This window comes from Leuconostoc sp. UCMA20149 (assembly GCF_030400235.1).
In the GTDB taxonomy this organism is placed as follows: Bacteria; Bacillota; Bacilli; order Lactobacillales; family Lactobacillaceae; genus Leuconostoc; species Leuconostoc pseudomesenteroides.
On record NZ_VJYC01000003.1, the window covers coordinates 1 to 57,671 of the forward strand.

At 39.1% G+C, this 57,671-nt stretch carries 52 protein-coding genes, 1 tRNA gene, 1 other RNA gene, 2 riboswitches and 2 other annotated features (1 of these 58 running past the window's edge); of the genes, 45 read left to right on the top strand and 9 right to left on the bottom strand.

Features of this window, described 5'->3' with window-relative positions; all coding sequences use genetic code 11:
• The coding region (locus tag FF105_RS11605; RefSeq protein ID WP_336621641.1) for an integrase core domain-containing protein at positions 1–197 on the top strand (197 nt) is incomplete at its 5' end.
• A 62-nt stretch (positions 198–259) separates the two neighbouring features.
• Positions 260–913: a WxL protein host-binding domain-containing protein gene (locus FF105_RS03240; protein WP_290046342.1), complete on the top strand. Its 654-nt coding sequence runs from the start codon at positions 260–262 to the stop codon at positions 911–913.
• Between the two features lie 91 nt (positions 914–1,004).
• On the opposite strand, the gene FF105_RS03245 is transcribed toward FF105_RS03240, so the two are convergent.
• The gene (locus FF105_RS03245; RefSeq protein ID WP_010281446.1) at positions 1,005–1,634 is read right to left on the bottom strand and encodes a hypothetical protein; all 630 of its coding nucleotides are present in this window, start codon (positions 1,632–1,634) and stop codon (positions 1,005–1,007) included.
• Positions 1,635–1,908: 274 nt separating this feature from the next.
• On the opposite strand from FF105_RS03245, the gene FF105_RS03250 reads away from it, so the two are divergent.
• The 3 genes from FF105_RS03250 (at position 1,909) to tuf (ending at position 6,140) form a co-directional block, all read left to right on the top strand.
• On the top strand, positions 1,909–3,756 hold the full coding sequence (locus tag FF105_RS03250; RefSeq protein ID WP_010281448.1) for a ribonuclease J: 1,848 nt from the start codon (positions 1,909–1,911) through the stop codon (positions 3,754–3,756).
• Positions 3,757–3,864: 108 nt separating this feature from the next.
• Complete coding sequence (locus FF105_RS03255; protein ID WP_010281450.1) at positions 3,865–4,788, top strand: hypothetical protein; 924 nt, start codon at positions 3,865–3,867, stop codon at positions 4,786–4,788.
• Positions 4,789–4,952: 164 nt separating this feature from the next.
• On the top strand, positions 4,953–6,140 hold the full coding sequence (gene tuf, locus FF105_RS03260) for an elongation factor Tu (protein WP_080519256.1): 1,188 nt from the start codon (positions 4,953–4,955) through the stop codon (positions 6,138–6,140).
• Between the two features lie 86 nt (positions 6,141–6,226).
• Here the strand turns inward: tuf and FF105_RS03265 are convergent, their stop codons facing one another.
• Complete coding sequence (locus FF105_RS03265) at positions 6,227–6,364, bottom strand: hypothetical protein (RefSeq protein ID WP_010279049.1); 138 nt, start codon at positions 6,362–6,364, stop codon at positions 6,227–6,229.
• 139 nt (positions 6,365–6,503) lie between these two features.
• Here FF105_RS03265 and FF105_RS03270 point away from each other — a divergent pair, with 139 nt between their 5' ends.
• The gene (locus FF105_RS03270) at positions 6,504–7,238 is read left to right on the top strand and encodes an amino acid ABC transporter ATP-binding protein (RefSeq protein WP_010279051.1); all 735 of its coding nucleotides are present in this window, start codon (positions 6,504–6,506) and stop codon (positions 7,236–7,238) included.
• A 119-nt stretch (positions 7,239–7,357) separates the two neighbouring features.
• Complete coding sequence (locus tag FF105_RS03275) at positions 7,358–7,798, top strand: universal stress protein (protein ID WP_290046343.1); 441 nt, start codon at positions 7,358–7,360, stop codon at positions 7,796–7,798.
• 35 nt (positions 7,799–7,833) lie between these two features.
• Here the strand turns inward: FF105_RS03275 and FF105_RS03280 are convergent, their stop codons facing one another.
• The 3 genes from FF105_RS03280 to FF105_RS03290 are packed head-to-tail and all read right to left on the bottom strand — an operon-like array spanning position 7,834 to position 9,696.
• A complete protein-coding gene (locus FF105_RS03280; RefSeq protein ID WP_010279054.1) occupies positions 7,834–8,601 on the bottom strand; it encodes a peptidylprolyl isomerase in 768 nt (255 codons plus the stop codon).
• 2 nt (positions 8,602–8,603) lie between these two features.
• Complete coding sequence (locus tag FF105_RS03285) at positions 8,604–9,125, bottom strand: hypothetical protein (RefSeq protein ID WP_031941016.1); 522 nt, start codon at positions 9,123–9,125, stop codon at positions 8,604–8,606.
• Positions 9,109–9,696 (bottom strand): phosphatase PAP2 family protein, encoded by a 588-nt coding sequence (locus FF105_RS03290; RefSeq protein ID WP_010279057.1) that lies wholly within the window; start codon positions 9,694–9,696, stop codon positions 9,109–9,111. Before FF105_RS03290 ends, FF105_RS03285 begins: the two co-directional genes overlap by 17 nt.
• A 99-nt stretch (positions 9,697–9,795) precedes the next feature.
• Positions 9,796–9,997, top strand: a binding site (T-box leader).
• Positions 9,998–10,097: 100 nt separating this feature from the next.
• On the opposite strand from FF105_RS03290, the gene leuS reads away from it, so the two are divergent.
• The 17 genes from leuS to FF105_RS03375 all read left to right on the top strand — a co-directional run bounded on the left by leuS (position 10,098) and on the right by FF105_RS03375 (position 28,533).
• A complete protein-coding gene (gene leuS, locus FF105_RS03295; protein WP_010279060.1) occupies positions 10,098–12,524 on the top strand; it encodes a leucine--tRNA ligase in 2,427 nt (808 codons plus the stop codon).
• Between the two features lie 89 nt (positions 12,525–12,613).
• Positions 12,614–14,557, top strand: a complete 1,944-nt coding sequence (locus FF105_RS03300) for a putative polysaccharide biosynthesis protein (protein ID WP_010279063.1) — start codon at positions 12,614–12,616, stop codon at positions 14,555–14,557.
• Between the two features lie 114 nt (positions 14,558–14,671).
• Complete coding sequence (locus tag FF105_RS03305) at positions 14,672–15,520, top strand: hypothetical protein (protein WP_010279067.1); 849 nt, start codon at positions 14,672–14,674, stop codon at positions 15,518–15,520.
• Position 15,521: 1 nt separating this feature from the next.
• Positions 15,522–16,436: a hypothetical protein gene (locus tag FF105_RS03310; protein ID WP_010279071.1), complete on the top strand. Its 915-nt coding sequence runs from the start codon at positions 15,522–15,524 to the stop codon at positions 16,434–16,436.
• Positions 16,437–16,446: 10 nt separating this feature from the next.
• On the top strand, positions 16,447–16,995 hold the full coding sequence (locus tag FF105_RS03315; protein ID WP_010279073.1) for a LemA family protein: 549 nt from the start codon (positions 16,447–16,449) through the stop codon (positions 16,993–16,995).
• On the top strand, positions 16,995–17,888 hold the full coding sequence (htpX, locus tag FF105_RS03320) for a zinc metalloprotease HtpX (RefSeq protein WP_010279077.1): 894 nt from the start codon (positions 16,995–16,997) through the stop codon (positions 17,886–17,888). The genes FF105_RS03315 and htpX overlap by 1 nt, the downstream gene beginning before the upstream one ends.
• A gap of 228 nt (positions 17,889–18,116) precedes the next feature.
• Entirely contained in the window at positions 18,117–19,334 is a 1,218-nt protein-coding gene (locus FF105_RS03325) for an OFA family MFS transporter (protein WP_010279081.1), read from the top strand.
• A gap of 124 nt (positions 19,335–19,458) precedes the next feature.
• Positions 19,459–20,442: a YitT family protein gene (locus FF105_RS03330; RefSeq protein WP_010279083.1), complete on the top strand. Its 984-nt coding sequence runs from the start codon at positions 19,459–19,461 to the stop codon at positions 20,440–20,442.
• A 26-nt stretch (positions 20,443–20,468) separates the two neighbouring features.
• Complete coding sequence (locus FF105_RS03335) at positions 20,469–20,654, top strand: 2-hydroxymuconate tautomerase (protein ID WP_010279086.1); 186 nt, start codon at positions 20,469–20,471, stop codon at positions 20,652–20,654.
• A gap of 196 nt (positions 20,655–20,850) precedes the next feature.
• Complete coding sequence (locus FF105_RS03340; protein WP_010279089.1) at positions 20,851–22,152, top strand: C40 family peptidase; 1,302 nt, start codon at positions 20,851–20,853, stop codon at positions 22,150–22,152.
• A gap of 74 nt (positions 22,153–22,226) precedes the next feature.
• A riboswitch (purine riboswitch) is annotated at positions 22,227–22,323 on the top strand.
• Between the two features lie 181 nt (positions 22,324–22,504).
• Positions 22,505–23,638, top strand: a complete 1,134-nt coding sequence (guaB, locus tag FF105_RS03345) for an IMP dehydrogenase (RefSeq protein WP_010279092.1) — start codon at positions 22,505–22,507, stop codon at positions 23,636–23,638.
• A 19-nt stretch (positions 23,639–23,657) separates the two neighbouring features.
• Positions 23,658–24,644: an IMP dehydrogenase gene (locus FF105_RS03350; RefSeq protein ID WP_010279095.1), complete on the top strand. Its 987-nt coding sequence runs from the start codon at positions 23,658–23,660 to the stop codon at positions 24,642–24,644.
• Between the two features lie 3 nt (positions 24,645–24,647).
• Positions 24,648–26,192: a glutamine-hydrolyzing GMP synthase gene (gene guaA, locus FF105_RS03355; protein ID WP_147651297.1), complete on the top strand. Its 1,545-nt coding sequence runs from the start codon at positions 24,648–24,650 to the stop codon at positions 26,190–26,192.
• Between the two features lie 143 nt (positions 26,193–26,335).
• Entirely contained in the window at positions 26,336–26,833 is a 498-nt protein-coding gene (locus FF105_RS03360; protein WP_010279098.1) for a YcxB family protein, read from the top strand.
• A 294-nt stretch (positions 26,834–27,127) separates the two neighbouring features.
• Positions 27,128–27,286, top strand: a complete 159-nt coding sequence (locus tag FF105_RS03365; protein WP_010279106.1) for a hypothetical protein — start codon at positions 27,128–27,130, stop codon at positions 27,284–27,286.
• A 107-nt stretch (positions 27,287–27,393) separates the two neighbouring features.
• The gene (locus tag FF105_RS03370) at positions 27,394–27,966 is read left to right on the top strand and encodes a hypothetical protein (protein ID WP_010279109.1); all 573 of its coding nucleotides are present in this window, start codon (positions 27,394–27,396) and stop codon (positions 27,964–27,966) included.
• Positions 27,967–28,212: 246 nt separating this feature from the next.
• The gene (locus FF105_RS03375) at positions 28,213–28,533 is read left to right on the top strand and encodes a DMT family transporter (RefSeq protein ID WP_010279114.1); all 321 of its coding nucleotides are present in this window, start codon (positions 28,213–28,215) and stop codon (positions 28,531–28,533) included.
• Positions 28,534–28,543: 10 nt separating this feature from the next.
• Here FF105_RS03375 and FF105_RS03380 read toward each other — a convergent pair whose 3' ends face one another.
• Positions 28,544–29,521: an FUSC family protein gene (locus FF105_RS03380; protein WP_010279118.1), complete on the bottom strand. Its 978-nt coding sequence runs from the start codon at positions 29,519–29,521 to the stop codon at positions 28,544–28,546.
• Between the two features lie 235 nt (positions 29,522–29,756).
• Here FF105_RS03380 and recU point away from each other — a divergent pair, with 235 nt between their 5' ends.
• The 6 genes from recU (at position 29,757) to FF105_RS03410 (ending at position 35,724) form a co-directional block, all read left to right on the top strand.
• On the top strand, positions 29,757–30,371 hold the full coding sequence (recU, locus tag FF105_RS03385; RefSeq protein ID WP_010279121.1) for a Holliday junction resolvase RecU: 615 nt from the start codon (positions 29,757–29,759) through the stop codon (positions 30,369–30,371).
• Positions 30,372–30,395: 24 nt separating this feature from the next.
• Complete coding sequence (locus FF105_RS03390) at positions 30,396–32,582, top strand: transglycosylase domain-containing protein (protein ID WP_010279123.1); 2,187 nt, start codon at positions 30,396–30,398, stop codon at positions 32,580–32,582.
• 65 nt (positions 32,583–32,647) lie between these two features.
• The gene (locus tag FF105_RS03395) at positions 32,648–33,217 is read left to right on the top strand and encodes a DUF1273 domain-containing protein (protein WP_010279128.1); all 570 of its coding nucleotides are present in this window, start codon (positions 32,648–32,650) and stop codon (positions 33,215–33,217) included.
• Positions 33,218–33,293: 76 nt separating this feature from the next.
• Entirely contained in the window at positions 33,294–33,698 is a 405-nt protein-coding gene (locus FF105_RS03400) for a DivIVA domain-containing protein (protein WP_010279131.1), read from the top strand.
• 20 nt (positions 33,699–33,718) lie between these two features.
• An RNA gene (gene rnpB, locus FF105_RS03405) (RNase P RNA component class B) lies at positions 33,719–34,091 on the top strand.
• A gap of 157 nt (positions 34,092–34,248) precedes the next feature.
• Positions 34,249–35,724 carry an ABC transporter substrate-binding protein/permease gene (locus FF105_RS03410; protein WP_290046344.1) on the top strand — a complete coding sequence of 492 codons (1,476 nt, stop codon included), beginning with the start codon at positions 34,249–34,251 and terminating at the stop codon, positions 35,722–35,724.
• Positions 35,725–35,838: 114 nt separating this feature from the next.
• Here the strand turns inward: FF105_RS03410 and FF105_RS03415 are convergent, their stop codons facing one another.
• Positions 35,839–37,074, bottom strand: coding sequence for an MFS transporter (locus FF105_RS03415; protein ID WP_147651300.1), 1,236 nt, complete (start codon positions 37,072–37,074; stop codon positions 35,839–35,841).
• Between the two features lie 179 nt (positions 37,075–37,253).
• The gene (locus tag FF105_RS03420) at positions 37,254–38,285 is read right to left on the bottom strand and encodes a lactonase family protein (protein ID WP_010279140.1); all 1,032 of its coding nucleotides are present in this window, start codon (positions 38,283–38,285) and stop codon (positions 37,254–37,256) included.
• A 184-nt stretch (positions 38,286–38,469) separates the two neighbouring features.
• Here FF105_RS03420 and FF105_RS03425 point away from each other — a divergent pair, with 184 nt between their 5' ends.
• From FF105_RS03425 to FF105_RS03440, 4 genes are all read left to right on the top strand, one after another.
• The gene (locus FF105_RS03425; RefSeq protein WP_010279143.1) at positions 38,470–39,627 is read left to right on the top strand and encodes an AI-2E family transporter; all 1,158 of its coding nucleotides are present in this window, start codon (positions 38,470–38,472) and stop codon (positions 39,625–39,627) included.
• On the top strand, positions 39,624–40,136 hold the full coding sequence (locus FF105_RS03430; protein ID WP_010279146.1) for a tRNA (cytidine(34)-2'-O)-methyltransferase: 513 nt from the start codon (positions 39,624–39,626) through the stop codon (positions 40,134–40,136). The genes FF105_RS03425 and FF105_RS03430 overlap by 4 nt, the downstream gene beginning before the upstream one ends.
• 70 nt (positions 40,137–40,206) lie before the next feature.
• A tRNA-Glu gene (locus tag FF105_RS03435) sits at positions 40,207–40,278 on the top strand.
• A 158-nt stretch (positions 40,279–40,436) separates the two neighbouring features.
• Complete coding sequence (locus tag FF105_RS03440) at positions 40,437–42,812, top strand: FtsK/SpoIIIE family DNA translocase (protein WP_010279150.1); 2,376 nt, start codon at positions 40,437–40,439, stop codon at positions 42,810–42,812.
• Between the two features lie 263 nt (positions 42,813–43,075).
• Here FF105_RS03440 and FF105_RS03445 read toward each other — a convergent pair whose 3' ends face one another.
• Positions 43,076–45,781, bottom strand: a complete 2,706-nt coding sequence (locus FF105_RS03445; RefSeq protein WP_290046345.1) for an SEC10/PgrA surface exclusion domain-containing protein — start codon at positions 45,779–45,781, stop codon at positions 43,076–43,078.
• Between the two features lie 149 nt (positions 45,782–45,930).
• Positions 45,931–46,138, top strand: a binding site (T-box leader).
• 88 nt (positions 46,139–46,226) lie between these two features.
• Here FF105_RS03445 and thrS point away from each other — a divergent pair.
• The 11 genes from thrS to FF105_RS03500 all read left to right on the top strand — a co-directional run.
• Positions 46,227–48,188, top strand: coding sequence for a threonine--tRNA ligase (gene thrS / locus FF105_RS03450; protein WP_010279162.1), 1,962 nt, complete (start codon positions 46,227–46,229; stop codon positions 48,186–48,188).
• Positions 48,189–48,279: 91 nt separating this feature from the next.
• Positions 48,280–49,656: an amino acid permease gene (locus FF105_RS03455; RefSeq protein ID WP_010279164.1), complete on the top strand. Its 1,377-nt coding sequence runs from the start codon at positions 48,280–48,282 to the stop codon at positions 49,654–49,656.
• Between the two features lie 71 nt (positions 49,657–49,727).
• Positions 49,728–49,958, top strand: a complete 231-nt coding sequence (locus tag FF105_RS03460; RefSeq protein ID WP_010279167.1) for a hypothetical protein — start codon at positions 49,728–49,730, stop codon at positions 49,956–49,958.
• Positions 49,959–49,973: 15 nt separating this feature from the next.
• Complete coding sequence (locus FF105_RS03465) at positions 49,974–51,551, top strand: M3 family oligoendopeptidase (RefSeq protein WP_290046346.1); 1,578 nt, start codon at positions 49,974–49,976, stop codon at positions 51,549–51,551.
• A gap of 114 nt (positions 51,552–51,665) precedes the next feature.
• Positions 51,666–52,340 (top strand): VTT domain-containing protein, encoded by a 675-nt coding sequence (locus tag FF105_RS03470; RefSeq protein ID WP_010279174.1) that lies wholly within the window; start codon positions 51,666–51,668, stop codon positions 52,338–52,340.
• 139 nt (positions 52,341–52,479) lie between these two features.
• Positions 52,480–53,031 (top strand): hypothetical protein, encoded by a 552-nt coding sequence (locus FF105_RS03475; protein WP_010279177.1) that lies wholly within the window; start codon positions 52,480–52,482, stop codon positions 53,029–53,031.
• On the top strand, positions 53,024–54,406 hold the full coding sequence (locus tag FF105_RS03480) for a nicotinate phosphoribosyltransferase (RefSeq protein ID WP_010279180.1): 1,383 nt from the start codon (positions 53,024–53,026) through the stop codon (positions 54,404–54,406). The genes FF105_RS03475 and FF105_RS03480 overlap by 8 nt, the downstream gene beginning before the upstream one ends.
• 15 nt (positions 54,407–54,421) lie before the next feature.
• Entirely contained in the window at positions 54,422–54,766 is a 345-nt protein-coding gene (locus tag FF105_RS03485; protein ID WP_010279186.1) for a hypothetical protein, read from the top strand.
• Positions 54,767–54,874: 108 nt separating this feature from the next.
• Positions 54,875–55,042: riboswitch (Lysine riboswitch) on the top strand.
• Positions 55,043–55,127: 85 nt separating this feature from the next.
• Positions 55,128–56,417, top strand: coding sequence for a diaminopimelate decarboxylase (lysA, locus tag FF105_RS03490; RefSeq protein WP_147651310.1), 1,290 nt, complete (start codon positions 55,128–55,130; stop codon positions 56,415–56,417).
• Positions 56,418–56,421: 4 nt separating this feature from the next.
• A complete protein-coding gene (gene dapD, locus FF105_RS03495; protein WP_010279193.1) occupies positions 56,422–57,123 on the top strand; it encodes a 2,3,4,5-tetrahydropyridine-2,6-dicarboxylate N-acetyltransferase in 702 nt (233 codons plus the stop codon).
• On the top strand, positions 57,123–57,671 hold the 5' portion of the coding sequence (locus FF105_RS03500; protein ID WP_010279197.1) for an N-acetyldiaminopimelate deacetylase. Its footprint extends 606 nt past the window's final position; only the first 549 of its 1,155 coding nucleotides appear in the window; it begins with the start codon at positions 57,123–57,125; its stop codon lies off the right edge, out of view. Before dapD ends, FF105_RS03500 begins: the two co-directional genes overlap by 1 nt.

The following is a 57,671-nucleotide window of genomic DNA, read 5'->3' on the forward strand; positions in this document are numbered from 1 at the left end:
GTCAAAATTATGGCTTGAAACATTCATATTCACTCAAAGGACATCCATACGATAATGGCCGTATGGAAGCATTTCATTCAATATTGAAACGTGAAGAGGTGTATTTGAAGGCATACAAAACATTAACTGAAGTCCAAGCAGCCATTGGTTGGTATATCAATTTTTATAATCGCAATCGTATCTCAAATGTCGCCTAATTAACTGAATAAAAATAGTCCAATTTATTGACTTCTGAGCAAATTATAGTGGTCCTAAAATTGTGACTGTACCAGCTAAGACTATAGCAACAATCGTTGTTGACGTTAACATGCCGCAACAGCCTTTCAATGGTATTATCGAAGGTGGTATCTATATCACAAAACAGTTAGATGATAAGATCAAAGAGCAGGGTGGTATGCAGAATCGTTTTAGTTATGTGATAGGCTGTGTGATACGAGAAAATGATCAGCAGGTTCAACCAAAAATTGTTGCTAAAACCATCAAAACAAAGACACAATTATATCGACCCAATGTCATCTGGAAAATGTCGGCGCCAAATCAAATCAACATTTCTGATGTAACTGTTGACGGTGATATAACAGATCTTCAAAATAAAAAACAAATAATGTCACGTCATGAAACCCAACGTCAAATTGCGCCAACATCTAACTTTAATTTGGTGTTTAAAGGGGATAATGATTTGAAGTCCGGACGTTACTTGGCTAAAGTAGTGATGAAGGATAAACAAGGGCATATTTGGCGATTCTCGCAACATTTTACAGTTGGTACTCCTGTCAAAACCCAAATGGTCAAAAGGTGGACGATGAAGTGGTGGTATTGGCTCTTGATCATATTGTTAATTATAATCACTTACAAACTTTATCAACATTTTAAGCAAAAGAAGCAAATCTTACGGCATGAGAAGAAGTCATAACAGCTAACGAATCATGTTGAGCATATTGCTCAACAATACATAAAATAGTCATCAAAAAAGTCAATTTCGATTTTGAAATTGACTTTTTTGTTTATTGAAGTCCAGTTTGTGATTTACTGCTAGCAATCAATTGGACATTATTTTCACTGCCACTTGGTGTAAATATAATGACTACTTTGGCACCGCTTTGACTCTGCCATGTGGCATAGGCATACTGGCTATCAGCCGTCAAATAGGTTGGGTCACCATAAGTTTGACGAATGGTATTGTATGAAGTGCTACCTAAGGCTAAGTTGTTATATGCTGACAGTGTCCACTTACCAACTGTGGTTGTTGCAACACTGCTTGAGGCTGCACTTGACGAAACACTGCTGCTGGCTGAACTATCAACGGGTGCTTGTGTTGCGTCTTGTTTTGCACTACTAATAGCAGCTGCGACTTCGCTACTAGCGCTTGCTGGTGCTTGTGTTACAGTGACAGTACTTGAACTTTCAGCGCTAGAAACTTCACTTGTAGAAGATTCTGTACTAGAAGTTGATGCTTTTTTAGTTGTTTTTTTCTTTTTACTTGAACTCGTACTAGATGATGAAGTGGTTGTTTTACTGTCATTAGATTGTTGCCCAAGAACTGTAAAACCGACAATAACCAGTGCGACGACGATTACCAACGTGATAATTAAATTCCGTTTTTTATGTGATTTTTTAAAAGGTTGACGCTGCATGAAAAATAAATTCCTTTCTGAGTGGGGAAAACTTTGCCAATGACTTGACGTAATTTGATCAACAAATAATAGTCGAGCGTAGGCTACATCAATAATAACAGAAAATGAGAGAAAAGTATGTTAAAATAGAAGCTAGTGAAGTATCGAGACAAGCAACAAGGATGACCTCAGTGTTATAAGACCAGTAGAATCCTGTTATGATTTATACGAAAAAAAGAGAAAGCAAACAACCCTGTTGCTTGCTATTTTCAAATATCATTTATAAGGAAGAATTATGACTAATTTAAGTATTATTCCGTTTGGCGGAGTCCGCGAAAACGGGAAAAACATGTATGCTGTGACTGTGAATGACGAAATTTTTATTTTGGACGCTGGGCTGAAATATCCCGAAACTGATCAGCTTGGTGTTGATGTGGTTGTACCAGATTTTGAGTATTTAATCAAAAATACAGATAAAATTGCTGGTGTATTTTTATCACATGGACACGCTGATGCGATTGGGGCATTACCTTATTTTCTGCAACAAGTAAATGTGCCAATATTTGGCTCTGAATTAACGATTGAATTAGCTAAACTGGCTATCAAGGATCAAGACGCCTTAAAAGATTACGACGACTATCATGTTGTCAATGAAAAGACTGAAATTGATTTTGGCGATGTCAAGGTATCATTTTTCAATACTACACACTCAATTCCAGAATCGCTAGGGATTGTGCTAGGGACTGAATACGGGCAAGTTGTATATACCGGTGATTTCAAATTTGACCAAACTGCTGAAAGTTACTACCGGACAGATATTGCACGTCTAGTGGAAGTTGGCCAAAGTAAAGTCTTGGCATTGTTGGCCGATGCGGCTGGTACAGAAGGCGGCGCTGACTCAGTTAATGAATCGAAAATTGGCGATTATATCTTAGAGACTTTCCGAGACAATAAGAAAAAACGCATTATTGTTGCTGCGGTTGCGTCAAACATTCAAAGAATTCAGCAAGTAATCAATGCCACTGCTGCAACAAAGCGGCAACTGGTTTTGTCGGGAAACGATATTGAAAATGTCGTGAGAACAGCAATTCGTTTGAAAAAGTTGGATTTGCCAATTCCTGAAAGTAAGCTTTTTGTGAATTTGAAAAATGCAAAAAATTTGGCGGCTAGTCAAACCGTCATTCTTGAAACCGGTCGCATGGGAGAACCGATTAAACATCTTAACCGGATGGCTAATGGCGAGGATAAGTACGTTCATATTGGTGAAGATGACCTCGTATTTATAACGACGACGCCTTCAACTGCAATGGAGGGCGTTGTTGCGAAGACGCGGGATATGTTGTTTAAACAGGGAGCAGATGTCAAGCAAATCAGTAATGATATGCGGTCAAGTGGTCATGCCTCTCGGAATGATTTACAAATGATGATTAACATCATGCAACCGGATTATTTTATGCCTATTCAAGGTGAGTATCGTGTGATGACAGCTGCAAAAGATGCTGCTGAGGAAGTCAATATTCCCGAAGACCATATCATGATGGCTATGAAAGGTGATCAATTCAAATGGTTGGATGATCACTTTGAGTTACAAGATTCATTTACAATTGGCGAAACACTGATTGATGGCGCAGGGATCGGTGATATCGGTAATGTAGTGCTTCGCGATAGGCGCATTTTATCTGAAGATGGTATTTTTGTTTCCGTTGTGACGATTGATCGCAAAAAGAGGCAAGTTGTTTCAAAACCCAAGTTAACGTCGCGCGGTTTTGTGTATGTTAAAGCAAATCGTGATTTGATGAAAGAAGCCTCAGACTTAACGGTTAAACAAATTGAAGATTACCTTAGTAATACTAAAAATTTTGATTGGAATGAGCTGAAAAATAGTGTTCGAGAAGTACTTTCAAGATTCTTGTTTGAACAGACTCGTCGTCGCCCAATGGTGATGCCTGTGGTAATGGAAGTTAATCAAAACAGACGACCAAATAACCATAAGTCAACAACGACACAATCAGGAGCGCAATCAAATAAGCGTCAAATACCAAAAAAACCGGGTAATCCCAATGTTACCAAGGTGACAAAGACTGTTAAGAAGGGACCACGTCGTCCTAACAATCGTCGTCCGCAACCCAAAACGGCTGAATAACAAAAATCCCAACTCAAGTGAGTTGGGTTTTTGACTAATAAAGAAAGGAGCATCGTAACAATTATGAGTTGATTCTTAATTTTCATAATTTGTTATGTGACCGAAAAAATGACCGACCATATTACGCCAGAAACACAAGCACTTATTGACCGTGCACAACTAGAAATGAAACAAGAAAACTGGCACGATGCTGCGGAAACACTTGCTGACTTATATGAAAACTTGCAGACCTTTGACATTAATTATCGCTTAGTGACAGCTTTATTTATGGATAAACAATATCAATTGGCTTCCTCTTATGCTGACGATTTTTTGGCAGAATATCTCGACGATGAAACACATTTTCGAATGATAGTGGCACTGGCAGTCCAAAATCAGAGCTTTGTTTACGCGCAACAATTAGCAATGTTATGGGATGATGAACAAACACAGTCAGATATTCTAGATGAAATTAGAACTGCTGAAAATCACGCCAAAGAGACAATGGCAACAACTTTAGCAACGATTAGTCGTCAGTTTTATCACATGAGCGACTACGACTTGGATGCGCAACGTAATCGTTACGAGGCTGCTAGAAGGCTACCGGTGGCTGATTTTGTTATCGGCGCTAAATTTTTATTAGTTGATCCATTTGCCTTGCCGCTAATACGCGCAACTTTATTAGAAGATTTACAAAAGCTAGATATTCAAGAACCCGTTCAATATCGCTGGCTAGATGAACAACTTTACACTATCCGTCTTGACCACATTAATCCATTGACGAGTTCCGAAGTTTTTGAAAAAATTGCGACATTAATTGACGATCGATTGGGTCAAGAAGATCCTGTAGCGTTGGAAATGTTAGCCCATCAAATGAGATTAGAGCTAACACTTTTGTACCCACAAACTGACGACGTGATTATTGATGCTGACAGCTGGGTTGATAGCAGTCTAGATCGCTACTATGGACAATCAAATCATACTGAAGTTGGACTGCAAAAATATTGGCATGATAAAGTAAATGAAATTACAAACAGCTTTTTTGAAAATTAATGTTAAAAGTGTTTACATTTTCTTAATAAGTCGGTATAATAATTTTTGGCTTCAAGAGCCGGAAAAATGCAAGTTACTTGTTGTCTTTTGACGGCTTGCGTTGTAAAATATATTTATAAACATTTTTCAGAATTACTGAAAAATGAATTTTGGAGGAAACTACATTGGCTAAGGAAACTTACGTTCGCACTAAGCCCCACGTTAACATTGGTACTATTGGACACGTCGATCATGGAAAGACGACTTTGACTGCTGCTATTTCAAAGGTATTGTCTGAAAAGCAAGGTAAAGTAGCAACTGATTTTGCTGAAATTGATAACGCGCCTGAAGAAAAAGAACGTGGTATCACTATTAACACTTCTCACATCGAATACGAAACTGAGAAGCGTCACTATGCCCACATTGATGCCCCAGGTCACGCGGATTACGTTAAAAACATGATCACTGGTGCTGCTCAAATGGATGGTGCTATTTTGGTTGTTGCTGCAACTGATGGTCCTATGCCACAAACACGTGAACACATCTTGTTGGCACGTCAAGTTGGTGTTGACTATCTTGTTGTGTTCTTGAACAAGACAGACTTGGTTGATGATGAAGAATTGATCGACTTGGTTGAAATGGAAGTTCGTGAACTTTTGTCTGAATATGACTTCCCTGGTGATGATATTCCTGTTATCAAGGGTTCAGCATTGAAGGCTTTGGAAGGTGACCCTGAACAAGTTAAGGTTATCGAAGAATTGATGGATACTGTTGATTCATACATTCCAGAACCAAAGCGCGAAACTGACAAGCCTTTCTTGATGCCTGTCGAAGACGTCTTCACAATTACTGGTCGTGGAACAGTTGCTTCTGGTCGTGTTGACCGTGGTGTATTGACTACTGGTACTGAAGTTGAAATCGTTGGTTTGAAGGATGAAGTTAAGAAGACTACTGTAACTGGTATCGAAATGTTCCGTAAGACTTTGGAAGAAGCTCAAGCGGGTGACAACATTGGTGCATTGTTGCGTGGTGTTGATCGTAACGAAATCGAACGTGGTCAAGTTTTGGCAAAGCCAGGTTCAATTCAAACACACAAGAAGTTCAAGGCCGAAGTTTATGTCTTGAGTAAAGAAGAAGGTGGTCGTCATACACCATTCTTCACAAACTACCGTCCACAATTCTACTTCCACACAACAGATGTTACTGGTGTTGTTGAATTGCCAGAAGGTGTTGAAATGGTTATGCCTGGTGACCAAGTGACATTCGAAATCGAATTGATCTCACCAGTTGCCATTGAACAAGGTTTGAAGTTTACTGTTCGTGAAGGTGGCCACACTGTTGGTGCCGGAACAGTTACTGAAATCGAAGACTAATATTATTAGTTTTAAAAGGGCATGCATTGCATGTTCTTTTTTTTTAATAAAAAACAAGTACGCAATAGCATACCTGTTTGGTGTGATTATTTATGTGTCTCAGTCTCGCTGTCTCGACCTAAAGCAGCCGTTCGTGCAACATCATCTTCCTTTTCATTTGGTAAAACGAAAAGGTCATCTATCGGGGTTGTTTGAGTTTCTTCACGATTAACAATTTTTGCCATTATGGTCCTCCACTTTTTCTTAATTTTACATTATTTTTTATGCAAAAATATACATTTTATTCAAATTATAATGTATATAAACTGCATATATATGAAAATCGTGTATAATATAAATTAATAATTCGAAACGGAGAGCGATATGGCTGATTTATTGGTGATTGAAAATTTAACAAAGAAATTTGGTGACAAAACAGTTTTTAAAGATATTAACGTTACTGTAAAGAAAGGTGAAGTGATTGCTGTCATCGGCCCATCAGGTGCAGGTAAATCAACATTTTTGAGAGCGATTAATATGTTAGATGCCCCGACAAGTGGGGACGTTTTGTTCGAGGGAAACCAACTAACCAATTTAAAAGAAATTCAGCTTGATCAGCTTCGTGAAAAAATGGGTATGGTTTTTCAAGGGTTCAATCTATTCCCAAATCTGACAGTTCTTGAAAACATCAAACTAGCACCCCTTAAAGTAAAGGGGCAAGATGATAAAATTGCCACAGAAACAGCTAAACGGTTATTGGCACAAGTCGGACTGTCTGACAAGGCAGACCAATATCCTGCAAGCCTTTCTGGTGGTCAAAAACAGCGTGTGGCAATCGCACGTGCGCTGGCAATGTCCCCCGACATGTTGCTTTTTGATGAACCAACAAGTGCACTAGATCCGGAAATGGTTGGTGAAGTCTTGGCAGTAATGAAACAACTGGCAGAGGATGGCATGACGATGATTGTGGTCACGCATGAAATGGGTTTTGCACGAGAAGTTGCGGATCAAGTGTGGTTTATGGCTGACGGTGGTATTCAAGAAATTGCTGAACCAAAAACTTTCTTTGAAACGCCCAAAACAGAACGAGCACGAGACTTTTTACAGAAAGTTCTATAATCTTATGCCTGCGATTGATACTTAAATTTACTGAAAATGATGTAAGTTATTAAAAGCGCTTACATTTTCGAAGAAATAGCGTTATAATAAAAGTATCAAGAACGATAAGAGGTTGGGTCATGGCATATCACAATATTTTAGTAGCAATCGACGGTTCAGAGGTATCGAACACGCTAATTAAAAAGGTGATTGAATTTGCTCCAGAAGCGCATATTGACATTTTAACTGTTGTCGATACCAATGGCGGTGGCTATTTTGGTTCAATTGCGATGAGTGATGATGTTGTATATCAGATGGAGCAAGATGCTGAAGCTTCAATCAACAAGGCTTATGAGTATGCGCAGAGTTTAGGTCATACCGATGTCGATGTTCATGTTCGTTTTGGATCACCAAAGCAAGTAATTGCTCGTCACTTTCCTAAGGATCACAAAAATGATTTGATTGTGATTGGGGAAACAGGGTTGAGTCGACTACAACGGGCAATGGCTGGAACTGTTCCATCATTTGTGACACAAGTTGCGAATACAGATGTTCTCATCATGCGTACTTCTGAAAAGTAAAAAAAACACCAAATGTTGAAAATCATTTGGTGTTTTTACTTGGCTTCTTTAATGATCGTGATGTTCGTAATTTTGACAGGATCAACTGGTTTTGAAGCTTCTCCTGAACTACTGTCTTCAACCTTTGCTTCAGCAATTTTGTCTACTACTGACATGCCTTTGATTACTTGACCAAAAACAGTGTAATCGCCATCTAGGCTAGGGACACCGCCTTTTTTATAGGCATTATAAATTTTTGAAGGGTAATTATTGGCGTCGACTTGCTTTGAAAGATTTTTTTTGTTTTGAACGATGAAAAATTGACTACCATTTGTGTCTGCTCCAGCATTAGCCATTGATACGGCGCCACGAATATTATAAAGTGATGTGCTAATTTCATTTTTGAAACCATTACCACTATCAATGCTACTGTCTTTGCCTTTCCAAATTGACTCTCCGCCTGAGCCGTCACCCTTGGGATCGCCACCTTGAATCATAAAATTGTTAATCACACGGTGAAAGATTGTATTGTTATAGTAGCTTTGTTTAGCATGAGTGATAAAGTTTTCAACAGCTAATGGTGCATATTTGTTAAATAATTTGATAGTGATATCGCCATAACTCGTATGCAGCGTGACTTCACTTTCATTCTCAGACACAGTATTAGTCAATTGAGGTAAAGCAACTTTTTCTAACTTTGGATCCTTTTTTGTGGTTGACGTCTCTGAGTTTGATGAGTTAGCGAAATGCTGGTAGCCAACAATACCAGCGATTAGCAGTACAAGAATCACTGCCATTATGATTTGTGGGGCGAATTTTTTCATGATTAAATCCTTTCGATGATAAATGTCTGAGTTGTGGATGTCGTATAGTTAGCTTGACTGAAATCTTCTGGAATAAGTTCTGACAAATAATCTAGCCAATCTTCTGGCGTTGCATTAAATTTTGTAATCAAGAGACCACCATGCGTTAGTTTTGGCAAAACTAACGAAATTTGATCAATCAGATTTGAGGGCTGATCATGTGTGTTTTCTGTATCAGACGAATAATCAAAAATTGCAACACTAATTTGTTTTCGTTCGCCCATATCAGTACGTAATTGTGGTGTAATTTGGTGGCCAAGCAAAGTGACACGTTCTGATAAACCGCTCATGAAGAGTGAGGCGGCTGCGGCGTTGGCGTTATCTTTTGTGGTTGCATAGCTCAATACATGGCCTTCGTTACCAACACGCGTTGCTAAAAAGCGTGTATTAACGCCATTAGCTGTTGTCCCATCCAAAACCAAATCACCAATTTTAATATTTTGTTCAATTAATTGATGTGTAAATGTATTACTTGACGGAATCATCATGTACTCCTTTATTTTTGAAAAATAGTTGTTGACTGGCAAAGAGCATGGTATATGCTATTGTCATGCCAGCTAAGATATCACTCGGATAGTGAACATTGACGTAGACGCGACTAATGGGAATTAAAATGATTAATCCAATCAGCATATAGGAAGCTAAGTGGCGTAGCCAATTAGATTTTAGGTGACGATGTAAAATGATAATTAGGCTGCCATATAGTAAAACGGCTACCATCGCGTGTCCCGAAGGAAAACTAAACCCAGATGCAGGAACCAAATGAGGTGTTGGGCGCGGTCGAGCAATAATATTTTTAAAGATTTGGTTGCTTAAACCCGCAAACACAATCACATTAAATCCAATGAATAGCGTTTCACGATAAAAGTGGTGATAGATGAGCCAAAGTGAAATAGTTGCCAGAATAATAGCACTCCAACTGACATTACCAATACTAGTAATTGTTGTGAAAAACCAGTTATGTTGATGATCGTAATGTTGAATTAATCCTTGCCCAAAGGTGTCAAGTTGTTGTATGAATTTAGTTTTTAACAACACACCAATTGTTAAAGTCATAAAAGTTATCAAAGATATCCAAGGCAGAATGGGGATTGTGTGTAATTTACGCATACAATGATTATACCCGATTGTGTAGAGATGTGATATAATGAAACCATTATAGTCAACATTAGTACGTATGGCGGGGTTGTAGAGAATAAGTGGCGCTGAAAACTTATCAAACAAAATACGGAACTCGGTTGATTGAATTACGGGTGAAACATCAAGTAGTCTGTAACGTTTGCCCGCGTTAAGGCAAATAGAGACGTAGTAGTACGTGAACATAGGTGGTACCGTGAATTCAAATTTCACCCTATGTCATGCTTTTTTGCATGGCATAGGTTTTTTTATTTGAAGCCGGCTAATCTAAAGAGTGCTTGATGTTTCACTTGGAATAAATCACACAAAGGAATAAATTTATGGCATATAATCACAAAGAAATTGAGCATAAGTGGCAAAAATATTGGGAAGATAATCAGACATTCAAAGCGCCGGATAAATCAGATAAACCTAAATATTATGTTTTGGATATGTTTCCTTATCCATCAGGTCAAGGGCTTCACGTCGGGCATCCAGAAGGTTATACAGCAACGGATATTGTTAGTCGTTACAAGCGTGCTAAGGGTTTTAATGTCTTACATCCCATTGGCTGGGATGCTTTTGGGCTGCCTGCTGAACAATACGCTATCAAAACGGGAAATAATCCTGCCGGCTTTACAAACAAGAACGTCCAAGTTTTTAAAAAACAGATTAAGTCTTTAGGCTTCTCGATTGACTGGTCAAGAGAAATTAATACAACTGATCCGGAATACTATAAATGGTCACAATGGATTTTTGAGAAGTTGTACGAAAAAGGTTTGGCATATGAAGATGAGATTATGGTTAACTGGGCGCCTGATTTTCCAGGCGGTGGTATAGTTGTTGCCAACGAAGAAGTGGTTGATGGTAAAACTGAACGCGGTGGTTATCCAGTTTATCGCAAACCCATGAAGCAATGGGTTTTACGCATTACTGCGTACGCAGATCGCTTGTTAGATGATTTAGAAGAACTAGATTGGCCTGAAGCGATTAAAGAACAACAACGGCATTGGATTGGTCGATCAACTGGTGCTTCTGTTAACTTTAAAGTTGATGGCTTTGATGATGAAATCGAAGTTTACACAACGCGACCTGATACTCTGTTTGGGGCCAAATATATGGTATTATCTCCTGAACACGACTTAATTGAAAAAATTACGACGCCAGATCAAGCAGAGACCATTGCCGCCTATCAAGCTATGGTTGCAACTAAGTCTGATTTGGAGCGAACTGATCTTAACAAAGACAAGACGGGTGCTTTCACAGGTGCTTATGGTATTAATCCAATAAATGGTGAAAAATTGCCAATTTGGATTGCCGACTATGTGTTGTCATCATATGGTACAGGAGCGATTATGGCGGTTCCGGCTCATGATGAACGTGATTTTGCATTTGCTAAGAAGTTTGATTTGCCAATTACACCGGTAATTGCTGGTGGGGATGTGAATGAAGCTGCATATACAGGTGACGGCACGCATATTAATTCTGGTTTTTTGGACGGATTAAATAAGCAAGAGGCTATTAACACTGCGATTGACTGGTTGGAAGACAATCACGCTGGACATAAACAAGTCAATTATCGATTACGGGATTGGATTTTTTCTCGTCAACGCTATTGGGGCGAACCAATCCCAGTCATTCATTGGGAAGATGGGACGCAGACACTTGTACCCGAGGAAGAGTTACCACTTCGCTTACCAGAAATGACGCAAGATCAATTGAAGCCTTCAGGTACAGGTGAATCACCACTTGCCAATGCGACGGAGTGGTTAAACGTGACACGAGAAGATGGTGTTAAAGGACGACGTGAGACCAACACTATGCCGCAATGGGCTGGATCTTCTTGGTACTTCTTACGCTATGTTGATCCACATAACTCAAAGGTTTTGGCAGATCCAGAAAAGTTAAAATACTGGATGAATGTCGATTTATATGTTGGTGGTGCTGAACACGCTGTTTTGCACTTATTGTATGCTCGTTTCTGGCATAAGTTTTTGTACGATTTAGGTGTTGTACCAACGAAAGAACCGTTCCAAAAGCTTGTCAACCAAGGTATGATTTTAGGTGAAAATCACGAGAAGATGTCTAAATCAAAAGGCAATGTGGTTAATCCAGATGAGATTGTTAATGACTATGGCGCCGACACACTGCGTGTATATGAGATGTTCATGGGACCATTAACACAAAGCAAGCCATGGTCTGAAGAAGGCGTTGCTGGGTCACGCCGTTGGTTGGATCGTGTGTGGCGATTACTAGTTGATGATGAGGGCAAGTTGCGTGACCATGTAACAACGGTAAATCCTGGCGATCTGGATAAAGTTTATAACCAGACTGTCAAAAAAGTCACAGATGATTTAGAGAACATGCGTTTCAATACGGCAATCTCGCAATTGATGGTTTTTGTTAACGACGCTTATAAGTCAGATGCTTTACCAATTGAGTATATGAATGGCTTTGTACAAATGTTAGCACCAATTGCACCATTTTTGGCCGAAGAATTATGGCAGAAATTAGGCAATACTGAAGGTGTGAGTTACGAACCATGGCCAACTTATGATGAAAATCAGCTTGTCGAGAACACGGTTGAAATTATTTTCCAAGTCAACGGTAAGGTGCGTGGTAAAGCAACTGTTGCCATAGATATTGATAAAGATGCTATGGTCGAGGCTGCTAAAGCAGACGATAATGTCCAAAACTTCATTAACGGCAAAGAAATTCGTAAAGTTATTGCGATTCCTGGTAAGTTTGTTAATATTGTAGTAGGCTAAAAATTTAAACGTTGTGACATTTATATCAATGATGTTACGTAAATCCTCACCTAGGTGAGGGTACATATCAAAAAATGGGGTCACTAAATATGTCGGATGATCAACGTCCAGAAAATCTCAATAGCGGAAATCGTGTTGATAAAATCAATGTGGATGGACAAATGTTAAGTGCTGAGGAAATTTTGGCACGTGCACGCAAACGTGTGCAAAATAAACAGTCACCATCACGCGCCGGTGTTTCAGTACCTCAGTCTCATCAACAAAAAGTGATGTCCGATGCTGATGTTGCGTTATTAAAGCAAAAAAATGATCAAGCGCGCAAAAATATTATCCAAAAAAAGCCTAACTTGACGGTAACAGAGACCACAAATACGCGACCACAAACTGTTGTACCTTCACCTATGCCAGATGTTAACGACAACCAGGCAACATTGGTAAAAGGTTCCGCATGGCTGTCAGTTGGTAATATGGTGTCGCGTATCTTGGGTGCGTTGTACATTTTGCCTTGGATGGCAATGTTGGGTGTGTACGGTAACCGAGCAAATGGTTTATTTACACAGGGCTACAACGTTTATGCTGTTTTTTTGGCTATCGCGACGTTTGGCATTCCAGCGGCGATTTCAAAGATTGTTGCCGAGCTTACTGCCAAACGCGACATTTACCGTTCGAGACAACTCACTCGGCAGTCGATTTGGCTTGGAATTGGTTTGGGCATTCTCTTTGGCGCCATTTTATATGTTGCAGCGCCGTGGTTGTCTAATGGTAATGCTAATGTCATACCAGTACTACATTCGTTGGCCCCAGCAGTAGCGATTTTTCCACTTATGTCGATGATTCGGGGTATTTTTCAGGGGCACCAATTGATGAGTGTGTCAGCGATGTCACAAGTGATTGAGCAAATTGCTCGCGTCGCTTATATGCTTGTCACGGCAGTGATTATTTTAAAGTCGAACCCGACAAATTGGACAGGTGTTGTCGTGCAGTCAACTTTCGCCGCGTTCATCGGTGCTATTTTCAGTATGCTGGTTTTGATATGGGGATGGGCAAAGTATCGTCACATTTTGGTGCAACCAATTGAGAATGTGCAATCGACAAATCATGCCCCAACATTTGGTTTGGTTTTGAATATTTTAAAAGAGTCATGGCCGTTTATTATCATTGGATCAGCTATCACGCTTTTCCAACTGGTTGATCAGTATACTTTTTTTGACATTATGAATCATTTTTTTGCCAATTCAAACACTGAACTACTCAATCAATTTGCATTGTTTAGTGCCAACCCTAACAAGTTAATCATGATTATTGTGCCGTTTTCTACTAGCATTGCAGCTACGGCCTTGCCAATGATATCGGGCAGTAAAGCAACACTAACTCATGAGGATATACAGACGCAATTGAAACAAGTTATGAAATTGTTTGCTTTAATCATGTTACCAAGTGCTTTGGGAATGTATGCTGTTGCGGGACCTTTATATAAAATGTTTTATCCAATTGGGCCCTCAAATCAAGATGGAATCTATTTGCTTCAATATTCGACTATTTTGGCCATTGTGTTCAGTCTATTCATGCTACTATCATTCGTGTTACAGGCATTGTCGGAAGTGTCGATCGTGATGAAAGCATTTGTAGCAGGATTTGTAATTAAAATTGTTTTGCAAATACCGTTAATTCGTTTTTTCGAAGGAATGGGTGCTCTAATGGCCAGCGTCATTGGCATGGCGGTTGCGATCGCTTACATGCTTGATTTCTTGAAATCAAAGTATGGCGTATCATTTAGTACAATTGGGCGTGAATTGTGGCGTATGTTTGTGGCATCTGCTGTAATGGCAGTAATTGCCAGATTAGTCGTTTTCTTTTTCAGCAATTTTGTATTTCCGATGGATACTAAACTATCTGTTACGGTTACAACGTTTGTTGCCGTATTAGTTGGAGGCACTGTTCTGATTATGACTTACCTTCGTATCGGGTTAGCTGATGAATTATTAGGATCTAAGATGCGATTTGTGCCAAAAATATTACGTTCAAAGCGATGAGTAGTCATCGCTTTTTTGATAACATAAAATATTCTAAAGATGGTATTTTTTAGACGCTTTATACGGTATGCTAAAATTAGGTTTTAAACTAGTGTTTCAACGGAGGCATATCAAATGACAGAATCACAAACTGTATTGCAGCCGGAATTAATTAATCGGCTTGATAGTAAGATAATGTATCTTGGACAATTACAGTCCGCAATTATGACTCATCAGATACCGCAAATCTATGAATTAATCGATTCTCAGCAGTTTAATGAACAAATTCGGCAAAGAGCACATGCGGATAGTAATGCCAGCCTAGCACAAATGGTGGTTGACATTCACAATGAGTTAGCTACATTTCTTGCGCCCGAATTGATCCACTATTTAAAGGCACATTTTCAATTTCTAGTATTTGAAGCTATTGATGGTGAGCCCGCAATTTATCAAGTTTTCATAGGTGATTGGTGGAATCATCGCCAAATTGGTACGCTTGATGTTTTGGCTTTGACCCTAGAGGTTGATCAAAAAATGATGTTGACCTTGCACAATGTTTCGCAATTGCCAGATGGGGTGAACAATAATGATAATCAAGTCCGTGAAATTAAACAAATCATGACGGGGTTGCAGGCATTTTTAGATGATGAGACGAAGCGAAAACTTGAGGTTCAAGTGATTGAAGATCAATTAGCGCAATTGAAAGAAAATAAGTCAGGTTTACTTGGACGTACAGACAAGAAAGCCCGTGAAGAGCTTGAAAACAAGCGAGAATTATTGCTTGCTTCTCAACAACGAGTGCCTGAAGTCAAAGAAAAACTGCAGTCACATCAAGCTGAAATTTTAAAATTAGAAAAAGATGATGCGATTCATCGCCTAGAGCTGGAACAAATTTTAACATATTTTGACAGCGTCAAATCATTTGGTGAAAAGATTAGTTATCTTTATGTAGATTATTTAAACGCATTACTGCAGAAGAAGTAATATGACTTTCGATAATTTTGAGTATGCCCAACAATTGAAAAAAGATTTAATGGTGATGCAGCGATGGCAGGTATTAGTTGAAACATTGTCTCAAGCTGAGACAACAACTGACATCCTAGAAGTCGTTGATAAGATACTGGCATTTGATGTTCATGAGGCTACAATTCTTCGTGTTGCCAGTGAGCATTGGTATCCCAGTACGCACTGGGTAACATTGGCTTTCGCGAAGCTCGCTAGCATGTCTTCTTTATCTGAGACAAGCGTTGTGCTGCCACAATTGCAAAAGGTGGCGGAACTGCATTTTGCTGAATTTCCTAATGCATCATTTCGATTCACATCAGCACCTCTTGTAGCAGGTGGTTATTACCTAGAAGAAATTTCACAAAACTTGCGTGTATTGTATTGGGATATGTCGCGTCGTCGTTTTTATCTGGATACTAACCAGTTTGGTCAATTGGTCCAAACAGAAGCATTACAGTTGGCGGGACTACCTGCTTTGAAATCGTTTCAACAGCGCTTGACCGGCATTGCTGATCAGCTTAGAGAAGTGGATTACGATGTCGATGTAATCGGAATTGACGCTAAAAATAGCCTTGATTTAACCATGAGAGGTAAGGATCTACCAGTTGATGTTTTAGATAGTTTATTTGTTGCGGCTGCAAAGCAGCATTTTGTGCTAAAGAGCCATCAAGGACAAAAAACAGGTGCTACGCTACAAATTGCCGATGTAACCCTTGATATTATTCAAAATCGTGATGAGAAGGGGCATAGCTTTTGGCATTATGATATTATAGATAATAGCCAAGATGTGACACTGTATTCGTTACTTCAGCAATTACCATTTTTGGCACAGTGGTACAACGTGTGGTTAGAACAAGTTGGTTTAAAAGATCATCGAGAAGTTTTTGTAGAATGAGAGGGAAATCATGACAATAATCATTGTAATAGTAATTATCGCAATCCTTGTGTTGGCTTGGATTGGTATATACAACGGGCTTGTTAAAGCTAGAATGCAAACCCAAGAATCATGGAGTCAAATTGACGTGCAATTAAAGCGTCGAAATGATCTGATTCCTAATTTGGTTGAAACGGTTAAAGGCTATGCCAAGCATGAAAGTGAAACATTAACCAAAGTGACACAGTTACGTCAAGATGTGGCAGCAGCAAACACGCCAGCTGATAAAATGGCGGCTTCTAATCAATTAAGTGGTGTTTTATCAGGATTTTTTGCCCGTGCTGAAGCTTATCCAGATTTAAAAGCCAATACTAATTTTAACAAGCTTCAAGAAGAGCTGACAAATACTGAGAACAAAATTGCTTATTCTCGACAATTGTTTAACGCCACAACCGCCAACTATAATACAAAATTACAATCATTTCCTACTAATGTTGTTGCCGGCGTTCATCATTTCCAACCTAGCGAATTTTTGCAAGTTCCTGAAGCAGAGAAAGAAGTACCAACGGTTAAATTTTAATGTTGTATCAACAAATACAATCAAATAAAAGACGGACCATTGTTTTGTTGTTGGCCTTTTTTGTCTTAGTTGCACTTGTAGGCGCAGCCGTGGGCTATCTATTGCTTGGTTCTTTGGTATATGGCATTGTAGGTGCGATTATTATTGGTGTCATTTACACAGCAATTATGATTAGTAATTCAACTGCTGTTGTGATGGCTATGAACCATGGTCAAGAAATAACGAATGCTGATCAACAGCCAGAACTGTGGCACGCCGTAGAGGATATGGCAATGGTTGCGCAAGTTCCTATGCCAAGAGTATTTGTCATTTCTGATGACAGTCCCAATGCTTTTGCGACGGGTAATGACCCAGAACATGCTGCAGTAGCAGCAACAACTGGTCTTTTACGGATAATGACTCGCAGCGAGTTGGAAGGCGTTATCGGACATGAAATGAGTCATGTTCGTAACTATGATATTCGTATCTCTACAATAGCTTTAGCATTGTCGGCCGCTATTACCTTACTCACCAATATTGGTGGCAACTGGTGGTTTTGGGGAAGTGGGGAAAGGCGCAGAGACAATGATCGCAACAATAGTGGTGGGCTGCAGGCAATCCTGATGATATTTTCGATTTTGATGATGGTACTTGCGCCACTAGCTGCAGCAGCCGTACAAATGGCTATTTCTCGAAATAGAGAATACTTAGCTGACGCTGGCAGTGTTGAACTGACAAGAAATCCACAAGGATTAATATCAGCTTTGCGAAAATTAGGTGGTTCAGAACCAATGCAGGATGTCGATCCATCGTCAGCAGCGCTATATATAAGCAACCCTTTAAAAAATAAAGAACATTTATTCGATACACACCCACCAATTGAAGAACGAATTGCGCGGTTAGAAAAAATGTAATCCTCTAGTTAGCGTCCATTTATTGGACGTTTTTTTGTTTCAAAATCATTAAAGTTTGTTTTGTGATATGATTTTTTAAATATAAACTAACTATAGTTCGCAAAATAACCGTATTTTATATTTATTAATAATACAATATACGTAAAATGCTTTACAATATTATTGCAAATATGGTTAAATATAAAAGTAACAAATTCAGGGTATAAAACACACGGGAGAAATAATCCAATGGAAAATAAATGGTTACGAGCTGCCTTACCGGCACTTCTAATTCATGGCAGTATAGGCACAGTCTATGCCTGGAGTGTTTTTAAACAATCAGTTGCAGATTATATTGGTGCCAGCGTACCTGATGTGGAATGGGCATTTTCTATCGCAATATTATTTTTAGGACTTTCCGCTGCTGTATTGGGACACTATGTTGAAAAAAATATTAAGCGGTCGGCGTTGTTAGCAACATTATTTTTTGTGGCTGGTATGTTAGGAACAGGTTTTAGCATTCAACAGCGATCATTAATCGGTATTTATATTTTTTACGGTATTGTGATGGGTATTGGCTTAGGAATTGGTTATCTGACTCCAGTCAAAAATTTGATGCTATGGTTCAAAGATAATAAGGGATTGGGAACCGGCTTGGCGGTTGCGGGATTTGGTCTTGCGAAAATGGTGTTTTCTCCTGTTATGATGACTTTGCAAAAATCAATTGGTTTATGGCAGATGTTTATCTTTTTGTCGGTAGTCTTTGCAATCATGATGTTGATTGGAACTCTACTAATTCATAAACCAATTGATTGGCAAGAAAAACCGCTACAAAAACCATTCCAACCACTAAAAGTAATGGGGAACATGACATTTGTTGGGATTTGGTTGATGTTTTATCTGAATATAACAGCAGGTTTAGCTATTATTTCACAAGAAAAAGATATTTTATCTAATTTAACATTACAAAACGGGAGCGCGGTATTTTCACTTGGCGCGATCACTACTATTTTGAGCGTTGATGCTTTCTTTAATGCTGCAGGTCGAATTGGTTTTGCGACATTATCTGATCGGCTTAAAGATAGAAACAGTGTTTATCAGTTGATTTTCGGCATTTCAATTGTGATGTCCTTACTGTCTTATTTTTTGCCTAGTGGTAACTTTTTAATGCCAATTATATTGGTTGGAACATTCTTTTTAATTAATGCTGGTTATGGTGGCGGCTTTTCGGCCTTGCCACCTCTACTAGCAGATCGCTTTGGTATGAATGCAATCTCAAAAATCCATGGGTTAGCACTAACCGCTTGGGCAGCTGCTGGTCTTTCTGGTAATCAATTAGCGAGTTATATTGTGCACGTCTTAGGCATGCCATATCAAACTGTCTTTTTGGCAATTAGCATTTTGTATATTATTGCCTATCTGATTTCACGATTTATGGTAAAACCAACCAAAATGTTGATCGTTTAACTTTAAATGTACCGGAAATGAGTCTATTTTTTAGTGACTAATTTCATGTAAAAAGCATACAAAGCAAACACAATTTGATATGATTAGTAGGTAAGTGACCACGTATTTTAGGAGAATCATATCAATGGCAAATATTCAATTTAATTGGCGCAAAATCTTTTTAACAACCGTTGTATTCATTGTCAGTTCTATCATTCAAGTTATTTCGCTGAATGCATTTTTAATTCCTAATAATATTTTTTCAAGTGGTTTTAATGGTATTGCACAGTTGCTGTCATTGTTTGCGCAACATACTTTTCATATGAACATTCAAACTGGAACGTTTATGATGGTGTTTAACATACCAATTGGAATTGTTGGTTGGAAATTAATTGGTGGTAAGTTTACGATTTTAAGCTTTTTAAATGCCATATTTGTGTCAACAATTCAAATTATAGCACCGACAAAAGCGTTGACGACTGATCCAATGTTAGCAGCACTATTTGGTGGACTACTGTTAGGTGTTGCAATTGGTTTGGCAATGCGGTATGGCTTTTCGACTGGTGGCATGGACATTGTTGCCATGGTTGTTCAAAAGCGAACAGGAAAATCAGTTGGCGCGTTGATGAATATCATTAACTGTGTTGTTGTTATTGTTGCCGGTTTCTTCATTGGTTGGCAAAATGCCCTATTTACGTTAATTGGTATTTACGCAACAGGTCGAGTTGTGGATACTCTGTATACGGGATATCAGAAATTAACTGCGATGATTGTCACCGCAAAAGGGGATGACGTTGTAGAAGCTCTTCATAAAGATTTGATACGTGGTATTACTATTCTGCCATCTAAAGGTGCTTACACAAAAAGAGAATCCACTACCTTGATGATGGTGATTTCTCGCTACGAATTATTTGAAATGCAAGAAATTGTCCATCGCGCTGATCCTAAGGCCTTTGTTAATTTATTGAACACAGTTAATGTGTCAGGTGAGTTCTTAGATTCTGACAGACAATTACAAATGAAAAAAGCTATTGCTGTTCCAAAAGTTGAAACGATTGAGGCACAGATTGAAGCTGAGAAACAACTAGAATCCCAGCTTGAAAATGTGACTGATAATCAGGTAAAATAGATTTTAAATATTAAGGAGGGCTATTTATGCCTATCGTACAAGTTGAACTACTAGAAGGACGTTCACACGAACAACTCGCTAAAATGGTTAAAGATATCACTGATGTAATCGTTGCCGATGCTGGGGCTTCACGTGAAGCCGTACATGTCATTTTAAGAGAAATGCCAAAAGACCACTACGCAGTCGGTGGCGTTTTGAAGAGTGACCAATAAGTCATTAAAAAACAATCCCATGGGGTTGTTTTTTTGTGTAATGTTATCAAAATGTGACAATTTGATGAAATAATCAAGTTTTGGTATTTTCTTAAGGTTTTACGTGATAAACTTAATATGTTAAGAGAAACTTAAGATTTGAGAATTTTGTCAAAGTGGCTATGGCTGTTTTGATATAGGCAGAAAGGGTGAATATATGGAACGTCTGGATAAAAAAATTATTGCTTCTGGCCTTGGCGTGCTCGGACTTGTTGGTGTTGGTTCAAGTATTGTCAATGCTGATCAAGTGAAAAACGCAGTGGACAAAGCCGTAAGCTCAGTTGCTGAAGCAACTGGTTTAGTGCACACGAATGAGGTCAGTTTGTCAAAGACAAATTTGACGATTCCAAAAGATAAGGTGTTACACGTTAACACGCCAGCAGAAACGAAAGCGGCGCAGACTAATACTAAAAAGAAAACCACTACATACCGCGTCAAAGCGGGTGATTCACTCTGGTCAATTGCGCAAGCTCATAAAGTGAGTGTAGATACATTAGTTGCAAACAACAATAATTCTGATTTGATTTCTGCCGGTCAAATTTTGACTTTACCAACAGATGAATCAGTATCTCAGAATGCTACATCTGTGGTACCTGAAGTGGTTTCTACCACTTCAACAGGAACAAGTTCAGACAGTTCATTAGATACTAGTTTGAGTAGTGCTGATGTGGCTTCTCCTGCTAATGAGGTTAGTACAGGGACAACTACTGACGCTACTGACCTAACATCGACTGTTGTCGCAGTAGCTAGTAAGCCAGTGGCTTCCGACGCTTCAGTTTCAAGCGCAGCTGCTATGACGTCTGTGGTGAGTGCCGCTTCTTCTACGGCGCCTGCAACAGATGTTGCCATCAGCGCTAATGTGGCAACACCTGTCACATCGTCATCTGCTGATATACCGGTTTCTGAAGCAACTACGGCGTCAGTTGCATCTAATGTCAGCGAGGCAAGCCAAGAATCAGCTGCCTCTGCAACGGCAAGTTCAAACGCCTCATCAGCTGCCTCTGCAACACAAGGTTCAAGCGCCTTATCAACTACGCCACAGTCTGAACAATCAGAGACTGCAACACCAGCGGCCAATCAAAATGTTACAGCTGCAAGTGCGGCGATTGTTTCATTAGCTAAGCAATTAGCAACTCAAAATATTCCGTACGTGTGGGCTGGTTCTACACCACAAACAGGTTTTGATTGCTCTGGTTTGGTCAGCTATGTATTCCAAAATGCGGCTGGTATTTCGTTGCCCCATTCATCTGTTGCACAAGAGTCTTACACAAAAACTAAAGCAGTTTCACAGGCACAACCTGGTGACTTGCTGTTCTGGGGAACCAAGGGCGCATCGTATCATGTGGCCATTTACATTGGAGGAAATCAATACGTTGCTGCGCCACAACCAGGAATGAACGTCCGCGTGGAAACAATTTCGGCGAACTTTATGCCTAGTTTTGCAGGCAGTGTACAATAATTTATGTAAAAGCAACTGTTTGTTCTGATCTGACCAGTTGCTTTTTCTCATAAAAGCGTGTAACATGAAACCAATAATTAAAACATTACTTTGCAGATATAGTGCTGGAAAATGGCCAGCAGTTTCTACCACGCACCAAACGTCGTGACTATCCGCAAGTGTTTTTGACCGTTCAAAAGCACTTGTGGATCTGTGTATCCCAAGTGTTTTTTTATTTGTATTTTTGGCGGATCTGCTGACAATTTTGTTGGCAAAAAGGCCTGATTAGCGAAAGTATATTACAACGATTTCTCAATTGGTTTTATAATGAGCGACGGTGTGATCTACGACTATAATTTTTTTGGAGAATGTGATGGAAAAGTTTAATTCAAAAGGTAAATTCGTCCCAATGGGATTAACGTTTGAAGATGTCAAGCTAGTGCCAGAAAAAAATTCGCCAGTCAAGGCGGATGAGGTTGCTTTAGGAATCGATTTGACACCTACGTTGCATTTGCATATCCCGCTGCTTTCTGCTGCAATGGATACGGTGACCGAGGCAAGATTTGCCATTGAAATTGCTAAATTGGGCGGATTAGGTGTCATTCATAAGAATATGACGATTGCGCAACAGGCTGAACAAGTACGCCAGGTTAAAACAGCAAAATTTGATCACCAAGCCTATGCTCAGGCTGCTGTAGATGCCGATGGTCATTTGCTGGTTGCTGGTGCAGTTGGCGTGACAAATGACACTGTTGATCGTGTTGCGGCTATGGCAGACGCTGGTGTTGATGCAATTGTTTTAGATTCTGCTCATGGGCACTCAGAAGGCGTTTTGCGTAAGGTTTCAGAAGTACGTCAAGCTTTTCCAAAACTCAACATCATTGCTGGTAATATTGCGACACGTGAAGGCGCTGCGGCGTTATATGATGCCGGAGCGGATGTTGTCAAAGTAGGCATTGGTCCTGGTTCAATTTGCACGACTCGAGTTGTAGCAGGTATTGGTGTACCACAAATTTCTGCTGTACGTGAAGCTGCAAAAGAAGCTGCTGTGCGGGGTAAAAAAATCATAGCTGATGGTGGTGCCAAAACACCTGAAGATATTATCAAAGCAATGGTTTCAGGTGGTAATGCGGTTATGCTTGGATCAATGTTTTCAGGCACAGAAGAAACACCAGGTGATTCATTTGAAGATAATGGTCATCTTTATAAGAGTTATCGTGGTATGGGATCAATTGCGGCTATGGAAAATGGATCGAAAGACCGTTATTTCCAAGGGGAAGTCAATGAAGCTAACAAAATGGTACCCGAAGGTATTGAAGCAAGAGTGGCCTATAAAGGTGCACTAGTGGATGTGTTAAATGATATTTTGACAGGTATGCGTCAAGAAATGGCCTCATTAGGTGAATCAGCGGTAACTGGATTAGTGGCAAATGGACATTTAGCAAAATCAACGCAAGCTGTTGATTTTGAAGCTCTGTTGACACAAAAAGCATACACTGTTCTTTAAATTATTCTTAGGAGAAATCATGTCTGAATCAACTCAATTTATCGGCCTTGGTTATGATCAAGCTTTACTTGTACCGGGCGCCTCAAATGTTTTACCACATACAGTATCATTAGCCAGTCATTTATCACCAAATTTTAAATTAAATATACCACTAATTTCTGAGGCTTATGATGCTGAAACAGATCAACGTGTTGTACCAATTGCACTTAATGGTGGTTTGGGTATCTTTGTGCAACAAGAATCGGTGGATGAACAAGTTGAATTAGTCAAATCAGCAAAAGCTACTGTTATTGACGAACAAAAATTTCCAAATGCTTTAACAGATGAACAAGGAAAATTAGTTGTTGGTGCTGAAGTTTGGTTGGGCGCTGAAGCCAACCAACGGGTAGATGCTCTGATCAATGCTGGTGTCAATGCTATTTTCTTCTACTTGCATGCTGATTTGGATGATAGTGCAACAGCAATTATTAAAGCAACAAAACAAACACACCCAGAATTGTTGGTAGCTGTTGGTGTTGTCGAAGATCCTAATGTTGCTGCGCAAATCTATGAAGCTGGAGCAGATGCTGTTCTCGCAGGACGATGCGTCAACTCACCTTTGCCAAATGATTTGACTTATCCATTTTTGACAGTGACAATGGGCATAGCAGATGTGGCATCAAATTATGACAATAAATCAGTCATTGCCGTTGGCGGTGTCCATTATTCTGGGGATGTCGTGAAGGCATTGGCTGCTGGAGCAGATGCAACGCTTGTTTCTGATTTGTTAAAAGGCGAAGTTCTTGAAGCAGATGGCTCATTTAAGGGCGGTGATATGGCAATTGATGATGCCATCTTCCAAACTGATGGTGGCCTTCGAGCTGGCATGGGCTATACTGGTTCTGCAACAATTCAAGATTTAAAATTACATGCTAAATTTGTGCAGATTACAGATAATGGTCTGCGTGAGTCACATCCGCATGATGTTGAAATCACGAAACAAGCCCCTAACTACGCGAAAGGATAATTCATGGCTGACGCACTAGATAAAGTTTTAGTTCTTGACTATGGTAGTCAATATAATCAACTCATTACTCGTCGAATTAGAGAGATGGGGGTTTTTTCTGAATTAAAATCACGAAAAATGACGGCTTCAGAAATTCGAGAATACAATCCAAAGGCAATTATTCTTTCTGGCGGTCCTAAATCTGTTTACGAAGAAAATGCTTTTACAATTGATAATGAAATATTTGAGTTAGGTGTTCCAGTTTTGGGTGTTTGTTATGGCATGCAGTTAATGGCACAAAACCTAGGTGGAAAAGTTGAAGCCAATCCGGGAAACGGTGAATTTGGTCAAACCACATTAAATCACACTGAACATGCTGGTCGACTGTTGGCGAACACACCAGCTTCACAGACTGTTCTGATGAGTCATTCTGATAATGTGACAGCATTGCCAGCAGGATTTGAAGTAATTGGTGGTTCGGAAAAAACGCCGATCGCAGCTATTGCTGATGAGAAACGGCGTCTCTACGGTGTCCAATTCCATGCCGAGACAACATTGTCGGAGAACGGGAAGCAAATCTTGCAGAACTTTGTTAAAGATATTGCTGGTGCGACGCCAAATTGGGACATGAGTGGCTTTATTGATGATCAAATTGCCAAAATTCGTGAAATTGTTGGTGATAATAAAGTGCTACTTGGTTTGTCAGGTGGTGTTGACTCTTCCGTCGTTGGTGTTTTATTACATCGCGCAATCGGGGATCAGTTAACTTCTATTTTTGTAGATCATGGTCTGTTGCGTAAAAACGAAGCAGAACAAGTCATGTCCATGCTTGGTGGTAAATTTGGTCTGAATATTATCAAAGTTGATGCACAAACGCGTTTCTTAGACAAGTTGGCTGGTGTAACTGATCCTGAGAGAAAACGTAAAATTATTGGTAATGAGTTTATTCAAGTTTTCAATGATGAAGCAAAAAAACTTGATGGGATTGAATTTCTAGCACAAGGCACACTATATACAGATGTCATTGAGTCAGGCACAGATACTGCACAAACGATTAAGTCTCACCATAACGTTGGCGGGTTACCTGAAGACCTGCAATTCAAGTTGATTGAACCTCTTAATACGTTGTTCAAAGATGAGGTGCGCGAACTTGGTGAAAAGTTGAATATGCCTCATGAGATGGTTTGGCGTCAACCTTTCCCAGGACCAGGACTGGGTATCCGTATTCTTGGCGACATTACTGAAGATAAATTAGAAATTGTGCGTGATTCAGATTGGATCTTGCGTGATGAAATTGCTAAAGCTGGACTTGAAGGTGATATTTGGCAATACTTCACCGTACTCACTGGTGTTCGTTCAGTTGGTGTGATGGGAGATTATCGTACGTATGATTATACAATTGCCATTCGCGCAATCACATCGGTTGATGGTATGACGGCTGACTTTGCTCATATTCCGTGGGAATTACTTCAAAAAATCTCAGCACGAATCGTTAATGAAGTAGGGCATATTAACCGTGTCGTGTATGACATTACCGCTAAGCCACCAGCAACTGTTGAGTGGGAGTAATCTTTAATAACTGGATGATTGAGTTGTCAAGTAATCCTTTATAATTAAACAAGCAAGTATTACTTGATAGTTGCACCTAAATGGGTGCTTTTTTATTGGAGAAGATTATGTGCTACAATTAAAAAAAATATTGGGAGCTGTTCATGGAATATCATACACATTTAACACCAAAAAGTTATAAAAAAGCGGCTACGCAAAACGCAGATATAAATAATTTACGAGCAAAAGTTACTTATTTCTATATGGGCTTAATGTTTATCTTGTTCGCATGTCTTAGCGCCAATGTTTTATACGGTGCACATACTTTTGGTTTTTTAGATGGTTGGGCAGTTTTTCTTACAATAAGCTTTGTTTTAGCTGTGATATTTGGGGGTCTGCTGGGATATTTAAAATTTGCACTCTCGCTTCGTTCTGCGATTAAAGTTGGCGAAGCAAATGGCGCGTTTGATGAAAGCTTAATCACTTTAAATGATGATGGCATAAGCAAAAATATAAGTGATGGAAGCAGTGCCAATTTTGCAAAATCGCGTATTACAGATGTATATGAAACAAATGAATTTTTCATTGTGAAATTGGGAAAATACAGCATGATGATTTTTGAAAAAGACAATATGTTGACTGATAGCATATATAGACCATAAAATATTAGTTAAAAATATTTGAGGCCGCCTTGACAGCAAAATTAACAGTATAAAAGTGGCTTATGATAGGATTGAGTATTTGACAAAAGTAAAAACAGCAATCAAAAAGTTAATGAAAAGTAGGTAAGCAGTATGAGTGAAACAGCATCACATGGGTCATTATTATTAGGCGGGATCATTATTTTAGGTGTTTTGATTATTGTAGGCGGAATTTTGTATCATTTTTTGAAAAAATAATTTCTAATCCAAGCCACTGCTCTCTAGGAGTATATTTATGGCTATTGGAGGTTGGAGATGAGACGAAAACGTATAATTGCTATCTATACAGGGATAATAGCAGCCGTAGCTTTATTGGCAACAGATCATTTAGGTCTTGATTTGGGTAAGTCAATGTTCATTGTCGTTGTTTCTGTGATTGCTGGCAGTGTATTAATGGAAAAGTTTATTAAATGATTGATTAAGCGCATAAGCGCTTTTTATTTTGTACCTTCAAAGTGTTATATATTAACAAGTGAATGGTTGTTTAAGTAGTGCAATTGCTGTTATTGGAGGTCGGAGAGATGTTTAAAAATTTTAATACAGAAAACTGGTTATCATTTTTGTCAATTGGAGTACCAGTCATAGTATCTGCGATTGGATTTATTATAAGCCTTGTGTTAAGTCACTTTGCTGATAGAAATAAGAGTAGACCAGTAATATTAATTTCATTAAAAAAATATCATAAAAACGGTTTTTATAACACTGATTTAATTATCAAAAACTATGGACAGACAATCGGAACTATTATATCTGTTGAAATTAATCCTTTATACAAACCAGTGGAAGGTAATGATGAATTTGAACCAAACGGGTTTACAAATTTCAAAAACTTTCCTTTAGCTCCGGGGCAGGCAATAACTACGATGATAGCTTCGGGAACGTCAGCTAAACTCATTGAAACGCACAATAGAAATTTTACTATAAAGTACAAACCAGATTTTTTCAAAATACGGCCTTACACCGAAAAATATAGTATAGATGAAATAAATTATCCTACTAGATACGGTGATGGTAATTTTACCTTAGAAAAACGTGTAGAAGAGCTGACTAATAACTTAGAAAAAGACCTAGAATTGCTAAAGCAAGGTTGCTGAGAAATGCTATGTTACTTCTTATTTCAGCGCTGTTGTATCCGATGACAGTTGTGATGAATAAACATTGCAACAGTCATATTTTAATAAAATTACTTTGATGATATCATAATTTGGCTAACCTATTGTCATGTGATAAAATTAGAGTCATTGTGATTCCCATAAAGGGAAATGTCAACAAAGCTGTGTCACCTAGCGGACAAATTTTGTCCAGTAAGGCGCTACAACTTTTTTATTTGGAGGTCTGACATGTCGTGGATTTTTTTATTAATGGCTGGTTTATCTGAAATACTTTGGTCAACTGCAATGAAGCTGAGCGATGGCTTTTCAAAAGTTAGTTGGGCAATCGTAACGGTAGTTGGATTGATTGCAAGTATGCTGTTCTTGCTCCAAGCAGTCAAACATTTGTCGTTTAGCTTGGCTTATCCTATCTGGACAGGTATTGGTGCAGTTGGTTCGGTAATCATCGGTGTATCATTGTTTCATGATAAATTTTCTGGTGCCACTTGGTTTTTTGTGATTCTATTGATTGTGGCTATTATTGGCATTAAAATGACGGCCGGTGAATAGTTAGACGATACTAAAGTGACTTAATTTGGCGCATGATAATATCAAAAACAACAACACCGACAATGCCAATACTGGTACCAATTAAAATAGCGATTAATCGCGTGATGATTAAATTGGTTCCTAATTCAGGTCGAACCAGTTTGAAAAGAATAAGTGCAATTGGTGTTGTAAAAAAATTACCAACCAAGTAACTTTTTGGCATCGTAAAACAAATTATTCCCATCAATATGACTGCAAGGATCATCAATAAGAATGTTTCGTGGATGGTAGTATAGATTAACAATGCAAAGATACAACCAACAACACCAGCAATCACGTAGTGATATTGGCGATGTCTAGCAGTGGGTATATTCTCTGCTTGTAAAATGGTGATAGCAGATACTAACAACCAATAATAGTTATTGAGATGACTATGAATACCAATAAAATAAGCTAACATAGCAAAAAGAGAATAGTTAATAGCACGCATAAATTCAATTCTCTGATTAAATTTTACGTTTGTTAAACGAACTGTGATTGCATATTTGTCATAACACCAATTTTCGATTAGTGCGAAAATAGTTGCAATGCCTATCCCAAAAATAATGTATAAAGTGAATAAAAGTCTTGTTATGATTGATATTTGACCCAGACTGGATAACATACCGTTAATCATCAAGATAAAAAATGCTTGTGGCCCGAGCATTTGTTCTTTAGTCAGTATATATTGTGAACTAAAGGCTAATATTCCAATCCACAATACGGTAGCCATTGATCCAGCTAATAACGCGCTGATAGGCAAAGCTAGAACAGAAATAGCGTCTACTATCAGCAGCTGTGACATTGTTTTTTGCTGATTAGCAGGTACGTAATACATAAGTATCAATGCACCAAAGCAACTCATCACGCCTAACCATAGATTATGAAATAGCCCACTAATTAATAAGGGGATGGCCATTGTACTCATGCTAAAAAAAGTGTGAATGACATGTCTATTAATTTTCTTCATACTTAAATTACCTCGAAAAACTCAAATTTTTCCAGCCTAACATAAAAAAGTTAGTATTGTCAATCTTTACATGTTAGCGAGTTGATTAACAAAGTAAGATAGTAACTTCAGTTGAAAATAATCATGCGTTGCTTTTTGCGGCCATTCATGATTTCAAAGGTGATACAATTGTGGTTTAGTCATTTTTTTATGGTAAAATAAAAGATATATATTTAAAAAAGTGATGAGAGCAGTGATGACCATTAAATATCCAGCAGGCACACGCCAGAACAACTCTGTTCAAAATACAATACGAACGGGCAAAACAACAAAAAAAGCCTTGACTTTCGGTAAGCGTGGAATGGGATTGGAAGATGAAATTAATGAAGCCAACGATTATTACTTGGCCAATCGTCTTGCTGTTGTCCACAAAAAGCCGACACCCATTACAATTGTAAAAGTTGACTACCCAGCAAGAGCTGCAGCTAAAATTACGGAAGCATACTTCAAGCAGGCTTCGACGACAGATTATAATGGTGTTTATCAGGGACGTTATATTGATTTTGATGCCAAGGAAACTAAAAATAAAACATCATTTCCTTTGAAAAATTTTCATCCACATCAAATCACACATTTAGCAAACATTTTATCTCAAGGTGGTATTGGTTTTGTAATTATCAAATTTACGACCTTAAATGAGGGATATGTTTACCCCGCAAGTTCATTGATCAAGCAATGGCAAGATTTAAAGGGTAAACAATCAATTTCATATCGTGACATTGTGGCACAAGGGTACCTCATTCCAGAAAGCTTAAATCCAAGTTTGGATTATCTAAAAGCTGTTGATCTAATGCTTGAATCGTTAAAATAAATATGTAGGAGTTTTCCCAGTATTATGGCAAATGATAATTCAAATCAATGGTCGCGTGTTAATCGCAACCAAAATATGTATGATAATCAGCCAGGTCAAGAACCACCAAGGCCCAGACCCAAAGGCAAGGGTAGCGGACCAAAAAAACCTCGTAAGCCAAGAAAAAAACGACGATGGCTACTTGCCATTTTCCTTTGGCTATTAACACTGGGAATTATTGGAAGTTTGGCCGGTGCTGCGTTATTTTTCACTTACGCCACTGATGCACCTAATATTACTGAATCGGATTTAGCTTCTGAGAATTCAACACAATTATTAGACAGTCAAGGGAATGTGTTTTGGACTATGGCTACGCAGGAGCGTGATTATGCGAATGCGAACGAAATTCCTAAAACGTTGAAGCAGGCGGTTGTTTCAATTGAAGATCGACGTTTTTATAAGCACAATGGTGTGGACCCAATTCGTATTATGGGTGCCGCATTAGCTAACATTAAAGGGTCTTCTCTGGGGATGCAGGGGGGATCAACATTAACTCAGCAATTAGTTAAGTTATCTGTCTTCAGTACATCATCAGCCGACCAAACATTAAAACGTAAAGCTCAAGAAGCGTGGCTTGCGCTTCGAGTCGAAAAGAATTTTACTAAAAACGAAATTCTGACTTTCTACGTCAATAAAGTTTATATGGGCCATGGTATTTACGGCATGAAAACGGCTGCTGAATATTTTTATAGCAAGCCGTTAACAGAACTGTCGTTACCGCAGTTAGCATTACTGGCGGGAATGCCACAATCGCCAACTTATTATGATCCTTACTTAAAAAATAATTCTGCTGCCAAAGAACGACGGGATACTGTTATTGAAGCAATGGTTAAATATGGTGCTATTACTGAAAAGCAAGCCAAAGCAGCCATTGCTACTCCTGTTAATGATGGCTTACAAGATTTAACAACGAAAGCAGAAAATGCAGACCAAAATCGCAAGGTGGTTGATGCTTATGCTAAATCAGTCATTTCTGAAGCTCAGAAACTTGGATATGATACTTCTAAATCCGGTCTGAAGATATATACAAGTATGGATTCTAGTTTGCAACAATCTTTGTACGATAATGCGAACGATGGATCAGTTGCTTTTTCTAGTGCTAACTTGCAGATTAGTGCAACGATGACCAATCCTAATAATGGACGTGTTGTGGCACAAATTGGCGGTCGTAATGTCACGACAACATTTGGCTTAAACCGTGCGACACAATCGTCACGTTCATCAGGATCATCTATCAAACCGCTGCTTGACTACGGACCAGCGATTGAGTATTTGAATTGGCCGACGTATCGAACAGTTGTTGATAAAAAATATAAGTATGTCGGTACCGATAAAGATGTTTATGATTGGGATAAAAAGTATATGGGCAATATCACTATGCGTACAGCCCTGACCCAATCTCGTAATATTCCTGCTGCTCGGACACTTGAAGAAGTTGGTGGCGCTAATGCTGAAAAGTTTGTTAATGGCTTAGGCATTACAACAGACGGAACGCCTGGTGGTTCGGATGCCATTGGTATTCCGGTAACATCAGAACAAGAAGCAGCTGCTTTTGGCGCTGTTGCCAACGGTGGTACTTATTACAAACCAACTTATATTACCAAAGTAGTGACGGCTGATGGCACTACACATAACTACACAACGACTGGAACACGCGCGATGAAAACGAGCACTGCTTTCATGTTGACAGATATGTTAAAGGGTGTTATTAAACCTAATGCTACAGCTGCTGATGCTGCAATTACTGGCCTACATCAAGCTGGTAAATCTGGTTTAGTTGGGTATGATGAAGATGATAATATGCCTGATCGTGCTATTTCTGACGCCTGGTTCACTGGTTACACACGATCGTATGCGCTTTCTGTTTGGACCGGCTTTGATTATCCAAAGCAAAACTACATTCCATGGACAGAACAAGATTTGCCAGCACAATACTATGCCAAAGTAATGGCTTATGCTATGCAAAACAAGGACAACACAGATTGGACCGTGCCTGATACAGTTAAACAAACTGTCAAGGGAAATATCGTTGAATATGAAGTTAAAAATGCTTCTTGGAGTAATGGCGGTCTGCCGAGTGTAACTTCTATTGCTCAGTCGGGGGAAACACCGGCTGAAGCGGGTATTTCGGCGAACTCTGCATCAACTGGGTCTACAACAGGAAACAATTAATCAGAATTTGATCGAACAATCTGACCGCAAATGGTTTTGATTGTTCTTTATATTTGGAGGAGAAAATGCGGCTATGGGTAACCGGATATCGTAGTTATGAGCTTGGTACTTTTGGTGATCAAGATCCAAAAATTAAGGTAATTAAATTTGCCTTAAAGCAGGTATTAAAGGCGCAATTAGATGAAGGGTTAGAGTGGGTTATTACTGGTGGTCAGTTGGGAATTGAACAGTGGGTAGTGTCAGTCGTTCAAGAGTTAAAAAATGATTATCCAGATTTAAAAGTTGCTATGATGTTTCCTTTCAAAAATTTTGGAAATCAATGGCAGTCATCTAATCAAGAAAAGTTGCGAGACTTAATCACACAGAGTGACTTTGCAGAGAGTGTCTCTACACAAGAGTATCAAGGTGCGAGTCAGCTTAGATCTTATCAACAATTCATGCTGTCACACACCGATGGCGCTTTATTAGTTTACGATGCAGACTACCCAGGGAAAACACAATTTGATAGTCAAATTATTCAGGTATATCAACAAAAAACGCCTTATCCATTGACCCAAATTGACATGTTAGCATTACAAGATTATGCGACGGATTACGAGGAGCAACGTATAGAAAATATAATATTTGATGAATAATTGTTCATTTTTCTTGTAATTCTGAGAATTTATTGGTAATATAAATTAAGTTAAAAAATTAAACGAGGTGTTTCTTGTGGAACAAGTAAAATACACGCAAAAAGATATTTTAGAACGTGTTTTTAAACAAAAGCGCATGGGCGTTGGATATGATCCCGCCGATGTTGACAGCTTTTTAGATGATATCATCAAAGACTACGGTGCCTTTGGTGGACGTGTTGAACAACTTCAAGGTGAAGTCGCACGTTTGCAGACAGCGCTAAAAGATGCGCAGGATCAATTAGTTCTTGTCAAACAACAGAGCGTTCGAGCTGCAAATGTTACGCCTGCGCCTGTTGTTGAGACAGTAGCACCTGTTGTTACACCTGAAGTAAAACCGGTTGCACCTTCAGCTAATACTGTGACTAATCTTGATTTGATTAAACGTGTTGCTAACTTGGAACGAGCTGTTTTTGGCCGTGACCATTCTGAAAATGCGTAAGATATAATTCGCACTATATAAGTATCGGGTAATTGCGCGTCATATTTCTGGCGTGAGGAAGGTCCATGCTCGCACACTCTGAGATGGGTGTAGTGTTTGTGCCGGGATAAAGAATAAACCCGGGGACAGCAATGTTACGGCGATCGAAAAGGCTAAGGTTTCTAGCTATGTCTGAATAGATACGAAGGTGCCATAGAAACGTATATGTCAGTGAAAATTGACATTTGAGACGAGGTAAACCCCACAAGCGGGCAACCCAAACTTTTGGTAGGGGCGGCTAATCTAGTGAAACGAAACGATGATTGGTATGGTTTGAGCAATTGAACTTAGATAGATGATTACCGAAGGTGATATGTACCTGCATATCACTGGAACAAAACATGGCCTACAGATACTTATATCAGGTGAGCTCGCTTCGGCGAGTTTTTTTAATGAATAAAAAATAATAATATGCAGTTATTATTTGTATAAACAGAAAATATTATTGCATAAAAATTCATTATCGCGTAAACTGTTATTATTGTGATACAACACAAGGAGAGATTCGGATATGCAGAAAATAATTAAAAAAATAATGATTGTAACAATGCTTTCAATTATGTTAATGCCATTTGCAGGCATTTTAGGTCAAAGCAAGGTCAGCGCGGTAACCACTGATCCTGCTTTGACTAAAATTAAGAAGAAAGGCACATTAGTCATTGGTTTGTCAGCTGATTATGCCCCTTTTGAATTTCATGCGACCGTTAATGGTCGCGATCAAATTGTTGGTTTTGAAGTTGACATGGCTAAGCAAATAGCCGAGGACTTAGGCGTTAAGCCAGTTATTAAAGAAATGGGATTTGATGGTCTGATAGGTGCCCTACAAACCGGTAAAATCGACGTTATCATTTCAGGTATCAATGCAACACCGGAACGTGAACAAGTTGTTGACTTTTCGGAAGCGTATTTGAAACCATTACAAACGATAATGGTTCTCAAAAAGGATGCTAGCAAGTATTCGAGTAACTTGTCATCCTTTGCTGGTAAAAAAATTGGTGCTCAAAAACAAACAACTCAAGAAACTTATGTTCAAGATAACATGAGTAGCTCAACATTAGTTAGCCTGCAAAAAGTGCCTGATTTGGTTGCACAGTTATCGACTGGCAAAATAGCTGGAATTGTCTTGAATGAACCAATTTCTAAAGCATATACACAACAAAATAAAACTTTCAAAATTATTTATCCAAAGCCTGCTTCAGGTGAAGGGGCAGTTTCAGTGGCGATGCCCAAAAACTCACCAGTCTTGAAGTCAAAAATTAATGCTTCAATCACTAATATTGTAAAATCTGGAAAATTGGCGGCATATCAGAAAAAAGCCAATAAGTTAATGTTTGCTGATCAGTCTTTCTGGGCGAAGTACGGTAACTTATTTATTAAAGGCACATTGCTAACACTAGCGTTAGCTGCTATTGCTGTTGTGATTGGTGTTATATTAGGTACGGTATTTGCATTATTTAAGTTGTCACCTAATTTTATCCTAAAAGCAATTGGTAATATATATGTCGAATATGTCCGTGGCACGCCATTGCTTGTTCAGGCGTTTATGGTATTTTTCGGTACACAAGTGATTGGCTTTAACTTATCTGCTTTCGCGGCCGGTGCTTTAGCAATGGGATTAAATTCTGCCGCCTATGTGGCAGAAATCATCCGTTCCGGTATTAACTCCGTTGATAATGGTCAAAACGAAGCGGCTCGTTCATTAGGATTATCTAAAGGCAAGGCAATGCGCTATATTATTTTGCCACAAGCTGTTAAAAACATTTTGCCGGCTTTGGGTAATGAATTTGTGACAGTCATTAAGGAAGGATCTGTTGTATCCGTCATTGGTGTTGGTGAGTTGATGTTCCAAACGGGTGTTGTCCAAGGTGCATCTTTTAAGCCATTTTTCCCATTGGTGATTACATCATTAATCTACTTTGTCTTAACATTTGGTATTAGTCGTGCGTTGGGTTATGCTGAAAATCGTATGAACAAGACATCTCGTTAATATTATGAGCTATTAAAAAAGACTTGATTTTTGAAGTGAACCCAATAACTTTCCGAACAGATTTTTTATTCTGTCCAAGTTATTGGGTTCACTTCATTTTATAATCAGGTCTTTTTAGATTGCTTTTGCTTTTAATTTTGGAATGGTGAGCATGACACTGAGGCTAATCAGATACAAGACAGATAGAAATCCCATGACGATGACCAATGAATAGCGATCCATTAGAAAACCGATGAGAACACTTGAGAATCCGCCCACTGCACGACCAAAATTCATGATGGTATTATTGGCAGTGGCGCGAATTTCCGTGGGGTATAAATGGCCCATAATTGCACCATAGCCACCATACATACCATTTGCAAAGAAACCAACTAACATTTGTGCTAGAAGTAATTCTACTTTGTTTGATGCCATTGTTAACACAAAAACTGCGAGTGCTGAAGCAATTAGAAATATAGTATAAGCGCGTCTTGCGCCAAATTTATCCATAATGGCGCCAAAGGTTAACATGCCAAGGCTCATACCAATTATTGTGGCGATCATCCATAGGGACGAACTTGAAGCACTTAGTCCAATTCGCTTTTGCATGATGGAAGGCAACCAATTCATAAGTCCAAAGTAGCCAGCAATTTGAACCATGACCATAATCATTAAAGCGATTGTTTGCCATGCTTGTGCTGGTGTTGCAAATAGTGCCGCAATTGAACCAGGACGATACTCAGTGCTGGTTTGTTTAGCTTTCATATCGGTGAATACTTTACTTTCCGATAGGTGTCGGCGAATAAAAAAAATCAAGATGACTGGGACTAAACCAAAAACATAAAGCGCGTGCCAACCAAACATTGGCAAAATTACGGCTGCCAAAATAGCTGCTAATATGGCGCCAGCTTGACCACCAATAGCTGAAAGAGAAGTCACTTTGGCAATGGCTCTTTTGGGAAAACTTTCGGCAATAATAGCCATTCCAGAACCATATTCGCCGCCGGCACCTATCCCAGCCAAAAAACGCAAGACATAGACCCAATAGACATTCTTGGCAAAAAACATTAACGCAGTTGCGATTGCAAAAATCCAGATAGTGTATGTAAAGACTTTTACTCGGCCATACTTGTCAGCTAATATGCCGAAAAAGAGACCGCCAATCAGCATACCTAAGTTTGTGATTGATGATATCAGGCCAGCTGCTGCGCCTGAGATATGCAAATCAACAATCATGGATGATAGTGTAAAAGATAAAAACATTACATCCATGTTTTCCAACCCGAAACCTGCTGCAGTCGAAGCAATTACCTTTTTTTGGTAACCACTAAAGTGATGCGCGTTGAGCGGGGACATACCAGTTTGTTGCATATTAATTCTCCTTGAAATGATTACTCACAGGTAATCTTTATTTGCTGGTTAGAATTATCGACGTCTTGTGATAGTTCAAACGATTTGATTATACGCTTAATTTTTTGTCAGTGCAACCGGGCAATATAAAAACAACCACTTGGGTGTGTACCCTCGAAGTGGTTGTTTTGTAGTTGAATTTAATATTCAAAAGTCACGCGGACGCCCTCAGGAATAGCGAAGTCTTTTTGCAAAAGTGACAGTTCGCCAGACTCGCTGTCACGACCGTATAATGATACATTATCTGTATCTTGGTTAGCAACAACTAAGAATTGTTCGTCTTTGTCCCAATTCATATCACGTGGAAATTCCCCCTCAGTGCTAATAAGTTGGGTGCGCTCAATTTCTGCGCCAAGATTTGAAACTTTGAACACGGCAACTGAATTATGCCCACGGTTTGAGGCATAGATGTAGTGTCCGTCCTTGCTCAAACGAAGAGCTGCTGATCCGTTATGTTCTGTCCAGTCTGTTGGTATTGTAGAGGCAGTTTGAACGTGTTCAAAAGAGCCATCTTCAGAATTATACTTCAGCACGCTCAGCAAACTTGACAATTCTCCAAGTAAGTAGGCGTATTGACCATCTGGTGAGAAGCGAATATGTCTTGGACCAAAACCAGCTTCAGTTTTGAAGCGTGACGCTTCAGTCAGTTTGCCATCATCAGAAACATCAAAAGTAATGACTTCGTCAGCACCAAGATCCACAGCAACTAACCGATTATCTGGTGTTAAATTGCTGAAGTGAATGTGTGATGAACCTTGTTCTGGGCGCGGACCGGAACCTTCATTTTGCCATTGATCAGTTAATGTCAAATTACCATCAGCATTAATATGATAAACTTCCACAGTACCGCGGTGATAGTAGCCAGCGTACACTAATTGGCGTGCTTCATCAACGCCAATATAGGCTGGAGCAGATCCTTCACTGAGTTGTGAATCAATTTCAGCCAGCGGACGTACAGAGTTATCAAAGGTGACAACACCACCTTGACCATCACGATTTTCAACCGCGTAAACCTTATTTGCCTTTGAAACTGCAAGGTAGGTTGGGTTAGTGAGTTCACCAACAAGTGTCGGATTTTGTAAAAGCTTTTTCTCAGTATCAAGTTCCGCTTCATACAATCCCTTTGAGATTCTTTTTGTGTAGGTGCCAAACAAAATTTTATAAATTGCCATGATAGGACTCCTTTAAAATGTCTAAATTTATTATACTCGAATGTAAGCCTTTTCACAAATTTCTTTGTCGACATGGCTGATAATAAGCCAGAAAAGCATGATGAGACATCACGGTTCTGGCTGGCAACACGATTGTTATTTCTATGGTAGAATAATAATAAACGTGATGAATCGGGGAATATTTATGTTAAAAGACCAAGAACAACAGTCATGGTATAGGCGATGGTTTTCTGGCAACAACTTACTCAATGGACTCATTGTCATACTACTAATTTTGTTGATTATTTTTCTGGCTTGGCAGGTTCGATTTGTTTTTGAACCAATGCGAGCTTTATTTACGGCAGTAGGTGCCCCAATCATCATTGCAGGGGTTTTATATTATTTGCTAAGCCCATTGGTAAATTTGTTGGAAAAGCATGTTCATTTACCTAGAAAGTTGTCAATTGGCATTGTATTGATTGCACTTTTAGCAGTTATTGCTGGCGTGATTGTTGCTGTTTACATGGTATTGCGCACGCAAGTTGTATCATTTATTGATAATTGGCCACAATATTGGCGCACGAGTGAACGTTTTATTAATGATACATTTGCTTCTGATCAATTTAAATATATTCGTGATTACCTAAATCATACGAATGCTGATATCAACCAAAATGTGATTGACTGGAGTAAAAAGTATTTGACAAGCGGTGTCGCTGGTATTAGTTCGTTTGCGTCGACATTGACTTCAATTGGTGTCACTATGGTGTCTACGCCATTTATTCTTTATTATATGTTACTTGATGGGCATAAATTTTCGGCCGTTGTGGCTGATAAATTTCCACAAAAAGCACAAATATCAGTTTATCATTTATTGAGAGAAGTAAGCTCGCAAGTGGCACAATACATTCGTGGACAACTTGGTGTTGCTTTAGCGGTTATCATTATGTTCTCGATTGGTTACACCGTCATCGGATTGCCGTATGGTATATTATTGGCTTTAATGGCTGGCTTCTTTAATATGATCCCGTATGTGGGATCTATTCTTGCCCAAGTACCGGTATTTACAGTAGCGTTAATTGCTGGTGGGCCAAAATTGTTGATTTTGGCGATAATCGTTTTGGTAATCGAACAGCCAATAGAGGGGCATGTTATTGCACCAAAAATTCTAGGTGAAGCGTTATCTATTCATCCTGTCACAGTTATCGTCGTATTGCTAAGTGGCGGTCATATCTTTGGTGTACTAGGTGTTGTGCTAGGCGTTCCAGCATACGCTGTTGTTAAAGTTCTTGTCACGCACATTTACGAGTGGTGGCGACATAATTCAGAATTGTTTAAAGTGGAAGGAACCGTTGAAAAATGACTAATCATGTTGTTTTATTTGAACCCTTAATGCCTGCTAATACAGGTAACATTGCGCGTACAACTGCTGGTACGGACGCTGTTTTACATTTAATTGAGCCTCTAGGTTTTGATTTAGATGACAAACATGTTAAGCGGGCTGGTCTCGATTATTGGGACCACGTGCAATTGGTAAGGCATCCAAGCTTGCCGGATTTTTTGGAAACGTTGGCATCTACGGATCATTTGTATCTGGTTTCTAAATTTGCGAACCAAGATTATACAGAGCCTGATTATACAAAGACAGATGGGGATAATTACTTCCTATTTGGTAAAGAAACGACTGGTTTACCAGAAGTATTTATGCGTCAAAATCCAGAAAAGGCCATTCGGATTCCACAAGATGACACCCATATACGATCATTGAATTTATCAAATACTGTTGCCATTGTGATTTATGAGGCGCTACGCCAACAGTCGTTTCCCAATCTTGATACTGTTCATACCTACGAACAAGATAAACTGAAATAGGGGGTTGACGTCACTAAAAAAACTTGTTATGATTATATAGTTGTTTCAACAGCGAAATAACAAAGACCATGGCTCGTTGGTCAAGTGGCGAAGACGCTGCCCTTTCACGGCGGAATCGAGAGTTCGATTCTCTCACGAGCTACTAAAAGTCGCAACTTCGGTTGCGGCTTTTTGTGTTTCATTGTTGAAATTTTCCGACCCCGTTTACAGTTAAGCAATTCTTAAGAATTCGAGATGAACACGCGTTCGTATTTTAAACATGATAAAATAGAGCGTTAGTAATATATTGAGGTAATAGTTTTGGCGACCAGAAAAACAACCAGAAAACGACGAACTACGAGTTCACGTGCAAAAAAACAGCAACACCCACTTGCTAGAAATTTGACGTTATTAATTAGCGCTATTCTAGGTGTTTTGGGTACTTTTAAGCTGGGCTTGATTGGTATTTTTGTAGCAAATATTTTCCGCTTTTTCTTTGGTAACATTTACCTAGCAATTATTGTCCCCTTAACAATCGGTGTACTATATTATATGCTCATGCGGAAGTTGCCGAAAGTTGCTGGGCATTTTTGGATAGGAGCCAGCATGGCATTTGTTGCCATTGAAGTTATTTCCTCTTTACTGTTCTTCACCTATACGCTGCAAGATGGTACCGGATATGTAAATGAAGTCATTCGCATTATTAAACAAGATTTTGTTAACCAATCAGCTAACACCCCAGTTGGTGGTGGCGTGATTGGTGCTGTAGTGTACCATGTTTTGTTCATGTTAATGTCAAATGTTGGTACTTGGATTGTCACAACTCTGTTATTATTCGCTGGTGTGATTATCTTTTTCCGAATTCCAGCACGTGATATTGCTGAAAAAAGTGTTGAAAAAGCGCAAGAGGGTGTGGCCTATATTCAGGAACAAAGGGCTAACGCGCCAAAACGCGAGCCACTATTTAAAAGAAATACCCGTAAAAAAGATATTACCGATTATGGTGACAATCCTTTGGGTGTTGATCATTCAACTACGTCAGAAGTAGCTAATCAGGCTGACAATATAAATGAAGATGTCTCTCAACCTCAAACGCATGAATTTATTGAACCAGAAATCAAGTGGAATGGACCAGTGCCGACTGATGATGACAAACCATCAGATGAATTGCCTCAATCCGATCCAAAAGGGTCACAGGGCGACGAAGAGGTTTCACTAGCGACCGATACACCAGAAGCAAATAATCCAGACTATCAGCTGCCGTCAGCAGACTTGTTAACACAGGTACCTCCGGCGGATCAAACAAAAGAATTTAAAAGTTTGACTGAGAAGTCACGCCTAGTTCATGACACATTACAAAGTTTTGGTGTGGAAGCTGAAGTGACAAGTGTGTCGTTGGGGCCAACTGTTACGCAGTATGAATTAAAACCCGGACAAGGGGTTAAAGTGAATCGTATAGCCAATTTAGCAGATGATTTGGCGTTAGCACTAGCAGCTAAATCAATACGTATAGAGGCACCAATTCCAGGGAAACCATATGTTGGTATTGAAGTACCAAATGATACACAGGCAACTGTTGGGTTCCGAGATATGATTGAACATGCACCGTTTGATGATAATCCATTAAATGTGCCACTTGGGAGAGATGTTACTGGTAATATTATTATGGCCGATTTATCAGCCATGCCACATTTATTAATTGCCGGTTCAACAGGATCTGGTAAATCTGTGGGTCTCAACGGCATTATCATTTCAATTCTACTTCGTGCTAAGCCAAATGAAGTTAAATTGATGATGGTTGATCCGAAGGTAGTTGAATTATCGATTTATAATGGCATTCCACATTTGCTGACACCAGTTGTTTCTGAACCAAGAAAAGCTGCCAAATCATTGCAAAAAGTAGTTGACGAAATGGAAAATCGTTATAAATTGCTGGCACAGTTTGGCAAACGTAATATTGGTGAATATAACGCTGCAGTTGATAAACAAAATGCTGATGCCGTTGAAACAGGTGAGCCGATTATGCAAAAAATGCCATATATCGTCGCAATTGTCGATGAGTTTGCAGATTTAATGAGCACGGTTGGTAGTGAAATTGAGGTTTCGATTGCCCGATTAGGTGCCAAAGCCAGAGCAGCTGGCATTCATATGATTTTGGCTACTCAGCGTCCAGATGTTAAAGTAGTCAATGGTACTATCAAAAGTAACATTCCTGGTAGAATTGCTTTCAGAACGGCTTCAGGCATTGATTCACGTACGATTTTGGATAGTAACGGTGCAGAAAAGTTGTTAGGCAGAGGGGACATGATTTTTGCGCCACCTGGCAAGCCCACACAGCGTGTGCAAGGTGCTTTCATTAGTAACGCTGATGTTACTAGTGTGGTAGAATTTGTTAAAGCACAGCAAGAGGTTCAATATTCTGAAGCTATGACAGTGACAGACGAAGAAGTTGCTCAAGATAGTAGTGATATGTCGGATGGTAATAGTGAGGATGAATTGTTCCAAGACGCATTACAATTTGTGATTGAACAACAAAAGGCATCGACTTCGTTATTACAACGACGATTTAGGATTGGCTATAATCGAGCTGCACGCCTAATTGATGACTTAGAAGCAAGTGGCTATATCGGCCCAGCTGATGGTTCAAGACCGCGACATGTCAATGTTTCGGATGGCAGTTCTGGTATCGAACAGTAAAGAAAAATTGACTTAAAATAAGAGGAGATTAGTATAATGGCATTATCAAAAGAACAAATAGCAGCCTTACAAAACGTGTATGACAATGGTATTCTTGATCACGACGACGTTGCCCATGATGCTTTGAAGCAGGTGTTGGTCGATTTGAAAAAATAAATGCTTAAAGTCTTGATTGCGTGATAAAAAGTACTGACTGTCAGTGAGAAGATGACAGTCAGTACTTTTTTAGTATGCAACGTATATGATTCGAATAATCAAAATGGTCATTGTTGATCATTTTTGACTAAATGCTTAGCTTGGTATCGTTTGCTTAACCCAAAGATCGTCATTATTCCTAATAAGATGTTAAGTAACAATGACAAAATATGCTCTGATACAGCAGTTTTCGGTAAAATGTTAACATTGTGTCGATTATCACTTGAAATATTTTTATGAATAGCGGCACTTGTCATAATATTGTTTGTAGCAATATTCAACTTGTAAGGAGTTGTTGCTTTATTTGTTTGTGGCATAGTTGACAAAGATAATGTGAGTTGATTAGATTTTTTACCTATTGGGTGAGTGTTGAGACTTTCTTTTTCTTGCTTGTACTGCAATTTAGTATTCTTATATTTAATCTGTGCTTCATATTGATTTTGAGAGGCTGTTTTTAGAGCTGTGACGGCCTTATTGTAGTCGGATTCTGCTTGTTCAACCTTTTTTTGTGCCATAGTCAATGCCTTGTCAACCCCTGTTAAAACAGATAACTGATTTCGTAAATCTGTTAATTGATTGAGATCGTCATTTAAATGACTGGCATCGGTTGCCAATTTTCTTTGTGCCATTGTAAGCGTGTTTTGTTGATTTTCTAAATTTTGCGTTGCCGTTGGCAGCACCGCACTTAATTCGACCAATTTATTTTTAAGATCACTAAGATGCGACTGCTTGACTAGAATAATTTCGTTAAGATTATCTACCGTGTCCTGTGCTTGCTTTTGAAGTTGCTGATTAGCTGCTAAAGTGGCACGGTCTGTGTCAAGTTTTTCTTGCGCTTGATCCAATTCATTTTGGTATTGCGTTAGCTTGTTTTTGGCGACTGTTAATTTTTCTTGCTGTGCAAGGTAGTCGTTTTTTGCTGTGACTAAATTTTTTGCTACCTTGGCCAAATCGACGGTTGCTTGTGATAATTTTGATTGGTCAGCTGTGAGCTTTTTGTTGGCTGTTGCTAAATCAATAGTAACCTTATTAAGAGTGGTAGTCGCTGTGGTTACGGCTGACTGCAACATGCCATCCAATGAATCGGCAATACCTGCCGATTCATTGGAAATAGTTAAAGCGGAGGAACTGTTGATTTGGCTGCCATCTTCATAGAAATTGAAGGCGATATTATAACCACCGGCTGCATTAACTAGTTTTGGAGAAATAATTGATAATGACATATAAGTAGACAAGGAATAGCCATCCTGTGGATTATAACCATTTAAGAAATTCTTAAGATGACCCCAATCAGATGGCGCGTCATTCCAAAGCATTGCAATAATAATGTTTGCAAGATTTGCTTTAGCAACCAGCATTGTATCATCGCCAACTGCCATTTCGCCATTTTCAACTTTGACATATTGATCGTATATGCCAGCATTTTGTCCAGAGCCGCGTTGACCAATGATGTCATCAATATCTTTATCAGCATCGATGTGTGCATAGGTTGTATTTGTTTTTGCGCGATCTAATGCCATTGCCTGACCAGCCTTTAGAGTTAAGCTATTCATGTTGAGTGAGGGCAAACCAACCTCATTTCTCACTGAATTAATTAATTTTAGTGCATAGGCAGTTAATTCTTGCGTTTGTTGTGAATCTAAGACGCCATTTTGATCAAATTGTAATTTTGGAGATGAATCTTTGCTGCTATCGACCATGTAAAAACGGTCAACGAATCCTGAACCATCAAGAGGTACATTATAGGCAATGGATTCTCCGTCGCTCAAATACATAGTGACAGCAGTTGAACGATGTTGATTCAATTTTTCTTGATAAGGAATCGGCATAATTACTTGAGTTGGTAATTGTGATTCATCTGTTAGCATACCTTCGTTGGCGTTATCTGATTGTTTAACTGCTGCGTTACGATCAAATTCCTCGTGAGCAGATAATTTTTGTTGTGCTTCGGTCAAATTGTGTTTAGCTAATTCAAGTGATGAATTCAGCTGGTTAACGACATTTTGATCATTGACGACTTTATCACTAATTAACTTAGTGTTGGCATTACTTGAGTCCTCTAAATCTTGAGTATGATCCAAAATTGTTTTAGCAGCGTTAACAATATTTGTAGCTTCTTTGACAATGTTGGTTTGGTTTGAAATGTTGTTTTGGATTGTCGTGACATTATTTTCGACTTCAGCGACTCTTGTTTTACTGTTAGACACGGCTTGTGTTGCTTGGTTTAAGTCTTCGGCCACTGATTTGACATTTAAATGATCAACTTCATTTTGAGCATCATTTACCAGTTTCTGTTGTAATTCAATCTGTGTTTGCTTAGCAGAAACATTATTTTGAGCATCATTTACATCTTTTTGGGATTGTTGAACTGCCATTTCATCACTTTGGACAGTTTGTTTATCACGAGGAATGACGGTGTTGGACATATTATCAACGGCTGTTGAAGTTGTGGTAATGGTTTCAGATGTCGCTTGCTTTTTTTGCTGCTGAACGGCTGTTAACTGTTGTTTAGCGGTTTCTAGGTTCGCTTTGGATTGATTGACAGCCTGTTGCGATTCGTTTTTATCTTGCGTTGTTTGCTGAACTGCAATTTTCGCCTTTTGAATGTCACCTTCAGACGTTGCGGTTTTCTGATTCCCAACAGTTTGTTGTTGCGTAACAGCATCAGCATTAACGCTATTTTCAGGTTCCAAACATAATGTTGTGCTGATTGCTGCGGCAGTAACGCCAGCAATTAGCCAATTTTTTCCTGATTTGTACATTTTTTTTTGCATAATATTTCCCTCCAATATTCACATCATTAATTTTAGTTGTTATTGTGACTGAGAAATTAATGTTATTTTCTGCTTTTTGAAATAAAATGTTATAATGCATAATTTGCAAATTAAATTGCAAAAATTCTAAAAAAGTGCTAAGATTATTTTTAGAAACTTTGATGAGGACAACTTGATTGCTGTGCGTTTAAAGAGAGTTCATGTTTGGTGGAAATGAACAACGTAGGTTTGATAGACTACCTTTGAGTGATGATGAGTAGAATAGCGAAATTCATTCGGGTGACGCCGTTAGCTGTCATTTAAGTTGCATCTTAATGGTGCAGAACTTGGGTGGTACCACGGTAAAGCGTCCCTTTGAGTCTTTTGGCTCAGAGGGACGCTTTTTTCAAGCACTTAACAGGGTTTCAAAACGTAATTTGATATTTAATATGAAGAGGGAAAGTATATGACAGAAATTCAATTAACATTTCCAGATGGCGCTGTAAAATCTTTTGCAGCAGGTACAAAACCAATTGAGGTTGCAGCTGGCATTTCAAAGTCTCTGGCCAAAAAAGCGGTTTCCGCTAAGTTGAATGGTCAATATGTTGGCATGAATGATGCACTTGAAAATGATGGTGAATTCGCATTAATTACGACAAGCGATGATGAAGCGTTGGAACTTTTACGTCATTCAGCATCTCATTTGTTGGCGCAAGCCTTGAAACGCATTCCTAAGTTTGCCAATATGCACTTTGGTGTTGGACCATTTATTGATAATGGCTTTTATTATGACACTGATAACGGTTCAGGTAATCAAGTCTCAATTGACGATTTTGCAGAAATTGAAGCCATGATGCACAAGATTGTTGCAGAAGATTTGCCAATTGTATCACGCGAAATTTCACGTGACGAAGCGTTGACATTATTTAAAAATGATCCATACAAGATTGAACTCATTAATGATTTGCCAGCCGATGAGAAAATCACAATTGCTGTTCAAGGCGATCATGTTGAATTAGACAAAGGTGGACTTGTGCCATCAACAGGTTGGGTAAAACATTTCAAATTAACTTCAGTTGCTGGAGCCTACTGGCGTGGTAAATCATCTAATCCAATGATGCAACGTATTTATGGTATTGCTGAATGGAAACAAGCGGACGTCGATGCTGAGGTTAAACGCCGTGAAGAAGCTAAAGAACGTGATCATCGTACCATTGGCCGTGATCTAGACTTGTTCTTTACTAGTCAAGAAGTTGGATCTGGGTTGCCAGTGTGGTTACCAAATGGTGCAACTATTCGTCGACAAGTTGAACGTTATATTATCGACAAAGAATTAGCAAATGGCTACCAACATGTTTATACACCAGTGTTGTCGAACCTGAATTTGTATAAAACGTCGGGGCATTGGGATCACTACCGTGAAGATATGTTCCCACCAATGGATATGGGTGATGGCGAATTCCTAGAGTTGCGTCCAATGAATTGTCCTTCACATATTATGGTCTTCAAACATAAGCCACGATCATATCGAGAATTGCCCATGCGCATTGCAGAGCTTGGTATGATGCATCGTTATGAAAAATCAGGAGCTTTGACAGGATTGTCACGTGTTCGTGAAATGACTTTAAACGATGGGCATACATTTGTTGAACCCGAAAAGCTTGAAGAAGAATTTAAATCAATTTTGACAATGATGATGGAAGTTTATCGTGACTTTGACATCACTGACTATCGTTTCCGCTTGTCATATCGTGATCCTAAAAATACAGAAAAGTATTTCGATGATGATGACATGTGGGAAAAGTCTCAAGCACAATTGAAACGCGCAATGGATGATCTTAACCTTGATTACTTTGAAGCAGAAGGTGAAGCTGCCTTTTACGGTCCCAAGTTAGATGTCCAAACTAAGACAGCATTGGGTGGTGAGGAAACAATGTCAACCATTCAACTTGATTTTCTGTTACCAGAACGTTTCAACTTGACTTATATTGGTGCTGATGGACAAGATAACCATCGTCCGGTTATGTTACACCGTGGTATTGTGGGCACAATGGAGCGCTTTACAGCTTACTTGATTGAAATGTATAAGGGCGCTTTCCCAACATGGTTAGCACCACTACAAGTGCAAATCATTCCCGTGAATGTTGATGCGCATGGCGAGTATTCTCGAGATATTCAACAAAAGTTGCAAGCGGCTGGATTGCGTGCACATGTTGAAACTAAAGATGCCAAGATGGGTTATTTAATCCGAGAAGCACAAACAAACAAGATTCCATATACTTTGGTTCTAGGTGATTCTGAGGTTGATGGTCAAACTGTCACAGTCCGTAAATATGGAGAAGACAAGACACAAACCATGTCATTTGAAGATTTCCAAAACATCATATTGACTGATGTTTCACACTATTCGCGTGAAGTAAACGATTAACGATTGAAAAGTTCAATTATGGCGTTGTTATAAAAGCACCCTACGAATTTCGCAGGGTGCTTTGCAGTAAAAGGAGAATTAAAATATTAATATGTCAGAAACGAAAGAGAGTCATCAACCGCAGCAACATGGTCTAAAAAATCGACATGTGCAACTAATTGCTATTGGCGGCACAATTGGGACCGGTTTGTTTATGGGGGCTGGAAATTCCATTCATTTTGCCGGACCATCTATCCTGTTGGTTTATCTCATCATTGGTTTTTTTATGTTTGTGATGATGCGCGCTATTGGTGAGTTGTTATATGCGGATCCAACGCAACATACTTTTATCACCTTCATTACTAAATATATGGGGAATCGTGCTGGCTTTTTTGCGCGATGGTCTTATTGGCTAACAATTGTGTTTATGGGCATGGCCGAGTTGACTGCTGTTGCAAAATATATTCAGTTTTGGCTGCCAGATTTGCCAAGTTGGCTGATTCAAGTCGTGATTTTGTTATTGTTGACATGTGTTAATTTGGTGACGGTTGCTTTGTATGGTGAAACGGAATTTTGGTTTGCAATGATTAAAATCGTAGCTATTTTGGCACTGATTGTTACAGGTATCATCATGGCATTGACGGGCTTTAAAACAACGGTTGGTGATGTTGCATTCAGTAATGTTTGGCATCATTTTAGTCTTTTTCCAAATGGTGTTGGTAACTTTATTAATGCTTTTCAAATGGTGATGTTTGCCTTTGTTGGTATGGAATTTATTGGCATGACCACGGCAGAAACCGAGAATCCCCGTGCTGTCTTACCAAAAGCAATTAATCAAATTCCGTGGCGAATCTTGTTCTTTTATCTTGGTGCGTTATTTATTATCATGACGATTTATCCTTGGCAAAAAATTCCTGCTAATCAGAGTCCGTTTGTAATGGTATTCCAATTGGCTGGCATTAAATGGGCCGCAGCCTTGGTGAATTTTGTTGTATTAACTAGTGCTGCGTCGGCCCTCAATTCGGTGTTATTTAGTGCTAGTCGTAATTTTTACGCCTTGGCTTATCAGTCAAAAGCTTCATTTATAAAACCATTCCGCAAAATGTCTCATGCTAAATTACCAGTGAGAGCAATTTTGTTTACATCTCTAATGGTTGCATTTTCTGCAATTATTTCATTAATTCCAACAATCACCAATGCTTTTAGTTTCGTGACAAGTGCATCCACAGATCTGTTTTTGATGATCTATGTCCTCATTTTGATTGCCTACATGCGTTATCGTCAATCGAACGATTATATGTCGGATGGTTTCCTAGTGATTGCACCAAAAGTGCTTGTGCCAATGGCCATTGTATTTTTTGTTTTTGTGTTCATAACACTATTTTTCAATCCTGAATCCCGTGTTCCGGCGCTAGGGTCAACGATATGGCTCATTGTCTTTGGTCTCATTGCAATGAGACAACCTAAAACAATTAGCCTTGCAAAGTAAGTCTTAACGGCTTGCTTTTTTATTTTAAAAAGATATGATGAATGTTAGAATATGAAAAGGAAAAACTCATCATGGCTCATAAAAGAAAACTAAAGCGGTCCGAAGTTCCGGTGAATTTGACTTGGGACTTAACTGATATTTTTAAAACAAAAGCAGATTACGATAAAGTGTGTCAACAAACGACAGCTACAGTTAAACATTTTGCGGACTTTAAAGATCATCTGGGTGATAGTCCTCAAAATTTATTGTTGGCAACTGAAAAGTTAGTGAATGTGATCGACGTTAATATTGATAAAACTTAGGCTTATGCAGAACTTTTGTATGCTAGCGATATGACCAATCCAGTTGCCCAGCAAGTTAAGGGGGCATCTGAGGACCTCATGGCAACTTTTTACGCGGGGACAGCTTTTTATAAAATTGAAATATCAGGTATTAAATCCGATAAATTGAAGTCATATATGACGCAAGAACCAAAATTGTTAAATTATCAATTTTATTTTGACAGAATTCGTTTAAATAGTGCCCATCAATTAACAGCGACAGAAGAAAAATTACTGGGTACGTTAAACGCAACCCTTCAGAGTCCTAATGATATTTTTGACACGCTTAATGATATTGATTTGAATTTTGGCACATTGAAAGATGAAAATGGCGATGAAATTGAATTAACCATGGGGAATGCTTCGCAGTTTATTCAGTCGCAAAATCGCGACATCAGAAAAAAGGCTGTTGATATGATAGCGCATGCGCATATTAGCGTTTCGCACACCATGGCTAAACTTTATAATACCCACGTTCACAGTCAAAATACGATTACTGCGTTACGTGGCTATCACAGTGCGCGCTCACAGCAATTAGCACAAAATAACATTCCCGAAGCACTATATGACGTACTCATCAGTAAAACCCATGAACATATCAATACGGTTTACCGCTACTACGATTTAAGGAAAAAAGTGCTTGGGGTTGAGCAATTACATCATTATGACCTATCTGTATCATTAACTGGTAAAGATTTCTTGCCAACAACCTATGAAGAGGGAAAAAAGCTGGCACTAGAGGCATTGCAGCCACTTGGTGAGGATTACGTTAACCAAGTTAAAGAGGCATTAAATAATCGCTGGATTGATGTTGCAGAAAATGTCGGCAAGTCTTCTGGTGGTTTTGAAATTGGTATTGCAACAGTTCATCCGTATATTTTATTAAATTGGACAAATAAATTGTATAGCACTAATATTTTGGTGCATGAAATGGGTCACGCGATACACAGTGTCCGAAGTAATCAAACACAACCGGTTCAATATAGTGAAGCGGCAACTTTCAATGCCGAGATTGCTTCCACGCTCAACGAGATTTTATTGCAAAATTATTTGATCAAAAAATACCAAAATGACCGTGACGCGCAAATTTATTTGCGTACCAAATCAATTGCTACTTTTTTGGGAACGTTTGTTACTCAGGTAAAGTTTGCAGAATTTGAGCAACTAACATACCAAACAGAGCAAAATGGTCAAGCATTGTCTTTAACAGTATTGAATCAAATGGCGACACAATTAGAGCATCAATTCAATGGTGAGCAGATTGTTGATGATTTTCCGGATGACAGTTATGCTGTACATTTTGCCAGCGTGCCACATTTTTATTACAATTTCTATGTCTATCAATATGCGACATCGTATGCGGTGGCCAGTGCGATTGCCAATAAAATCTTGAGTGGCGATAAGCAAGTGCTAGATCATTATCATCTTTTTTTGGCTTCAGGCGGTGTCGATTATCCAGTTAATCTCATTAAATCGGTAGGGGTTGATATGGTTAGTGGCGAGTATCTTGATAGTGCTTTTGCGAATTTTGAAGATGATGTTAATACCCTAGAACGACTTTTTTCGACTAAGTAAAAACGACAATCAATAGTTGTGTCGTTGTCATGACAACGATATGGTAAAATAGAATTACTGAAATTGGAAGGAAAATGCGTCGCTGTTGCGGATTATGACCGGCGCAAACTCATCATGGCTTTTTTAATTGATTTTATTCTACATATTGATGCTCATATTGCTAATTTGGTGCAATCATTTGGTTTATGGACATATCTTATCTTATTCGCAGTTATTTTTATTGAAACTGGCGCAGTCATCATGCCCTTTTTACCTGGAGATTCCTTACTATTTGCTGCGGGTGCAATTGCTGCCACGCCGGCTGGACTCAATGCCGGACTAAATCATTGGGTGTTTATGTTTGTTTTCTTTTTTGCAGCCGTTTTGGGTGACTCTTTGAACTTTTGGATTGGCCGAACAGGTGGTTATCAGCTGATTCGGCACCCAATGATTGGGCGCTTCATTAAAGAGGAACATATTCGAGAAGCAGAGGGCTTTTTCGAGAAAAGGGGTGCGGTTGCCATCATTATTGCGCGTTACATGCCGATTGTGAGAACCTTTGTGCCGTTTGTGGCAGGTATTAGTCAGTTCCCGTATAGTCGCTTTTTGAAAAACAGCGTGATTGCTGCGTTTACGTGGAGTTTGATTGCCACGGGGGCAGGGTACTTGTTTGGCAATATTCCGTTTGTTAAGGCGCATTTTTCAATTATTATTTTAGGGATCGCCTTAGTAACATTGTTGCCAACGATTATTGGTATCATTCGTTCAGCGATGATTTCACGCCGACAAAAGAAGTTATCTAAAAAATAATATTTATCATAAAGCCACCTGATATACCACTATATCAGGTGGCTTTATGATAAATTCAATTAAGTAATGATTGCTCTCGTGTTACAATAGAAAGAAAATGAGATAAGCCCTCGGAATACCGATGGTATGAGATGAAACCATGAATAATATTGAAAAATTACAACAGTTAACCCAAATGACCCGTCAAGAAATTTCTGATGCACTTGATGTTGCAAGTGAAACCGTTTTGGCTTGGGAAAACGAAGCCATCATGCCAGCGGTCAGTGAACTAGAAGCGCTCAGTGGTATTTTTTCAGCGCAATTGGATGCCAAGGGTATTGAGACACAAAAAATAGCGCACCCTATTCACATTCGCCTATCTGTCGACTATTTGTTGAATCTTGGTATAACAATGTCAGACTGGATAACCTTAAAATGGGCATTTGAAGGTCAGTGGGAATCTGATAAACTTGCAGTTGGCTTTTTTGATAACAATCAATTAACACGAATCGTCGAAACAGAATCAGAATTTATTGCTGCTTTCGCTGGCTATTTAATTTTACAAACTGATGGTGAGTTTGAACCCTATATTGATGAATTTAACGATGATAAAGAATATGATTGGCGCTTGATTCGCCATAGTGGCGAAACGTTTACAGACGTGACTCGTATGCTTGTCACGACTGAATTGACGGAGATAAAGCATGGTTGAAAATTTAATTATAGCGACAGATGCTTACAAGTTAACTCACCATTTACAGTATCCTGATGATATTACTAAGTTATATTCCTATGGCGAAGCACGTGTCGGTGGTCAGTTTGATCAAGTCAGTTGGTTTGGTTTGGGGATGATTTTGCATGATTATTTTCATACCAAAATTACTGATGATATGATAGACGAAGCTGAAAAAATGTCTTTACAAACATTTGGAACATCAGCTTACTTTAATCGTGCTGTCTGGGAAAAAGTTCGTGACTTAGGCTACTTTCCTGTTACTATCAAGGCATTACCTGAAGGCATGACTGTGCCAACGGGAAATGCGTTATTTACAATTGAAACGACAGCACCGTGGTTTGCCACAACGTTGAATGCTTTGGAAGTCATTTTAATGCATGTCTGGTATCCAACGACAATTGCCACTAACTCTATGGTGATTAAAAAACGTTTGCGGCCATTGTTTGAGCAGTCTGGTTCAGTTGATGGTTTGTTTTTAGCAGTGAATGATTTTGGGCTGCGAGGCGCTACGAGTTTGGAATCTGGCAAACGCGGGGGTGCTGCGCATTTGTTACATTTTCAAGGATCTGATAATTTGGCGGCGTCACAATACTTCGAGAACGTTTATGGTATTGCGGGTCGGGCTTTGTCTGTTTGGGCGACTGAACATTCGGTCGCAACTGCTTATGGTGATGGTCAAGGTGAATTCGATTACGTGAATGCGCAACTTGATCGTGCACCAGAAGATGCGGTTTTGTCGATCGTGATCGATTCTTATGATGCCATCAACTTTGTCAAAAATGTGATTGGATCTGATTCAATTAAATCAAGAATCATGAAACGATCAGGTAGAATAGTTTTACGTCCTGATTCAGGTGATCCTGAACAGATTGATTTAGAGGTATTAAGGTGTTTGGGTGACATTTTTGGTACTGAAACAAACGATAAAGGCTATCGCGTGATTAAACATAATGTTGGTATTATTCAAGGTGATGGTATGAAAGCTGATACCATCGTATCACTTTATGAAAAGCTGCTGGCAGAAGGGTGGTCAGCTGATAATTTGGTTGTTGGTTCTGGTGGTGGCTTGCTACAAGAAGGATTCACACGTGATACCGAACGGTTTGCTATTAAAGCCGCGTATGCCGAGAAATCTAACGGTGATCATCTCAACATTCAAAAAATGCCTAAAACTGATGTCTCAAAGGCATCAAAATCGGGACGTTTGAAAGTCATTCAGCGTGAGCAAAAGATCATCACTGTTTCGCAAAACGAACCTGGTGAAGATCTATTAGAGGTAGTCTACCATAATGGGATTGTGTCACCAATTAATGGTGCAGACATATTGGCTCGCGCCAACAATCATGATTGAAAGGACTAATAACAAGTGGGATTAAACTATCATTTTAGTAAACAGCCAAGTGATGACGATATGTCAGTAAAAGTCACCCGACTAGATGAAAAAGCCGCAGCACAAGCATGGCGTCAACGTGATAAGCGCGATCATCAACCAATTAGTGAACCTGAAACAGGTATGGTTGGGCGTGGTATTAAAGCATTAGGCACTGAATCAGCTATCGGAAAAGATGAAAGAAAAGCGCAAATGCAAGTTTTGTTTAATCAGGGGATGACTAGTTACATTGATTTAGCTTTTGAAATGAACTTAGCAGAATCAACAATAAGACGCTATGGTAAAGAGCTTGGTTTAACATTTATTGATCAAGAATTTTAATCAATATGTTGTTCACAAAACAAGGTTATAACTTAAGATTAAAGACAAGTAAATAATTACCTTGACATTTTCTAATTTTCAAGGGATAATAGTTAAAAATACTTATATATTTCACATAGAGGTTGCGATTGACATTGCGCCTGCCGGAGCTCTTGTAGGGGTTGATGGTAGGTTAGGGGACGTCGCCGAAATACGTTTTATCTACAAATGAAACGTGTTGGGCTAAGGGTTAAGAACCGTTAGACTGTCGCATACGTGCGGTGAGCTATGGCAACTGTCAAAATTGGTAAATTAAAAAAGCCGTTAGACTGTAACCGTGAGGCTCAGACTAATGGCTTTTTATTGTGAATAAGGGGAAAGCATGAGTTATCCAACGAATACGAATCAGCATTTAACAATTGAAGACGTCGATACCATTGAATTAGCGAAAAAGTATGGCACACCGCTGTATGTTTATGATGTAAGTCATATCAGACAGACAATCCGTGCTTTTAAACAAGTATTTGAACAAGAAAAGATTCCATTTGTGATTAGTTATGCTGGAAAAGCATTTGCCACAAAAGCAATCTATCAAGTTGTCGCTCAGGAAGGCATTCATGCAGATGTGGTGTCTGGTGGTGAATTATATACAGCGCTGGCTGCTGGCTTTCCAGCAGCGCATTTAAGTTTTAATGGCAATAATAAAAGTTATGATGAATTGACATTTGCTGTTAAGCAGGGTGTTGGGACAATTATTGTCGATAATTTTTTAGAACTAAAATTACTTTCTGAAATTGCTGAAAAAAATGCCATTAAACAGGACATTTTGTTACGAATTTCGCCTGGCATTTCAGCACATACGCACGAATTTATCAGTACCGGTCAGCAAGATAGTAAATTTGGTTTTGATTTAATATCTGGGCAGGCGAAAGAGGCTTTTGACATTGCCATCAATGATGATCATTTAAACTTACGTGGTTTGCACGCACATATTGGGTCACAAATTTTTGATGTCACTGGTTTTGAACAAAACGCCGCGCTTCTTGCTGATACAGCTAATGCTTGGGGATGGCAACCTGAAGTCATTAACGCCGGTGGTGGTTTTGGTATTAAATATACTGATGAGGATAAGCCGTTACCTGAAAGTGAATTTGCACAGGCTATTATTCGTGTATTGAAAGCAAAAGCTGCTGAATATGATTGGAAAATGCCAGAAATATGGATTGAACCTGGACGTTCAATTGTTGGACCGGCTGGAAAAACACTGTATACAATTGGCTCAAGAAAAGACATTCCTGATATTCGCCATTATTTGGCCGTTGATGGTGGTATGGGTGATAATATTCGACCAGCGTTATATCAAGCTAATTACACAGCCGTATTAGCCAATCAACCGAATGCTCAAACTGAAGAAGTTGTTCGGGTTGCTGGTAAATATTGCGAATCTGGTGATGTATTAGTCTGGCAACAAGCTTTACCGGCCATAAAACCAGGGGATATCTTAGCGGTAAATGCAACGGGTGCTTATGGTTATGCCATGGCCTCGAACTATAACCGTAATCCCAGACCGGCAGTGGTATTTGTCGAAAACGGCCAACACCAATTGATTGTAGAACGAGAAACATTTGAACATTTAGTGTCATTAGACCGAGATTATACTTTAGGAGAATAGTAGAATGCCTGAAAACGAAGCACAACGTTTGATCAACTTTATTGCAAATGCACCCAAAAAGACACCCGTGAAAGTAACCTATAAAGGATCACTTAATGCTGAGGTGCCAGATCAAGTCAAACATTTTGGTAATGATATTTTTGGTCAGTTAATCGGTGATTGGGCTGATGTTGCGCCATTGATTTCAAATTTGCCAGAAGACAGTGTTTTAATTGAAAATGATTCACGTAATTCAGCAGTACCGTTGCTGGACAAGAAGGCTATCAATGCTCGAATTGAGCCTGGCGCTACTATTCGTGATCAAGTTAGCATTGGTGATTCAGCTGTAATTATGCTTGGTGCTGTCATTAATATTGGTGCCGAAATTGGCGCGGGGACAATGATTGATATGGGAGCCGTCCTTGGTGGCCGTGCGATTGTTGGTAAAAATTCACATATTGGTGCTGGTGCCGTACTGGCGGGTGTGATTGAACCAGTATCTGCCCAACCTGTGCGAGTTGGAGATAATGTTTTGGTTGGTGCAAATGCGGTCGTCATTGAAGGCGTGCAAGTTGGTGACGGTGCCGTTGTTGCTGCTGGTGCGATTGTCACCAAAGATGTACCGGCAAACACGGTGGTTGCTGGTGTACCTGCCAAAGTAATCAAAACAATTGATGAACAAACCCAACAAAAAACCGCTTTAATTGATGCACTAAGGAGTCTTTAATGACAGTTTCCGAAGCAGATATACAAACATTTCGGCGTGAATTACACCAAATACCAGAACTAGCTTTAGCCGAATTTCAAACACATGATTATTTGCTCAAAAAAGTTCAGTCATGGCAGACTGATTTTATGACCATAAGAGAGGTACCTGAGCTACCGACAGCTTTGTTAGTAAGATTTGAGGGTTCCCATCCTAAAAGAACAATTGGTTACCGATCAGATATTGATGCTTTGCCAATTACAGAAGATACGCAGCTACCATTTTCTTCAATACACGATGGTCGCATGCATGCCTGTGGGCATGATGTTCACATGAGTTTGGCTTTGGCCATTACTAAATATTTCAGTGAACATCAGCCAGAAGATCATGTCATTATCTTTTTCCAACCAGCAGAAGAAGAAAAGAGTGGTGGAAAATTAGCTTATGAACTGAATTTATTTGAAGGGCAATGGCGCCCCGATGAATTCTATGGTATTCATGATCAACCTGATTTACCTGCTGGTACTTTGAGTACGTTAGCAGGCACTTTATTTGCTGGTACTGCTGAG

Bases quoted from the DNA above. Each gene is read 5' to 3' on its own strand.
- FF105_RS03245 (WP_010281446.1), bottom strand. From the start codon at position 1,634: ATGCAGCGTCAACCTTTTAAAAAATCACATAAAAAACGGAATTTAATT.
- FF105_RS03250 (WP_010281448.1), top strand. From the start codon at position 1,909: ATGACTAATTTAAGTATTATTCCGTTTGGCGGAGTCCGCGAAAACGGG.
- FF105_RS03255 (WP_010281450.1), top strand. From the start codon at position 3,865: ATGACCGACCATATTACGCCAGAAACACAAGCACTTATTGACCGTGCA.
- FF105_RS03265 (WP_010279049.1), bottom strand. From the start codon at position 6,364: ATGGCAAAAATTGTTAATCGTGAAGAAACTCAAACAACCCCGATAGAT.
- FF105_RS03270 (WP_010279051.1), top strand. From the start codon at position 6,504: ATGGCTGATTTATTGGTGATTGAAAATTTAACAAAGAAATTTGGTGAC.
- FF105_RS03275 (WP_290046343.1), top strand. From the start codon at position 7,358: ATGGCATATCACAATATTTTAGTAGCAATCGACGGTTCAGAGGTATCG.
- FF105_RS03280 (WP_010279054.1), bottom strand. From the start codon at position 8,601: ATGAAAAAATTCGCCCCACAAATCATAATGGCAGTGATTCTTGTACTG.
- FF105_RS03285 (WP_031941016.1), bottom strand. From the start codon at position 9,125: ATGATTCCGTCAAGTAATACATTTACACATCAATTAATTGAACAAAAT.
- FF105_RS03290 (WP_010279057.1), bottom strand. From the start codon at position 9,696: ATGACTTTAACAATTGGTGTGTTGTTAAAAACTAAATTCATACAACAA.
- leuS (WP_010279060.1), top strand. From the start codon at position 10,098: ATGGCATATAATCACAAAGAAATTGAGCATAAGTGGCAAAAATATTGG.
- FF105_RS03300 (WP_010279063.1), top strand. From the start codon at position 12,614: ATGTCGGATGATCAACGTCCAGAAAATCTCAATAGCGGAAATCGTGTT.
- FF105_RS03305 (WP_010279067.1), top strand. From the start codon at position 14,672: ATGACAGAATCACAAACTGTATTGCAGCCGGAATTAATTAATCGGCTT.
- FF105_RS03310 (WP_010279071.1), top strand. From the start codon at position 15,522: ATGACTTTCGATAATTTTGAGTATGCCCAACAATTGAAAAAAGATTTA.
- FF105_RS03315 (WP_010279073.1), top strand. From the start codon at position 16,447: ATGACAATAATCATTGTAATAGTAATTATCGCAATCCTTGTGTTGGCT.
- htpX (WP_010279077.1), top strand. From the start codon at position 16,995: ATGTTGTATCAACAAATACAATCAAATAAAAGACGGACCATTGTTTTG.
- FF105_RS03325 (WP_010279081.1), top strand. From the start codon at position 18,117: ATGGAAAATAAATGGTTACGAGCTGCCTTACCGGCACTTCTAATTCAT.
- FF105_RS03330 (WP_010279083.1), top strand. From the start codon at position 19,459: ATGGCAAATATTCAATTTAATTGGCGCAAAATCTTTTTAACAACCGTT.
- FF105_RS03335 (WP_010279086.1), top strand. From the start codon at position 20,469: ATGCCTATCGTACAAGTTGAACTACTAGAAGGACGTTCACACGAACAA.
- FF105_RS03340 (WP_010279089.1), top strand. From the start codon at position 20,851: ATGGAACGTCTGGATAAAAAAATTATTGCTTCTGGCCTTGGCGTGCTC.
- guaB (WP_010279092.1), top strand. From the start codon at position 22,505: ATGGAAAAGTTTAATTCAAAAGGTAAATTCGTCCCAATGGGATTAACG.
- FF105_RS03350 (WP_010279095.1), top strand. From the start codon at position 23,658: ATGTCTGAATCAACTCAATTTATCGGCCTTGGTTATGATCAAGCTTTA.
- guaA (WP_147651297.1), top strand. From the start codon at position 24,648: ATGGCTGACGCACTAGATAAAGTTTTAGTTCTTGACTATGGTAGTCAA.
- FF105_RS03360 (WP_010279098.1), top strand. From the start codon at position 26,336: ATGGAATATCATACACATTTAACACCAAAAAGTTATAAAAAAGCGGCT.
- FF105_RS03365 (WP_010279106.1), top strand. From the start codon at position 27,128: ATGAGACGAAAACGTATAATTGCTATCTATACAGGGATAATAGCAGCC.
- FF105_RS03370 (WP_010279109.1), top strand. From the start codon at position 27,394: ATGTTTAAAAATTTTAATACAGAAAACTGGTTATCATTTTTGTCAATT.
- FF105_RS03375 (WP_010279114.1), top strand. From the start codon at position 28,213: ATGTCGTGGATTTTTTTATTAATGGCTGGTTTATCTGAAATACTTTGG.
- FF105_RS03380 (WP_010279118.1), bottom strand. From the start codon at position 29,521: ATGAAGAAAATTAATAGACATGTCATTCACACTTTTTTTAGCATGAGT.
- recU (WP_010279121.1), top strand. From the start codon at position 29,757: ATGACCATTAAATATCCAGCAGGCACACGCCAGAACAACTCTGTTCAA.
- FF105_RS03390 (WP_010279123.1), top strand. From the start codon at position 30,396: ATGGCAAATGATAATTCAAATCAATGGTCGCGTGTTAATCGCAACCAA.
- FF105_RS03395 (WP_010279128.1), top strand. From the start codon at position 32,648: ATGCGGCTATGGGTAACCGGATATCGTAGTTATGAGCTTGGTACTTTT.
- FF105_RS03410 (WP_290046344.1), top strand. From the start codon at position 34,249: ATGCAGAAAATAATTAAAAAAATAATGATTGTAACAATGCTTTCAATT.
- FF105_RS03415 (WP_147651300.1), bottom strand. From the start codon at position 37,074: ATGCAACAAACTGGTATGTCCCCGCTCAACGCGCATCACTTTAGTGGT.
- FF105_RS03420 (WP_010279140.1), bottom strand. From the start codon at position 38,285: ATGGCAATTTATAAAATTTTGTTTGGCACCTACACAAAAAGAATCTCA.
- FF105_RS03425 (WP_010279143.1), top strand. From the start codon at position 38,470: ATGTTAAAAGACCAAGAACAACAGTCATGGTATAGGCGATGGTTTTCT.
- FF105_RS03430 (WP_010279146.1), top strand. From the start codon at position 39,624: ATGACTAATCATGTTGTTTTATTTGAACCCTTAATGCCTGCTAATACA.
- FF105_RS03445 (WP_290046345.1), bottom strand. From the start codon at position 45,781: ATGCAAAAAAAAATGTACAAATCAGGAAAAAATTGGCTAATTGCTGGC.
- thrS (WP_010279162.1), top strand. From the start codon at position 46,227: ATGACAGAAATTCAATTAACATTTCCAGATGGCGCTGTAAAATCTTTT.
- FF105_RS03455 (WP_010279164.1), top strand. From the start codon at position 48,280: ATGTCAGAAACGAAAGAGAGTCATCAACCGCAGCAACATGGTCTAAAA.
- FF105_RS03460 (WP_010279167.1), top strand. From the start codon at position 49,728: ATGGCTCATAAAAGAAAACTAAAGCGGTCCGAAGTTCCGGTGAATTTG.
- FF105_RS03470 (WP_010279174.1), top strand. From the start codon at position 51,666: ATGGCTTTTTTAATTGATTTTATTCTACATATTGATGCTCATATTGCT.
- FF105_RS03475 (WP_010279177.1), top strand. From the start codon at position 52,480: ATGAATAATATTGAAAAATTACAACAGTTAACCCAAATGACCCGTCAA.
- FF105_RS03480 (WP_010279180.1), top strand. From the start codon at position 53,024: ATGGTTGAAAATTTAATTATAGCGACAGATGCTTACAAGTTAACTCAC.
- lysA (WP_147651310.1), top strand. From the start codon at position 55,128: ATGAGTTATCCAACGAATACGAATCAGCATTTAACAATTGAAGACGTC.
- dapD (WP_010279193.1), top strand. From the start codon at position 56,422: ATGCCTGAAAACGAAGCACAACGTTTGATCAACTTTATTGCAAATGCA.